This is a genomic window from Bradyrhizobium sp. T-1 (assembly GCF_053592855.1).
Genome location: NZ_CM132115.1, coordinates 5,003,262 through 5,057,654, shown reverse-complemented (window position 1 = coordinate 5,057,654; position 54,393 = coordinate 5,003,262). Strand labels below are relative to the sequence as shown.

The following is a 54,393-nucleotide window of genomic DNA, read 5'->3' as shown; positions in this document are numbered from 1 at the left end:
CTACCGCCCGGCTCGTCGCAAGACGACGGCCATACTTATGAGTTGGTGGCTGCACGCGGTTCGGCGAACCGGATCTGATCACAGCCGCTTGAACGCAATCATTTTCCGCGCCGACGAAACCGTCCTGAAACAGAGCCGCCCCAACGTTGGGTCTCGAGCTCACACAGGAGGCTCACATGCGCCGTCTGGTTTTCGCAATTGCCTTGCTCGCGGTCGCTTCAGCAGGAATCTCGGCCTCGTTTGCCGCGGTCCATCAGGCCAGAACACTGACATTTGCCGAGCGCTTTGCTCCCGCGCTTCCGCTGATGGTGAAGCACTAGATCATTTCGGATTTGGCAGGCCGGGTGAGGACAGCAATCGCTCCATCTCAGCTGCGGCCTCGCCATCGCGCACCTTTTGCAGCAGCGTGTGACGCTCGGTGCCGGCCGGCAGACTTTTGGCGGCGGCGCGGGCGTCCTGCGTGAACTTGGTCAGGCGTTCCTGGAGGGACAGGGCCGGTCGCGTACGATTGCGCTTCTTTGTCATGGTTGGGCCTTTCGCGCACCAAGCCAACCATGTGCGGGCAAGCCGCGTCCTTAACTTTTGTTGGAACCGGGAAAGGCGATTGCGGGTTTTATTGCGACGGCGCAGCTGCGCCGCGGATTGCAATAGAGTTCCACTTCACGCGACCGGAGCTAGCCCCAGGTGCCCAGCGACACGATCCGCGCGGCGCTCATCAGACGCCTGCGCGTCTCGTCCGCGATCACGGACGAGGACATCAAGGAGATCGAAGCTCTCCCGATCTCGGTGCGGCAGTATCCCGCCGAGATGGCGGTGGTGCGCGATGGCGAGCGTGCGACCGACTGCTGCCTGATCGTGGACGGCTTCTGTGCGCGCTCCAAGACGATCGCGAGCGGCAAGCGGCAGATCCTTTCACTCCACATCCCCGGCGAAATTCCTGATCTGATGAGCCTGTTCCTGCACGTGATGGACCATGACCTCTCGACGCTGACGCCGGCAACGCTGGGCTTCATTAGCCACGACAATTTGCAGAAGCTGCATCGCCGCAGCCCCGAGGTTGCCGAGATGTTTTGGCGCGATACGCTGACCGATGCTGCGATGTTCCGCGAATGGATCGTCAATGTCGGCCAGCGTCCTGCGCCGGCGCGGCTCGCCCACGTCATGATCGAGTTGCGCGAACGCCTCAGGCTCATCGGTCGTTTGGACGGCGACAGCTTCGAGATGCCGCTGACGCAGGAGCAGATCGGCGAGGCCTTGGGGATCACCGCCGTGCACGCCAATCGGGTGATCAAGCAGGTGCGGCAGGACGGTATCGTCGAGTTCAATCGCGGACGCGTCACCGTGCTCGACGAGCGGAAATTTCAGGAACTAGCGGATTTCGACGGCCGTTACCTGCATCAGTCGCCAACCCTTTGAGGCGCCCGATGCCCCGATTCCACTTCGACATCCACGAGGACAGCCGCCTCATTCCGGATGAGGACGGACAGAACTTTGCCAATGTGGAGGTTGCGCGCAAGGAAGCGATGTTGACCGGCGCATCCATTGCCCGCGAGGCGTTCCTGGCCGGCAGTGCCGATCATGTCGTCGTGGACGTGCGCGAGGACGAACATACGCCATGCCTGAAGATCTCGATCACGCTCGAAGTCGAAGAGCTGGCGGACGACTAATCCAGAACGATTTCATCGCGCAAGACGCGGACGGCGCGCGATTGTTCCTATCGATCGCGAAGTTATTTCGACATGCAGGGGTAACCTACGTTAGCGACATCTGCGCCATCGAAGCGCAGCTTGGCTGCAAGGACGGAGGCTGCCCATGATCAAGAAGCGCAATCGCCGGAAGCAGACCGTATCCCTGAACGACCGATTGCAGCAGGCGACAGTGGCTGCGCGCAAGGCTGCGGGGAGACTTCCGCAGGGCAAGGCGCGGGACTGCATGTTGCAGAAGGCGCGCCAGGCGGAGACCGCGCGGTGCATCAATGCATGGTTGGCCTCGCCCGGCCAGCCCATGCCGAAGTGAACGGCGACGTGGACCGCCGAGAAAATAGTATGGACCGCAAAGCGGCGTGCCTGCTGCAAGCCGCTGCCTGCCGCGAGCGGGCCGCGGTCGATCCCCTCAATCACGATTATTGGGTCGATGAAGCGATCAAATGGCTGGAGCTCGCGCATGCGCCCGCGACTCCCGTGGTCGTGACGATCGAGTTGAGTCCGAATGACCGGTGCGTCGATATCATTTCGAACCGGTCGAGATCGACCGCGTCGCCGGTACGCATGGAACACGAGGGAAAACACAATGAGTGATCGGCGGCGCCGGGCGGGTGCGATCGCGTAAACTCGCTGGCGGATAGGAACGAAATTAACATGGGTTACTTTATCCGTCAGGGGTCCCGGGACGGGGAATGATGATGGCCAGGTTCTACTTCAACGTTCGTAACGGCAATCGTTTGGACGACCGCGACGATCTTGGCCAGGAGCTTCCGGATCGACGCACGGCGTGGGAAATCGCGACGCGCTATGCCGCCGACAGCTTGCGAGACCTCGATGGTGACTTGCTGCCGGATGATGACTGGCAGCTGGAGGTGCGGACGGAAGACGGCGCGCGCATTTTCCAGATCTTGATACATGCGAGCCAGGACTGAGACAATTGCCCGGATTTGGAACGCGCGTATCCGAGGGCGATTTCGACGGACATACAACCTAAGCGCCGACTGAGGCTGAAGTCGACGATCGCCTACGACTGCCGCTGGCTCCAGTAATCGTCGAGTGTCGGCGTCTCCATGTCGAAACGATCGCGAATGGTCGCGCAGGTGCTGCCGCCGAGTCTTGCGATGGCATCAAGTCGGGCCGGATCAATGCGCAGGCGCTCGGCATCGACGACGTCGGCGTGATAATGCGCGAACAAGATCTCGCCCATAATGATCTGGCGCGACTTGCCGAGCTCCAGCGTGATATGGCGGCGGCATTCGAACGCCGCCGGCGCCTCCTTGATCCAGGGCGACGCTACGGTCTTGCCCGGCATCGCGGTCAGGCCTGCGACTTTCAACTCATCGTGCTCCGGTGCGAACGGCACGGCGCAGACATGCATCGCCTCGGCAATCGCGTGCGAGACGATGTTGACGGTGAAGACCTCGGTCAAGCGGATGTTGAGACCGGTGTCCTTGAACCGCATGTCCGGATGGTTCTCGACCCCGAGCGCGAGGATCGGGGGATCGGCCGACAGACAATTGAAAAAGCTGAACGGCGCTGCGTTGATCCTCCCTTGCGGATCGACGGTCGTCACCAGCGCGATCGGCCGCGGCACGACCGTGCCGATCAGCAGCTTGTATTTGTCGCGGGCGGACAGTTCGCGGAAGTCGAACGTCACGTCACCGGGGTCGTGAGCACTGGTGTCCATCGTTCCTCTCAGGCCGGAACGGCGGTCGAACCGGCGACCACCGCGCATTTGTCGGGGCAATTATCAGCGCTTCAGACCAATATGCGAGCGGAAGATTTGAGCAAAGACCGCTACGTTTACCGGTGGTCTTCGTGCGGCTCCTCCGTGCCGCCGAGCGCCCGGTGCACGTGGCGCTCGATGCGGCGGCCGATCGTGAGCAATATGAAAGCCAGCGCCAGCGCGACCGCGACGGTCTTCCATTGCCCGGCGCCGCAGACGATTCCGAGGCAGGCGGCCAGGAAGGTGCATGCCGCGCTGGTCAGCCCACGGACTCGAAACCGGTCGCTTTCGTGGACGATGACGCCGGCCCCGAGGAAGCCGATGCCGGTGAGGATACCCTGAATGACCCGGCTCGTGGCATCGACGACCTTGCCGGGCTCGGCGAGTTGCAGCGCAAGCAGCACGACGGTTGCCGTGGAGAGGCCGACGATGCCGAGCGTCTTGAGCCCGATCGGCTTGCCGTTCAGATCGCGATTGAGCCCGATCGCGCTGCCGGCAAGCGTCGCAACGCCGAGGCGCAGCAGGATTTCGGGCCAGTCGAGCTCGGTCATCGCTTCCGGTCACTGCTTGGGCAGGCGTCCCATCAGATAGAATTCGTCATTCGGCCGCATGCCGGTGAAATTCGCCAGCCGGTTCGACAATCCGAAGAAGGCCGAGATCGCGGCGATGTCCCAGATGTCGTCGTCACTGAAGCCATGGGGGCTGAGGGCTGCGAAATCCTCCTCCGAGCTCCGTTGCGCGTCCGCGGAGATCTTCATCGCGAAATCGAGCATCGCTCTCTCGCGCGGCGTGATGTCGGCCTTGCGATAGTTGGTCGCGATCTGGTCGGCAATCAGCGGGTTCTTGGCGCGGATGCGCAGGATCGCGCCATGGGCGATCACGCAATACTGGCACTGGTTGGCGGCCGAAGTCGCCACCACGATCATCTCGCGCTCAGCCTTGGTGAGGCCGCCATCCCTCTCCATCAGCGCGTCGTGATAGGCGAAGAACGCGCGGAACTCCTCGGGCCGGTAGGCCAGCGTCAGGAACACGTTGGGCACGAAGCCGCTCTTCTCCTGCACGGCGAGGAGACGTGTGCGGATATCGTCTGGGAGCGTGTCGATCGCTGGGGCGGGGAAGCGTTGCGCGGCGGGCTTTGTCATGGGCATGATTCCGGCTTGGGGGCAGGAAACATAATCCATGCGGACGAGCACCTCAACGTGCCTGCTGCAATGCCGGTTGGAGAAGTGGCGCTGTCACTCATACTCCGTCGTTGCGAGCGGAGCGAAGCAATCCAGAGTCTTTCCTCGGTGGGATTCTGGATTGCTTCGCTGCGCTCGCAATGACGGGTTGGTGAACCAGCGAGGCCTCACCGCAGCGGCTTCTTCAGCAGCGAGAAGCGGTCTGGATCGAGCCCCATCGAGGGCTGCAGCATTGGCGTTTCCGCCGGCGCGAGCGTCTTGGTGGGCGGCGCCTGGAACACCGGATCGTTCGGCGCGGAGTCGCGGTTCGAGGTCGCACCGCGCCAGCGTTCGAGCACGGCGCCGACGAAATGCATGTCGTGGCCGGCGCTGACCGAGGGGACGCTCGAGATGGTGGCTTCGCCGCGCGGCAGTTGGTGCGGCGGCACCTCCTTGAAGCGCAGACGCGTAGGCAAGGCGACGCCTTCGCCGAACGCCAGAACTTCGCGGGTGCCGAGCGACGGCACGAAGGACAAGAGATTGGCGGCCGCGTCCGACACTGCGGCGCGCAGCAGCGCCTGGTCGCGGTCGTTGGCAAGACGCATCGTGAACAGCGTGTTGCACTGGGAGATGATGGTGGCGTCGAGCTCGGCCGGGCGCTGGGTAATCAGGCCGAGATAGACGCCGTATTTGCGGCCTTCCTTGGCGATGCGTGAGACCGCCTTGCGGGTCGGGCCGAAGCCGACATTGCGGTCGGCGGAGGCGTAGCGGTGCGCCTCTTCGCAGACGAACAGCAGCGGCGAGACGCCGTCGCTCCACAGACCGAAATCGAAGGCCATGCGGCAGAGCACCGAGACGACGGAATCGATGACTTCGGCCGGGAAGCCGGCGAGCTGCATCACCGTCATCGGCTTGCCGTTGGCGGGCAGGCGGAACAGATGGCTGATCACCTCGGCCATGGTGTCGCCGCCGACATTGGCGTTGTCGAACATGAAGGCGTAACGCGGATCGTTGCGCACGGCTTCGATGCGCGAGATCAGCTTGTGATAGATGATGCGCGAGGAGCGGTTTTCCAGCTTGCCCATGCGCTCGTCGATCAGCGACATCAGGTCGACCAGCCGGTACGGCACCGGCGTGTCGACGGTGTAGCCGACCTGCTTGGGGTCGATGCGCTTCAGACCGATGCGGTCGGCGTTCTGGTACTGGGTATAGACGCCCTTGGCCAGCGGGATGACTTCCGCAAGGATGTCGAGCTCGTCGGGTACGCCGGCGCGGCCGCCGAACAGGACGTCGACGATTTCCTCGAAATTGAACAGCCAGAACGGCAGCTTCAGGTTTCGCGGGTTGAGCACCAGCGCGCGATCGCCGAAGCAGCGGCCATATTCGTTGTGTACGTCGAGCAGGAAGATGCGCAGGTTCGGGCGCGCCTTCAAGATCTCGTTGAGCAGCAGCGACACGCCGGTGGATTTGCCGACACCGGTCGATCCCAGCACCGCAAAGTGTTTCGAGAGCATTTCCTCGACGTCGACATAGGCGACGACCGAACGGTCCTGCTGGAGGAAGCCGACATTGATCTGGTCAGAGCCGGTCGGCGCGTAGATCGTGCGCAGCTCCTGGCTCGTGATCAGGTCGACGGCATCGCCGATGGTCGGGTAGTTGGTGACGCCGCGCTGGAATTTGGCCTTGTCGGCCGCATTGAGGATCTCGCCGAGCAGATCGACCGAGGCGATCGCGATGTAGTTGTCGTTGCTCGACAAATTCTCGCAGGACACCTCGGTGATCATGGCGACGATGACCGAGCTGGCGCAGCGGATGCTGACGAAACGGCCGACGGTCGCCCGAACCTCCGAGATCGGCATCTGGCTCTGCGCCAGAAGCCCCACCCGGGCGAGCGATCCGCGTACCGAAATCACGCGTCCAAAAGATGTCACGATGGATAAACCTGAGAAGACAGAATTGTTTGCCCGACTATGCGCGGCTGTCGCTGGACAAACGGTTAAACGACAGGCGCGGGCGCTTTGTTAAATCCGTGACAATTCGGCTGGGAGCTTTGTTCCTAATTCCTGTTTGTGGGTGCAAACGGCCTGAAAATGCTGTCTTTTTTCTCACGCCTCCGGTTCCATTTCGCTTTAAGGAAGATTTTACCATTCGGGCAGTCCGTCGATCGTTCGGGGGACGGCTGGTCACGTTGGGAGCGCGCCTTCGCCGCGGACCGGCACGTGTTGATTTGTTGACGAGACCTAATCATTTGTACATTAGTACAAATGAGCCCGCGGCCCCCGAGTGCCGCCCGGGCGCGCCCGTGCACGTTTGCGCCCCGCGTACGATCCCGTGAACAGGATCGCCGTGCCTCTGGAGGACACCATGCAGCCTGAACCGATCCTTGATCTCGCCCATCTCGGCCATATGGAGCTGTTGACGCCGAAGCCCGACGAGAGCCTCAAATTCTTCGTCGACGTCATGGGCATGACGGTGAGCGGGCAGAAGGGCGAGTCGGTCTATCTGCGCGGCTGGGACGATTACGAGCGCTACTCCCTCAAGCTGACGGCCTCGAACACCTCGGGCATGGAGCACATGGCGCTACGCGCGCGCAGCCAGCAGGCACTGGAGCGCCGCGTCGCCGCGCTGAAGGGCTCGGGCTTCGACATCGGCTGGATCGACGGCGACATGGGGCAGGGGCCGACGTTCCGCTGCAGGGACCCCGATGGTCACATCGTCGAGCTCTATTACGAGACCGAATGGTATCAGGCGCCGCCGGAGCTCAAGCCCGCACTGAAGAACCAAGCACAGCGCTTTCCCGCGCGTGGCGTCAACGTTCGCCGTCTCGATCATCTCAACTGTCTCGCCGTCGACATCAAGGCCAACCGCGAGTTCTTCGAGAATTACCTCGGCTGCCGCCTCACCGAGCAGATCGTGCTCAACGACGGCCGGGAAGCGGCGATGTGGCTGACCATGTCGAACAAGAGCTACGATTTTGCCTATTCGCTCGATCATTCCGGGACGCCCGGCCGCTTCCATCACGTCACCTACGCGCTCGACAGCCGCGAGGAGATTCTTCGCGCTGCCGACATCTTCCTGGAGAACGGGGTGCACATCGAGACCGGCCCGCACAAGCACGCAATCCAGCAGACTTTCTTCCTCTATGTCTACGAGCCCGGCGGCAACCGCGTCGAAGTCGCCAATGCCGGCGCGCGGCTCATCCTCGCACCGGACTGGAAGCCGATCGTGTGGACCGAAGAAGAGCGCAAGAAGGGCCAGGCGTGGGGCCTGAAGACGATCGAGTCCTTCCACACCCACGGCACGCCGCCGGTGGAGATGAAGAAGCACGGCTGAGTTGGATCTCATTCAGTGTCATTCCGGGGCGACGCGAAGCGGCGAGCCCGGAATCCATGACCCCGGCTGGTGATTATGGATTCCGGGCTCCCTCGCTACGCTCGGGCCCCGGAACGACGGAGTGAATCGTCTAGTGCACCGACGCCCGTACTCGCGCGATTGTCTCGCGGACGCCGGTCCAGGCTGGCTTGTCGGGTGCGAACTGCCCGCGCAGGAAGCTGACGAGCTCCTCGACCTGCGCGTCGCTCATGCTATTCCTGAACGCTGGCATGTAGCCGAGATCGCTGGAGGCGGGATCAGTGATGCCGTGCAGGATTACCTGCACGAGATTGTCCGCTGTTACGCTGTGCAGATTGCTGTTGAGCGCGAGCGAGGGCCGGCTGCCGAACAGCGGCAGGCCGCCGACCTCGTGGCAGACCGCGCACGCTCCCTGATAAAGCCGCGCGCCGGTGGATGAGGTGACCGTGACTTTTGTTGCGCTCTCAAGCCTTGCGGCAATTGCGGGCGCGTCCGTCGCGGTGTCATTGAACGAGCCAAGATAGACGGCCATCGCACGGATGTCGGGGTCGGGCAGGGCCTTGAGGTCCCTGACAATAGGCGCCATCGGGCCGGCGGCGACGCCGTGATGGCGCGAATGGCCGGTACGCAAATAGGCGAACAGTTCGTCCTCGCTCCATGGGATCGGTGCATGCGAGAGCGAAGTGAGCGGTGGTGCCTCCCAGCCTTCGGCAAGGCCGCCGGCGAGATAAGCCTGGCGCTGCTCGGCGCCAAATGCATTGCGCGGCGAATGGCAGGCGCTGCAATGGCCAAGGCTCTCGACCAGATAGGCGCCGCGATTCCAGGCCTCGGACTTCGCGGGATCGGGCTTGAACTCCTTGGTGTCGTGAAACAACGCATTCCAGCCTGCGAGCAGCGGGCGTAGGTTGAATGGGAAAGTAAGCGCATTCGGTGGTGCCGTCGCGCGCACTGCAGGCTGTGCGATCAGGTAAGCGTAGAGCGCCTGCATGTCGGCATCGCTGGTCTTGGCGAAATGCGTGTAGGGGAAGGCTGGGTAGAGCTGCCGTCCGTCGCGATGCAAGCCGTCGCGCATCGCACGCTCGAAGGCCGGATAGGACCAGGCGCCGATGCCGGTCTCGACGTCGGGCGTGATGTTGGTCGAATAGATTGTGCCGAATGGGGTCTCCAGCGCACGGCCGCCGGCGTTGAGCACGCCATTGAGGCTGGTGTGGCACTCCGCGCAATTGCCGAGCGCGGCAAGCTGCTGACCGCGCGCAATCGTCGCGGCGGAATAGACCGATGCATCAGGGCGTGCGATCGGCGCGATGGCGCGGCCAGGCAGGAGCGCCGCGCCGATGCCGATCGCTGCGGTGCAGACGGCCGCGATCGTCGCGACAATGCCGGCGCGTCTTGCGAACGGATTTTCCCAGATACGAGACGGTCTTGGCGCAGCCGGCGCGGGCAAGGCTTGAGGTGCGGGCGATGTCTCGCCGTGCAGGCCCCTCAGGATGCGCTCCGGCGTGAACGGCGGTTCGCGGAAGCGCACGCCGGTTGCATCGAAGATCGCATTGGCAATCGCCGCCGCGCTCGGCACCGAGGCGGACTCGCCGACGCCGAGCGGTGGCTGATCCTGCCGCGGCAGCATCAACACGTCGATCTTGGGCACATCGAGGAAGGGGATGATGGGATAGGCGCCCCATTCGCGCGCTGCCACCGCGCCACGCTCGAACGAGACCTCCTCCATCAGCGCCCGGCTGGTGGACTGGATGACGTTGCCGTGGATCTGGTGGCGCACGCCGTCCGGATTGATCATCAGGCCGGAATCCTGCCCGGCGACGACGCGCGTGACGCTGACGTCGCCGGTGGTCTTGTTCACGGCAACGTCGGCGACCCACGCGGACCAGGCCGCGCCATAGCCCGGGAATTTGCTGTGGACATAGAGCGCGTAGGCAAAGCCGCGTCCATGCACGACCTCGCCATATTTCTCCTCGCGGACCGGCCGCGGCGTCCAGCCGGCGCGCTCGGCCACCGCATTGACGAGATCGACGGCGCGCTGGTCCTTCAGATAGCGCAGGCGGTATTCGATCGGATCGACGCCGGCCTCGGCCGCGGCCTCGTCGATATAGGATTCATGCGCAAAGGTGTTCGGCAGCGCCGAGACGCCGCGAAACCATGAGGCGCGCACGATCGGCGCCATGTCATGCGCGACGACGCGCATATGGTCGTAGTCATAAGGCGGGATCGCGGTACGGTCGCCCATCTGCAGCACGATGGGCTCGGACGGAATGCGTCCGGTGAGCAGGAGGGCAAGCGTCGGTGCCGCGTTCGACGGATAGCGTGTGGCGAGGTCGTACCCCGCGATGCCGCCGTTGGCGTCGAGCCCGCCATTGACGTCGATCAGCTGCGCGGTGCCCTTCGGCTCCCAGGCGTGCTCCTGCTCGCGCGTCAGCTGCACCCGCACCGGGCGGCCGACCGCGCGTGACAGCAGCAACGCATCCGCAGTGACGTCGTCGGCACAATTGCGGCCGTAGCAGCCAGCGGCCTCGAGACGGATGACGTCGACCTCGCTCTCCGGCCGCTCGACGAGCAGAGCGAGATCGCTGCGCAGCACATGCGGGTTCTGCGTGCCGGACCAGACACGGATATTGCCGTCCTGAAAGTCGGCGACCGCGCAGGACGGGCCGATCGAGGCGTGCATCTGGTACGGCCAGACGTAGGTGCGCTGCATCGGCCTGGCCGCGCCTGAGATCGCCGCATCGACGTCGCCCTTGTCGATCAGCGTGCGCGGCGTCGACGGATTGGCGCGCAGCGCGGTCTCGACATCGGCGAGATCAGTCAGCGCGGGTGTCGGCTTCCAGCTCACCGCGAGCTGCTCGGCAGCCCGGATCGCATTCTCCTCGCGCTCGGCGACGACGCCGACGAAATCGCCGATGCGTACGACGGCGACGAGGCCGGGGACGTCGCGCACGGAGGATTCGTCCACCGCGATCAGGCTGGTGCCGACGAACGGGCCGGCATCGACGCCGGAGTACGGTGGACGCACCACGCGGCCGTGCAGCATGCCGGGTACGCGGACGTCATGCACGAAGGTCGGCTCGCCCGTCGCCTTGGCAGGAAGGTCGACGCGCGGCATCGACTGGCCGACGATGGCGTAATCGCCGACGGCCTTGACGGTGACGTCATCGGCAAGTTCGAGGCGAATGGTCTCGCCGCCGATCAACTCTCCATAGCTGACGCTGCGATTGTGACCACGCACGAGGCCGTCTTCGATCTTCAGCTCGTCTGCCGGCAACTCCAGCCGCTCGGCCGCGCGCGCGATCAAAAAGTGCCGCGCCTGGGCTGCCGCCTTGCGCAGAGGCACGGCGGTGATCTGGATGGTCTCGCTCGCGATCGTCGCGCCCTGGTTCGGTACAACGGCGGTGTCGCCGAGCACGACCACAACACGGGCAAAGGATACGTCCAGCTCTTCGGCGACGATCTGGCCGAGTGCCGTGCGGATGCCGGTGCCGAGATCGACATGGCCGTTATAGGCGGTGACCGAACCGTCGGCGGTGATCCGCACGAAGGTCTCGGACGTGACCTCGTCCACGGTGCGGACGACGACGAGCGAGCCCCGCTCTGTTTCGTTCGAGAGAAGGGATGCCATCAATCACCGGCCCCGGCGAGCTGGCCAGAGGCGCGCATCACGGCGCGCAGGATTTCGACATGCGTGCCACAGCGGCAGAGATTATAGCGCAGCGCGGCGAGCGCCTCCTGTTCGGTCGGCTGCGGGTTGATCACAAGCAGCGCCTTGGTGGTCATGATCATGCCGTTGAGGCAGTAGCCGCATTGCGCGGCCTGCTCGTCGATGAAGGCCTGCTGCACGACATCAGGTTTGTCGATTGTGCCGAGTCCTTCGAGCGTCACGATGTCGCGGTCAGCGCAACCACCGACCGGAATCACGCAGGAGCGGGCTGCGACGCCGTCAACCAGGACAGTGCAGGTGCCGCACTCACCCAAGCCGCAACCGTATTTCGGGCCGTTGAGCCCGAGATCATTGCGCAGCACATAGAGCAGCGGCGTCTGGCGCTCTGCCGCGACGTCGTGGATCCTGCCATTCACGGTAAGGCGGATCGGTGGCTGCGTCATCCTCGTTCCCAAACCCTGCGGTCACAAAAATCGTGCGTCGCGACGATACCGTTTGTACACAAACGTGCAAGCGGCCATGCCGCAGTGCAGCGCGACTGCCCGCTTTGTGGACAAAGCCGGCAGGCAAATGAGGTTTTATTCGGCAGGCGTATCATTTGGCGCACGGCGCCGCTTGACAGCTATCAGGACCACGCGCAACATCGTTCGTATACGAATGATAACCGCAGTGTCTGCCGGCTCTCACATGGTGATGGAAACAACAAGCGCTGCCACCGACAAGATCCGCTGCGATGCCTGTCCGGTAATGTGCTACATCAAGCCGGGCGCGGCGGGCGCCTGCGATCGCTACGCCAACCACGACGGCAAGCTCGTCCGCGTCGATCCCCATGTGATCCTGCAGCGCACCGTCGAGCATGGCGGCAAGCTGGTGCCGTTCAGCCGCACCGAAGATTGGGACGGCAAGATCGTCCACGAGCCCTCGACCTTCGTCACGGCGATCGGCGCGGGCACGACCTATCCGGACTACAAGCCGGCGCCTTTCATCGTCTCCTCCGAGGTTGATGGCGTCGACATGGTGACCGTCGTCACCGAGGGCATCTTCTCCTATTGCGGCATCAAGGTGAAGATCGACACCGACCGCTATCTCGGGCCCGAAACCGCCACCGTCCGTGCGCAGGGCGAGGCGGTCGGCCATGTCACCACCAGCGAATACGGCTCGCAGATGCTGTCGCTCGGCGGCGTGCATCATCTCACCGGCGGCTCCAAGAAAGAGGGCCGCGTCACCTGCGACACGCTGATGGACCTCGCCAATTGCAAGGCGGTGGAGCTCACTATCGACGGCGGTGCGAGCGTGGTGGTGCAGGCCGGCCGGCCGCCGATCGTCAACGGCGTGAAAGAAGTACGCATGCGCGTCGGCTGCGGCTCGGCGACGATCGGTATGTTCGCCAAGCAATGGCACGGCAAGGTCGATGAGGTCGTCGTGGTCGACGACCACATCACCGGCGTGCTCTCAGAGCACCAGGCCGGCAAGCTGCTCGATATTGCCGACACCGGCATCAAGATGAAGGGCCGACGCTCGACGCCCGGCCGCTATTTCCAGGTTGCGGATCCCGGCACGGGCTGGGGCGGCACCAATATCTCCGATCCGCTGGCGATCCTCGGTCCGTTCGACGCCAAGGAGGCCAAGCCCGGCCTTTCCATGCTGATGGTCTCCACGACCGGCGAGCATTCGTCTTACTATGTGCTCGACGAGGCCTTGAAGCCGGTCGAGACTGAGATGCCGGCCGACCTGAAATTCTCGGTCGAGCGCATTCAGGAGAATTGCGAGCCGGCGCTGTGTACGGTGCTGTTCATGGCGGGCGCCGGCGGTTCCCTACGTGCCGGCGTCACCGACAATCCGGTGCGGCTGACGCGCTCGGTGAAGGATGCCCTGACCCGCGTCACCAGCGGCGGCGCGGCAGTTTATGTCTGGCCAGGCGGCGGCATCACCTACATGGTCGATGTGACGCAAATGCCGGCGGGCGCATTCGGCTACGTGCCGACGCCGGCGCTGGTCGCACCGATCGAATTCACGATGAGGCTGACCGACTATGCCGCGCTGGGCGGGCACATGGATTACGTGAAACCGCTTGCGGACGTGCAAGGCGGCGACGACGTCCGTCAGCTGCCCTGGCAGAACCCGATTCCGGGACCGCGGCCATGACGAGGCTCCCGCAAATCGCTTTGCTGTCTGATGGCCGGCGGCTGCATTTGCAGGATGGACCGATTGATCTGATCATTGAGGCGAGGGGACACGCGGACGAGGTGCATGCGGCTTATGAGGCTGCGGCACGCCGGTTCAGCGGGCTTCTCGACGAGCTCTGTGCGGAACTGCCGGAACTGAGGAGCGCGGCTGCGAAGCAGACTTCCCTGAAGGGCGTGGTGGCACGGCGGATGCACGCCGCTGTCGCTCCCTATACAGCTCACTGCTTCATTACACCGATGGCCGCGGTTGCTGGCAGCGTGGCTGAGGAGATTCTCGGCGCGATGCTGAACGCTGCATCGGTCGACCGGGTCTACGTCAACAATGGGGGCGACATCGCGCTGCATCTCGGACGGGGCGAGCATTTTTCGGTAGGGTTGCTGGATCGGCCTGACAGCGATGGCGTCATGCGCACCATGAAGATCGATGCGAATGATCCGGTTCGCGGCGTCGCCACCAGCGGCCGCCACGGCCGCAGCTTTTCGCTCGGCATTGCCGATGCAGTGACGGTGCTTGCGGCGACCGCGTCGCAGGCCGATGCGGCGGCGACGGTCATTGCCAATGCCGTCGATCTGCCCGGGCATCCCGCCGTCACAAGGCAACCCGCCAACGAGCTTCAGCCCGACAGCGATCTCGGCGCGCGTCTCGTCACCCGCGGTGTCGGCGAATTGTCGCCGAGTGAGATTGCCTCCGCCCTCGAATCTGGCGCGGAATGTGCACGGCAATTGTTCGATCGTGGATTGATCGAGGGTGCCGTGCTGCGGCTTTGTGGTGATATGATTGTCATCGGAACCAAGGATATGGAAGAGCAACGAACGCGCCCGCTGGTGCTGCAGAACGCGCTCGATGCCTGAACAGGGAAGCGAAGCATGAGCGCGGTCATCCGCAAGATCGTCACCGTCGTCGAAGAGACGCAGATGGAGATGGGGCGGCAAGTCTCGCCGCCGACGCGGCGCGCGGCCGCGATTGCCGTCATCGAAAATCCCTTTGCCGGAAAATACGTCGAGGATCTCTCGCCGCTGATCGCGATCGGCGAGGAGCTTGGCGAACTCCTGTCGAAGCGCGCGGTGGCAGCGCTCGGTATCGACGGCGCGAAGGCGCAGAGCTATGGCAAGGCCGCGGCCGTCGGCGAGAACGGCGAGCTGGAGCACGCCGCCGCCATCCTTCACCCGAAGATGGGCGCGCCGGTGCGGAAAGTGCTGAGCAAGGGCGCGGCGCTGATCCCGTCGTCGAAGAAGCGCAGCGGTCCTGGTACGACGCTGGATATTCCGCTCGGCCACAAGGACGCGGCTTTCGTGCGCAGCCATTTCGACGGCATGGAAGTACAGATCAACGATGCGCCGCGCGCCAACGAGATCATGGTCGCGGTTGCCGTCACCGACAGCGGCCGTCCGCTGCCGCGCGTCGGCGGGCTGACGGTCGCGGAGATCAAGGGCGAAGACGGTTTGAGATAAAGCAGGATCCGGGGACGCGGGCACAGCGTCTCCGGCAAGATCGTGGTCGAGACACAAGGTTCAAAACTGGAGGTTGGGATGCGAGCAAGAAATTATTTCGTCGGCGCGGCCTTTGCGCTTCTGGCAGCCGGCATGGGCCATTCGGCCCTGGCGCAGGACATCAAGATCGGCGAGATCAACAGCTATTCGCTGCTGCCGTCCTTCACCGAGCCCTATCGCAAGGGCTGGCAGCTCGCGGTCGAAGAAATCAACGCGGCCGGCGGCATCAACGGCAAGAAGCTCGTCGTCGTCTCCAAGGACGACGGCGGCAAGCCGGCGGATGCGCAGACCGCGGCCAACGAGCTCGTCTCCAGCGAAGGCGTCGCAATGCTGACGGGGACTTTCCTGTCCAACATCGGCCTCGCGGTCTCTGACTTCGCCAACCAGAAGAAGGTGTTCTTCCTCGCGGCCGAGCCGCTGACGGACGCCGTGACGTGGTCGAAAGGCAACAAATACACTTTCCGCCTGCGTCCCTCCAACTACATGCAGGCCGCGATGCTGGTCGAAGCCGCCAGCAAGCTGCCGGCCAAGCGCTGGGCGACGATCGCGCCGAATTATGAATATGGCCAGTCGGCCGTCGCGGTGTTCAAGAAGCTGATGTCGGAGAAGCGCCCCGATATCCAGTGGGTCGACGAGCAGTGGCCGCCGCAGGGCAAGATCGACGCGGGTCCGGTGGTGCAGGCAGTGGCGCAGGCCAATCCCGAAGCGATCCTCAACGTCACCTTCGGTCCGGATCTCGTCAAGCTCGTGCGCGAAGGCAACACCCGCGGCCTGTTCAAGGGACGCGAGGTCGTGTCGTTCCTGACCGGCGAGCCCGAATATCTCGATCCGCTGAAGGACGAAACGCCGGAGGGTTGGATCGTGACCGGTTATCCCTGGTACTCGATCAAGACGCCCGAGCATGACGCGTTCCTGAAGGCGTATCAGGCAAAGTACAACGACTATCCGCGCCTCGGCTCGATCGTCGGCTACCAGACCATCAAGGCGGCCGCCGCCATCCTGGCGAAAGCGGGCTCGACCGATACCGACAAGATGATCGCGGCGGCTGAAGGCATCTCGATGCCGTCACCGTTCGGCGAGATCACCTTCCGCAAGATCGACCATCAATCGACGCTCGGCGCCTTCGTCGGCAAGACCGCGCAGAAGGACGGCAAGGGCGTGATGGTGGATGCATCCTACAAGAAGGGGGCGGACTATCTGCCCAGCGATGCCGAAGTCGAAAAGCTGCGGCCGAAGGATTAGTCCCCGTTGCCGTAGGGTGGGTTAGCCGAAGGCGTAACCCACCACGTTCTGCACCCGCAGAACCAGAAGAGGTGGGTTACGCCCAGCGAACTGCGCTTCGCGCAGTCGCAAGGCTAACTCACCCTACGAAGCTCTCTCTCCCCGCAAGAGCGGGGAGAGTGAAGTTCAGACCTAACCCGGACCGCCGATGGCCTTTTACGTCGTACAGTTTCTCACAGGTCTTGCCAGCGCAGCGTCGCTGTTTCTGGTGGCCTCGGGCCTGTCGATCATCTTTGGCGTGACGCGGATCGTGAATTTCGCGCATGGCGCCTTCTACATGATCGGCGCCTATATCGCCTTCACGCTGACCGAACGCTTTTCCGGTGCGTTCGGCTTCTGGGGCGGGGTGGTCGTTGCGGCGCTGGCCGTGGCGCTGATCGGCGTTCTCGTGGAGATGGTGCTGCTCCGGCGCATCTATCACGCGCCCGAGCTGTTCCAGCTGCTCGGCACCTTCGGCCTGACCCTGATGGTCGAGGATCTCGTGGTATTGATCTGGGGACCCGATGATCTCGTCGGCCGCCGCGCGCCGGGATTCAAGGGGGCCGTTGATTTCTTCGGCCAGAACATTCCGAGCTACGATCTGTTCCTGATCGCGCTCGGGCCCGTCGTGCTCGGCATTCTCTGGCTGCTGTTCCAGCGCACGCGTTGGGGCGTCTTGGTGCGCGCCGCCACGCAGGATCGCGACATGGTGGCAGCGCTCGGCGTGAACCAGAAATGGCTGTTCACATCCGTGTTCGCGGTTGGTGTCTTCCTCGCAGCCCTCGGCGGTGCGCTCCAGATCCCGCGCGATGCCGTGCATCATGCCATGGATCTGCGCATCATCGTCGAGGTCTTCGTCGTGGTCGTAATCGGCGGCCTCGGCAGCATCGTCGGCGCGTTCGTCGCAGCCGTGCTGGTGTCCGAGCTCAACGCCTTCGGCATCCTCATATTTCCGAAGATCTCGATCATCCTGGTCTTCCTGGTGATGGCGGTGGTGCTGATCGTCCGTCCCTGGGGCCTGTTCGGCAAGCCCGAGGCGGCCGCGCGCAAGACGCCTGGCCTCACCGTCAATCCCTGGCGCCCGTTGACCTCAAACGAACGGCTGGCGTCGCTCGCGGCACTGGTGATCGCGGCGACGCTGCCGCTGTTCGCCGGCAATTACGCGCTGACCGTCGGCTCGGAGATCGCGATCTTCGTGATCTTCGCCGTCAGCCTGCACTTCCTGATGTCGGTCGGCGGGCTCGCATCCTTTGGCCATGCCGCCTATTTCGGGCTCGGTGCCTATGGCGTCGCCTTCCTTGCCAAGATGGCGGGATTGCCGATGATCGTGTGCCTCTTGCTCGGGCCGCTGCTGGGCTGCATGGGCGCCGCAATATTCGGCTTCTTCGCGGTGCAGCTCTCCGGCGTCTATTTTGCCATGCTGACGCTCGCCTTCGCGCAGATCGTGTGGTCGATCGCGTTCCAGTGGGTGAGCGTCACCGGCGGTGATAACGGCATCCTGGGCGTCTGGCCTGCGAGCTGGGCAGCGAGCCCGTCACACTTCTACTGGCTGGCGCTCGGCGTGGCCGCACTCGTCACCATTGCGCTGCGGATCGCAGTGTTCTCGCCGTTCGGCTATGCGCTCCGTGCCACGCGAGACTCGGTGCTCCGCAGCGAGGCGGTCGGCATCAACGCCAAGCGTATCCAGTGGACGGCCTTCGTGATCGCGGGCACCACGGCCGGCATCGGCGGCGCGCTGTTCGCCTATCTCAAGGGTAGCGTCTTCCCCGACAATCTCGGCATCTCGCTCTCGGTCGATGCGCTGGTCATGGTGCTGCTCGGCGGCGTCGAGACGGTGTCGGGCGGGGTGATCGGCGCCATTGTCTACAAGGCTCTGAACATCTGGCTGGTGAGCCAGACCGATCTGTCGAAACTCGTGCTCGGCGGTTTCATCGTGCTGATCGTCGTCGTCTTCCCCAAGGGCATCGTTGGTATGCTGGAAATGCTGGCGCAGCGCCGCAGGAAGTCCTCGCCGCCTGGATCCTCCCTGCTTGCCAAGCCGATCGAGTCCGCCGAATGAGCGTTGCGCCCCCACTTCTCGCGGTCGAAGGCCTGACCAAATCCTACGGTGGCATCCACGCCGTGCGCGGTGTCTCGTTCTCGCTGCGTGCTGGCGAGATCCTGGCGCTGATCGGGCCCAATGGCGCGGGGAAGAGCACCTGCTTCGACATGCTCAACGGGCAGAACCGGCCTGATACCGGCCAAGTGCGCCTGCTCGGCGAGGAGACCACCGGCAAGAAACCCCGTGACATCTGGCGGATGGGCGTGGGACGCACCTTCCAGATCACCGCGACCTTCGCCACCATGACGGTGCGGGAGAACGTGCAGGTCGCGCTGATCTCACATGGCAGGCAGCTGTTCAATCTCTTCGGCTCGGCGCCGAACTTCGATCGCGGCGAGGCTGGGCGGTTGCTCGAGCTGGTCGGCATGGGCGGTTATGCCGACCGTCCCTGCGGCGAGCTCGCCTATGGCGATCTCAAGCGGCTCGAGCTTGCGGTCGCGCTCGCCAATCAGCCGAAGCTCTTGCTGATGGACGAGCCGACCGCCGGCATGGCACCGCGCGAGCGGGTCGATCTGATGCGGCTGACGGCCCAGATCGCGCGCGAGAAATCGATCGGCGTGCTCTTCACCGAGCACGACATGGATGTGGTGTTCGAGCACGCCGACCGCATTATCGTGCTCAATCGAGGGACGCTGATCGCCGAGGGCTCGCCGGCCGAGGTGCGCGGCAATCCGCAGGTGCAGGCGGTCTATCTCGGCGAGGGCCTTGTCTACGATGCCCGCCACCGCGAGGGAGCCTCGTCATGAAGCTGACCGTCGAGGGGCTCAACAGCCATTACGGCCCGGCGCACATCCTGTTCGACATCGGTTTCGAGGTCGGCGAGGGCGAAGTGGTCGCGCTGCTCGGGCGCAATGGCGCCGGCAAGTCGACCACGTTCCGCTCGATCGTCGGCCTCGTCGCGCAGCGAACCGGCCGCATCACGTTCGAGGGCAAGGACGTCTCGGCGCGGCCGACGCATGAGATCGTGCGCGAAGGTCTCGGCTATGTACCCGAAGAGCGGCGCATCTTCACGGATCTGACGGTTGACGAAAATCTCGAAGTCGGCCGCCAGCCGAAGCGTCCCAACGCGCCTTACTGGACCCGCGAGAAGCTGTTCACGCTGTTTCCCAATCTCGGTGAGATGAAGGGTCGGCCCGGCGGCCGCATGAGCGGCGGCGAGCAGCAGATGCTGACGATCGCGCGCACGCTGATGGGCAATCCGTCGCTGGTGCTGCTGGACGAGCCCTCGGAAGGCCTGTCGCCGAAAATCGTGGAGCAGATGGTCGATGCCATCCTGACCATGAAGAAGGAGGGCGTCAGCATTGTCGTCTCCGAGCAGAATCTGCATTTCGCGCGGTTGATTTCCGATCGCGCCTACATCATCGAGCGCGGCCGCATCTGTTTCGGCGGCACCATGGCCGAGCTCGACGCGCGTCCGGATATCCGCGACGCGCATCTTTCGTTATGAGGGGCGGGGAGCGGATGGCGAGAAGCGTTGCGGCAAAGAAGAGCGTCAAACCGGCAAAACCGTCTTACGTGCTCGACGAACAGGTCGGCTTCATCCTGCGCCAGGTCTGGCAGCGGCACAGCTCGATCTTCTCGCGCGACATCGGTACCAATCTGACGCCGACGCAATGGGCGGCACTGTCCAAGCTCGCCGAGACCGGGCCGTGCTCGCAGAACCAGCTGGGGCGGCTGACGGCGATGGACGTCGCGACCATCAAGGGCGTGATCGACCGCCTCACGGCGCGCGGCCTGACCGAAACGAGCCAGGATCCCGAGGACGGCCGGCGCCTGTTGGTGAGCCTGACGCGCGCCGGTCAGCAGCTTGCGGAAAAGCTCGCGCCGAATGCGATTGCGATCACGCGCGAAACGCTGGCTCCGCTCGATGTCAAGGAGCGCGAGCTGCTGATGGCACTGTTGAACAAGCTAAGGTGATTTGCCCGTCATTTCCGGGGCACGCGCATCGCGCGTGAACCCGGAATCTCGCGCCAAATGTCTGAATTCCGGGTTCGCGCTGACGCGCGCCCCGGAATGACGACAAATGCCGTCACTTCGCCACCACCTCCGGCACCCTTCCGGCCGGCGGCGTATTGCGGCTGCGCTGCGTGCGCACGATGCCGTCGATGATGGTCATGCCGATGCCGGGGAGGTCGCCGAGCTGGACGCTCTCCAGAATGGTCTTGCCGGGCGAGTGCTGCGCCTTGTCCATGATGACGAAATCGGCGGAACGGCCGACCTCGATCAGGCCGCAATCGAGCTGCCGCATCCGCGCGGTGTTGCCGGTGGCGAGGCAGAACGCGATCTCGGCCGGCAGCTCGCCGATCGAGGACAGCATCGAGACCATCCGCAGGATGCCGAGCGGCTGCACGCCGGAGCCGGCCGGCCCGTCGGTGCCGAGGATGACGCGATGCAGCTCGTTCATTTCGCGTGCGATACGCAGTGTGTAGAGCGCCGAGCGCTCATTGCCGTTGTGAACGATCTCGAGTCCGCGCTTGCAGCCCTCGCAGATGCAGCGGATCTGGTCGTCGGGCAGGGCGGTGTGGCCGCCATTGATGTGACCGACGACGTCGGTGTCGGCCTCCAACACCACGTCCTTGTCGATCAGGCCTGAGCCGGGGATCGAGGGACCGCCGGTGTGGATCGTGCTCTGGATGCCGTATTTGCGTGCCCAGCCGACCATCTTACGCGCAGTCGGGCCGTCCTTGACGCCGCCGAGGCCGACTTCGCCGAGCAGCTTGACGCCGGCGGCGGCCATTTCCTTGAAGTCCTCCTCGACCATCTCGCATTCGATGACGGGCGCACCGGCGTGAACCTTCACGCCGCCCGGCCGCAAGGTCCAGAATGCGCGCTGGGCGAAGATCGCCATGGCCTTGAGGCCGACGACGTCGCGGGGACGGCCGGGCATATGCACTTCGCCCGCCGAGATCATGGTGGTGATGCCGCCATGGAGAGAGCTGTCGATCCAGTTGATCTGGTTCTGGCGGGGTGTCCAGTCGCCAGCGACCGGGTGGACGTGGCTGTCGATCAGGCCGGGAGCAACCGTCGTGCCGTTGGCATCCACGATGGTGGTGGCACCCTCCGTGTCGAGATCCTTGTAGCGTCCGATCGCGGTGATCTTGCCGTTCTCCGCGACGATGGTGTCGCCGTCCAGGATCGGCTTTTCCAGGGCGCCGGACAGGATCAGGCCGATATTGCGGATCACGAGCTTCGAGGGCCCGGTGGCCTGGGGTGCGTCATGCGCCATGGAAGGGGCTCCTTATTCCCAACTGCAACGCTTTCGATCTTGGGCAGCCTTGACCGCGGGATCAAGCAGGATTATTCATTAGTATACAAATGATCGTGTACAAACGACGCATAGCTGCCCGCCTCGAGAACCGCATTGGAGCGACAGGGAAGGTGAGATGAGCAATTTCAATCAGGAAAGCGTTTTGAGCGTCCACCACTGGACCGACACGCTGTTCTCCTTCAAGACCACCCGCAGCCCGACCTTCCGTTTCCGCAATGGCGAATTCACCATGATCGGGCTCAAGGTCGGCGAGAAGCCGCTGCTGCGCGCCTACAGCGTCGCCAGCGCCAACTACGAGGACACCCTCGAATTCTTCTCGATCAAGGTGCCGGATGGACCGCTGACTTCGCGGCTCCAGCATCTGAAGCAAGGCGACGAGATCATCGTCAGCCGCAAGGCCACGGGCACGCTTGTCATCGACAATCTGGAAGAGGGGCGTAACCTCTATCTGATCGGTACCGGCACGGGCCTTGCTCCGTTTCTGAGCGTGATCAAGGACCCCGAGACGTATGAGCGGTTCGAGAAGGTCGTGCTGCTGCATGGCTGCCGGCACGTGAAGGAGCTCGCCTATGGCGAGATGATCACCGAGCACCTGCCGAAGGACGAGCTGATCGGCGAGTACATCCGCGAGCAGCTGATCTACTACCCGACCGTGACGCGCGATCCCTTCCGCAACCGCGGCCGCATCACCGACCTCATCACTTCAGGCAAGCTGTTTGCCGATATCGGCCTGCCGGCGCTGGAAGCGGCCCACGACCGAGTCATGATCTGCGGCAGCCCGGCGCTGGTGGCGGATACCCGGCTGCTCCTGGGCGAGCGCGGTTTCGTCGAAGGTAACCACGGCGAGCCCGCCCAGTTCGTGGTCGAAAAGGCCTTTGCCGAGCGCTAAGCGGGCTCTTTTTTTGGGCATGATCTATTCGGAAAACCGCTTCACACTTTTCCAGATCATGCCCATCTCGCAATAAGACCGCATTTTCGCCGCGGTGGGGGCGTTGCCGGGCCGATTCGGCGCTTGATACACTGTGGGAACGAATCAGCGGAGTTCCCACATGGTTGCGGACAGCGACAGCAACATCGCCTGGCACCGGGTTCAGTTGAAGAAGAATCGCGCCGAGTTGAAGGCGCTCGAGACCGCGCGCTTCACGATGGGCGAGATCGCGTCCTCGAAACGCGACGGCCAGACCCAGAAGACGATCGCGGAGCTCAAGCGCAAGATTGCGCAGTCCGAGCGCGCCATTGCCGACCACGACAAGCGCACGCGCCGTCCGCTCGGCACCGACCTGCAGAGCCTCAGCAATGGCAGCTGGAGCCATTGGGACGCCTATACCAACCAGCAGCAGCGCAAGGCCGGGCCGCGCACGCCTGGACGAGGTTAGTTCCGCTGCGCGCGAAGGCTGGTTCCAGCCCTTGCGCCGGTGGCCTCGCTCACCATCTCGTTGAGGCGCCACCAACCACTCCGGTGATCACATGGCACCGCGCCTCGATTTCACGAGCGAGGCCTTCTTTCGCGATCCACCCAAGGCCATCGCGGCTCTGCGAGCGTCCGGCCCCGTGGTCGCGACGCGATTTCCGCTCGTCGGCGACGTCTGGATCACCACGACCCACGACGCCACCGCGCAGGTGCTGAAGGACAGCACGATCTTCACGCTGCGCAAGGAAGACGGCGACGTTGCCGGGCTGCGCTGGTGGATGCCGAGGCTGATCAGGACCATCGCCAACAACATGCTGACGATGGACGAGCCGGATCACACCAGGCTGCGCAGCATCGTGGACGAGGCCTTTCGCCGCCGGGCCATCGTTGCGATGGAGCCGCGCATCCGTGCCATCGCGGACGGTCTGGCCGATGAGCTGTTTGCAAAGGGCAGCCCAGCCGATCTCGTTCAGAGCTATGCGCGTATCCTGCCGCTGTCGGTGATCTCGGAGCTACTCGGTCTGCCCGTGGCCGATCGCCCGCGCTTCATCGCCTGGGCCAATGCGATGTCGTCCCTGACGGACGTCGTCAGCTTCTTTCGTCTGCTGTTCGCATTCCGCAAAATGCGAAGCTATCTCCAAGAGCAGTTGCAAGTCGCGCGCGAACGGGGCGGTGAGGGTCTGATTGCAGAGCTGGTCCAGGTCGAACGCGAGGGCGGCGAGATCACGCCGGACGAAATGGTCTCGATGGTGTTCCTGCTGCTCACGGCGGGCTCGGAGACCACGACCCATCTCATCAGCGGCTCGGTTTACGAGCTGCTCAGGAATCCGGACTTGCGTGACTGGCTGGAAGAGGACTGGAGCCGCACCTCGCTCGCCGTCGAGGAATTCTTGCGTTTCGTCTCGCCGGTACAGTTTTCAAAACCGCGTTATGTGCGGCGGGATGTCGAGCTCGATGGCGCGCGGCTGAAGAAAGGCGACCGCGTCATGGTCATGCTCGCCGCTGCAAATATGGATCCTGCGGTGCACGACCAACCCGAGCGGCTCGATCTCGAACGAAAGCCCAATCGTCATATGTCCTTCGGCACGGGAATCCATTTCTGCCTCGGACATCAGCTCGCGCGCATTGAGGCGATGTGCGCGCTCCGGGCTTTGTTCACGCGATGGCCGCGGCTCGGCCTTGCCGTCGAGTCCTCGCAGATTCATTGGCGCAAGCGGCCGGGGATCCGCATGATTGCGAAACTGCCAGTGATTGCCGATGCCGGTGAGGGGCGTCAGCCAAGTGCGGCGGATGTGCCGCAGCGGATGGCAAGCTGAGGGAACAACGATCATCGTTCTCGCGTGCAACCGCGAAACAAACCCGGTGGCACGCGCGTTGGCAAATTGCTGACAACGATGATGGAGCAATTCATGCCCCACGGAGGCAAGACGCATATCGGTTCAGGCGCGCACGGCAAGGGCGCGGGCAACGGAGCGCTGACGGACATTCCCAAGGGCAAGATCGGCGACAATATGATCCTGTCGAACCGCGACAAGGCGCAGCACTCCGACATTCGCGGTATGGACAGCAAATTCATCCAGACCGAACAATATCAGGACCATTCGGCCAATCGGTTCATCGACGACGAGGAGGAGGCCGAAGATTAGGCGCGCTCAGGAGCCAGTCGCTTTCTTTGTCGCAACGAGATCGCGCTCCCAGCCGAACACGGAGCGGCCATCGAGGTCCGGTGATGCGGCGCGCTCGCCTGCAATGAACGATTCCAACGATGGCCCGCTTGCGGTTCGTTCCAGCCGCCGTGCCTGATCGTCAAGGCGTTTGATCGCCTGCATCTCTTCCTCGCGACCGAGCTTTGCATTCTGGATTGCGCCCTTCAGGACGCGGATGGTCTCGTCATAGACCTTGATCGGAACGGGATAGGGATGCCGGTCCTTGCCGCCATGGGCGAGCGAGAAGCGCGCGGGGTCCTTGAAGCGATAGGGCGCGCCGTGCACGACCTCGGCCACCATCGCCAGCGAGCGCACGGTGCGCGCGCCGACGCCGGGCGTCAGCAGCAGCTCCGGAAAATCGATCGGGCCGCGCTCGGCTGCGGCGGCGAGGGTGCCGTGCAAGCGGCGTGCGAACACGTCCTTCGGCCGGACATCGTGATGCGCGGGCATGATCAGGTGCGGCAGCATCGCCTGCGCAGGCTCGGTCGTTGTGCCGGTGAGCCGTTCGAATTCTGTGAGGATGCGATCGGGGCCGAGGTCAGAGAGAAGCTCAAGCTGCGCAGTGCGGGAGATATCGGCGCGATGGTCGGTGAGGTTGACGATCTCGCCTTGCTGCGGTCCGTCGATCGCGCTGTGGGGCGCCTCGACAAAACTCTTAAGCGCTTCCGAATGCCAGTGATAGCGGCGGGCCTGCCGCTTGTCGCCGTTCATTCCCTGCTGCACCACCGTCCACTTGCCGTCTGCGGTGACGAAGAAACCGTGCAGATAGAGGTCGAAGCCGTCCTGGACTGCGGCGCTGTCGACCTTCGCCACCAGGCGGCTGGCGCGGGTGAGCTTCGCGCCGTCGAAGCCGACGCGGTCACCGAGTTGCAGCAGCTCGTCCGGCGTCTTGCGCGAATGCTGGCCGCGACCGCCGCAGACATAGATGCCGAGCTCATCCTGGAGCGGCCCGAGCCCGCGCTTCAGCGCGCCGATCACGGACGTGGTGATCCCCGAGGAGTGCCAGTCCATCCCCATGACGGCGCCGAATGACTGGAACCAGAATGGATGCGACAGCCGCTGCAGGAATGCATCGCGCCCGTAATGATGCACCACCGCCTGCGTCACGATTGCGCCCAGCGAAGCCATGCGGCTCGCCAGCCACGCCGGAACCCGTCCGGTGTGAAGGGGAAGATCGGCGCTGCCGGTTCGTCTCGTCATCGTACGCAAATTAGCGCAATTCGGCACGATTGCACCAGGGGAATGCTGCGTTGCACTGCGCGGGAGGAGCGAAGCGCGCTGGAACGCGTTGGCGCAGCAGCGAATGCAATTCCGGGGACGTGAATGAATTGGCAGGTCGTCATGGCCGACATCGACAAGATGTTCGGGTGGATCCCATCTTGGTTCATCGGTCTCGGCCTCGTTGCCGGGGCGATGCTGCTTGCGCTGTCATTCTACCGGCTCGCCGTCTGGCTATTGACCCGCACCTTCGGAACCCGTCTTCCGCTCCTGAGCGTGTTCATCGAGCGCACGTCCGGACCGGCCCAGTTGGCGCTATGTCTTGCCGCCGTCGCGCTGGTGTTGCCGCTCGCGCCGCTGAATGATGCCTTTCGCACGCCGCTCACGAGCCTGTTCGTCGTCGCCTTCATCGCGCTGATCGGCTGGATCTCGATCCGGATCGTCGACATGAGTGCGGCGCGCTATTTGCAGAACTTTCGCGATGTCACCGAGAATTTTGTCGCGCGCAAGCACGTCACCCAGGTCCGCGTTTTCAAACGCGTGACTGACATCATCATCGTCATCATCACGGTGTCGACCTCGCTGATGACGCTCGATTCGGTCAGGCAATACGGCGTCAGCCTGTTCGCTTCCGCTGGTGCCGCCGGTATCATCGTCGGTCTGGCCGCGCGACCGCTGCTCAGCAATCTGATCGCCGGCCTGCAGATCGCAATCACGCAGCCGATCCGGATCGAGGATGCGGTCATCATCGAAAACGAGTGGGGTTGGGTGGAGGATATCGCCGCGACCTATGTCGTCATCCGGCTGTGGGACTGGCGCCGCATGGTCGTGCCGCTGTCCTACTTCATCGAAAAGCCGTTCCAGAACTGGACCCGTGACACCGCGTCCCTGATCGGTGTGATCGCGCTCCATGTCGACTACCGCGCCGACGTGCCTCGCATCCGGCGCTGGCTCGGAGGCGCGGTGAAGGAGTCGAAGCTCTGGGACGGCGCGGTGGTCAATCTCCAGGTGATCGACGCGGATTCACGCACCATCGAATTGCGCGCGCTGGTCAGCGCGCGCAATGCGCCGCAATCCTGGGATCTGCGCTGCGAAATGCGGGAGAGGCTGATCGCCTTCATCCGCGACGAGATGCCGGAGGCCCTGCCGCGCGAGCGCGCGATCCTGATTCCATCAGGAGGAGACGACGACATCGAATTCACGCAACGCTCCGCCGCGCCGGAGCGGATGCGGGCGAGCGCGCACAATTGACTGCCGATGCGATCAGGCTGCGCGCGCGATGGAGGTGTCGGCCCGCCGGTCAGCGCGCGATCGTGGCTTACGCAGCTTGCGCCGTGCCCAGATTAGGAGGCCGGTCGACAGCAACGTCATGAGCGCGATCGAAATCAAGACATTGAGGGACGAGGCGATCGTTGCCGACCAGTTTCCCTCATGGATCAGCCGCGGCCAGTTGCGCGGCAATGGCGTGACGCCGGATGCGTTGACCGCGTAGGCGCGCAACTCTCCATCCTCGTAGAGCCGCGCCACGATGCGGCCGCCGCGCGTGCCGATCGAGATCACGTGCGAGAGGTCGTGGGAAGACGCGACCAAGCGAATCGCGTCGGGCAGCGGGAGCGGCCGGCCGTCGCCTGCGGGGGCAGAAGCACTTTGAAATGTCAGGCCAAAGGCCATGCAAAGGCCGGTGAGCGGGCTCAGGAGGATCAGTGGCAGCGTGAACCACGCGGTCCCCTTGTGCCATCCGGACAGCGAGTTGCGTAGTCGTGGCAGTCCCATGAAGATGCCAAGCACCATGAGAACGATCATGGTGATGGTGGAACTCGTCACGAGCCAAGCCTGGCCGAGCAGCCGCTCGTGCGTCATGCGCGCCCAGAGGAAGAGATCGGAGAGGCCAGCCCCGGTGGCAACGGTTTCGCCGGTGGCGAGGTCGATCACCGGGGCGCCAGAATCTTGCAACGCGACGCGCTGCGCACTTGCATTGATCGCCAGGCCGCGCGCCTTGCCTTCCGGATCATACCGCTTCACCAACTCGGCGACGCGCGCGGCGTCGATCGGTGGTCCGCCGAGACCGCTGACCTGTGCCATCGGCTCGAATGAAAGGATGAAACCGGTTGCGATGATCGCGAGCAAGGGAAGTGCAAAGATCAGCGTGATCCAGCGGTGGAGGGTCAACAATTGCGGCTTGCTCATGCTCTGTCTCCGGCTTTGTGCCGCGTTGGTCGCTCAGCGCGGCGCCGAAAGCAAATGACGCTTTGTCCATGATGGTCGCGTTGATCTGTAGCAAATGCAGTCAGGATCGGTAGCGACGAATGCTAATCGTTTGCAGGTTCAAGTGTCGTCTGCATTCGTGCAGCAGCCGCGTTTGCGCGCTCGATGGCAGCTTCCGAGCGGCCGCCCGAAACCGTCTGCCGGAGCAGGCCACGTATTCCGAGCTACTCCCGTGTCGCCTTGCTCGCGCCGCGGAGGCCCGCCTGCTGCTGGATGGTGTCCAGCGCACCGGAGGATTGCTCCTCCGCCACGAAGCGGTTGAGCAAGGGAAGCGCGGCTTCGCGTCCCTTTGGGATTGCGATGGCCATGTGCTCCGTGCCCCAATTGCCGTCGAGGATCTTCGCGCCCGGCATCTGGTCGGACATCTCGAACAGCGTCGGCTTGTTGGTGGCGTAGAGATCAATCTCGCCGCGGCTGAACATGGCGATGGCGATCTTGACGTTTTCGGCAGGAACGATAGCCGCGTTCTTGAACTTTGCCGGCAGCGTCCGCTCGGAGGTCGAGCCCTTGGTGACGCCAATCCTCACGCCGGGTTTGTCGATATCTTCGACCTTGCCGATTGGTGAATTCGCCGGGACGAGATAGCCGAGCTCGATCGCCAGCACGGGCTGGCTGAAGCTGACCTCGTTGGCGCGGGCCGGGGTCGCATTGGTTACGGTGAAGTCGACCTTGTCGTCGTGAATCGCAGTGACGATGTCGGCGACGCGCTGAAACCTGACATAGTCGATGCCGACGCCAAGCCGCTTTGCCAGCTCGTCGCCGAGATCGTAGGCGAGGCCGTGCGGCTTGCCGGCCGCATCCGCCACCATCGAGGTCGGGCTGCCCGGATAGATGCCGACGCGCAAGGTGCCGCTCGGCGCGAGCAGCTTTGCTTCGCCATCGGCGCGCGCGGATCGGCCGACGGGGCCGATGATCGCAAAGGCGAGCAGGGCGGTGTACGCGAGACGTCCCGAAGAGGTCCTCATGTAAAAGATCTCACTGCGCGCGAATGTCGGCAGCCTTCAGCACGGGCTCCCATTTGGTAGCCTCGGCGTGCATGAAGGCGTCAAAATCCTTGGCGGAGGAACCGACGGGCGCTGCGCCGATCTTGCTGAGCGTCGAGAGCACGTTTGAATCCTGCAGTGCAGCTTTCAGATCGGTTTCGAGTTTTGCTACGATGTCGGGCGGCATCTTTGCCGGGCCGAGCACGCCCCACCAGACCGAGACGTCGTAGCCGGGGACACCAGACTCGGCGACGGTCGGTATATTCGGCAACGCCTTGGAGCGCTCCGCCGAGGTCACCGCAAGCGCGCGCACCGGGCCGCCTTCGAGCTGGCCAATGGCTTCCGCAAGCGGATTGATGCTGAGCGGGATTTCGCCGGCGATCACGGCGGTCAGTGCCGGGGCGCCCCCCTTGTAGGGGATTGCGACGATCTTGGTGCCGGACATGTACTTCAGGAGCTCGCCGGCAAGGTGCGCCGAGGTGCCGTTGCCGGACATGCCGTAAGAGAGCTTATCCGGTTCCTTTTTCGCCGCGGCCAGGAGATCGCCGAGCGTCTTGTAGGGACTGTCCTTGGCGACGACGATCGCGAGCGGCGAGGAGGCGACTTCGGTGATCGCGGTAAAATCCTTGAACGTGTCGTAGGGCACGCTCGGATAGATGAACTGGTTCAGTGGGTGGCCGCTGGCGACCAGGATCAGCGTGTAGCCATCGGGTGCGGCCTGCGTCAGCGCCTGCGAGGCGACGATGCCGCCGGCACCAGGGCGATTGTCGATCACGGGCTGCTGGCCCCAGGTCTTGGCCAGCGCCTGGCCGAGCGTACGTGCGAGCACGTCGACTGCGCCGCCGGCCGCATAGGGTACGAGGATGTGGACCGGCTTGCTCGGATATGGGTCAGCGGCCTGCACGGCGCTGCCCGCGAGCAGGAGCCCGGCGCCTAGCATCAAAGCGCCGATCTTCGTGTTTAGACGCAGCATTATTCAGCACTCCCTGGGGGCATTCGCGTCCGTGCGGAGGTCTTCCGAACCGCTTCGGGACATTGCCCGTGGTTTTTGTTGACGAGACCTGATCTTTTGTACGATAGTACAAATCACATGGTACGCAAGCCCACCAGCAAGGAAACGGCCCGCAAGCCGAACATGCGCGAGGCGATCCTCGCCGCGGCCGAGGAGCTGTTCGCCACCAACGGCTTCAATGCCGTCTCGGTGCGCGACATCGCACATGCCGCCGGAGCCAATCCCGGCAGCGTGACCTATCATTTCAAGACCAAGGACGGCCTGCTGCTGGAGATCTATCGGCGGCATTGCGGGCCGATGAATTTGCGGCGCTCGGAGTTGCTCGCGGCCGCCAAGCGCGTGCGCGATCTCCAGGACCGGCTCGAAGCCGTCGTGCGCGCCTATGTCGTGCCGGCCTTCACTTCGGGCAGCGATCTTGCCGGCGGCGGCGCGCGTTTCACGCGGCTCCGTGCGGTGATGTCGGCCGAAGGCAACGAGGTCGCGCGAAAAATCATCGCGCAGACGTTTGACGATACCAGTCACGCCTTTATCGACGCGATCCACGAGAGCCTGCCACATATTCCGCGCACCGACATCGTGTGGCGCAGCCACTTCCTGCTCGGCGCGCTCTACTACTCGCTGGTCACGCCGGATCGCGTTTCGCGCCTGTCGCGCGGTGAGGCCGATGGCGGCGATGCCGCCAATGCCATCGAGCAATTGGTGCAGGCCACCGTCGCCGCGTTCCAGGCGCCCGCCCTGGATCAGGCCGCGCCGGCCCGGCGACGAACTCCTGCAAGCAGCAAGACTTGAAAGAAATCGCCCGAGGGGAGGCGCGCAACAGCGCTCCCGCTCGCAAGCGGACATGTGATGGGGTGACGAGGAAATGAACAGGCGAGACTGCTTGCATCTCTTGACCGGATTGACCGGTGCCGTGCTCGCGGGCGAAGCGCGCGGGCAGGCGGCCGAACCGAAGGTCATCCCGACGATCGAGCCGCCGGACCCCAATCCCAAGACGCCGTCGTTCAAGCTGCCGCCAAAATCCTGCGACAGCCACACCCACATTTTCGGACCGGCGTCCCGCTATCCCTTCTCGGAAAAGCGCCCGTACAATACGGCTGACGCGCCGCTGGAGACGTTCCGCAGCGTTCACGAGAAGATCGGCGTCGAGCGCTGTGTGATCGTGAATGCGACCGTGCACGGTACCGACAATCGCGTGGTGACTGACGCGATTAGGCAGAGCGAGGGCGCCTATAAGGGCATCGCCAATGTCAGCGACGAGATGAGCGAGAAGGAGCTGGCGGCACTCGACAAGAGCGGCATCTGCGGCTGCCGCTTCGCTTTCTTGAAGCGCCTCGGCGGTGTCGGCGACATGAACAAGTTCCAGCGTATCGTACACCGCGTCGCCGAGTTCGGCTGGCACATCGACGTCTATTTCGAGCCGGGCACCATCGCCGAATTCGCGCCGATCCTCACCGCGCTGCCGACGCCTTACGTGATCGATCACATGGGAACCGTGCAAGCCACGAAAGGGCTCGACGATCCCGGCTTCACGGCACTACTCGACCTCCAGAAGAAGGATGAGAAGTGCTGGGTCAAGATCACCGGCCTCGAACGGGCCTCGGCGGCCGGCAAGCCGTTCCACGATGCCGTGCCGTTCGCCAAGGCGCTGATCGACAATGCGCCCGACCGCGTCATCTGGGGCACCGACTGGCCGCATCCCAACGTCAAGATCATGCCGAATGACGGCGAGATCGTTGATCTAGTTCCCTTCTATGCGCCCGACAAGGCGATTCAGCACAAGCTGCTGGTCGACAATCCCGCGCGCCTGTTCAAGTTCAGCTGATGAATATGACGTACACACCGACCATTCCGCCGCCCGATCCGAACACGCGCACGCCGAAGTTCAAGCTGCCAGAGCTGTCCTGCGACGCGCATTGCCACATCTTCGGGCCCGGCGCGAAATATCCTTATGCCCCCGAACGCTCCTACACGCCGCCGGATGCGCCGCTCGAGGACTTCAAGGTCTTGCATGCCAAGCTCGGCGTGGAGCGCGCCGTCATCGTCAATGCCAGCGTGCATGGCACCGACAATACGGTGGCGCTCGATGCCATTGCGCAGAGCAATGGCGCCTATCGGGCGGTCGCCAATATCGACGACACCATCACCGAGCGCGACCTACACGTGCTGCACGAAGGCGGCTTCCGCGGCTGCCGCTTCAATTTCGTTCGCCACCTCGGCGGCGTCCCCGACAAGAGCGTGTTCAACCGCGTCATAGCCATGGTCGCGCCGCTCGGCTGGCACGTCGACTTGCATTTCGATGCGATCGATCTGCCTGAATATGCCGACATGCTGGCCAGACTGCCTTTGAGCTACACCATCGACCATATGGGCCGGGTGAAGGCGTCCGAGGGGCTCGACCAGCTTCCGTTCAAGATATTGATCGAGCTGATGCAACGCGACCAGAAGTGCTGGGTCAAGATCTGCGGCTCGGAGCGCGTCTCCTCGGCGGGGCCGCCCTTTACTGATGCTGTGCCGTTTGCACGAAAAATCGTCGAGACTGCGCCTGACCGCGTCATCTGGGGCACGGATTGGCCGCATCCCAACGTCAAGGTGATGCCGAACGACGGCGACCTCGTCGATTTGATTCCGCTGTTTGCGCCAGAGCCGGAGTTCCAGCAAAAAATCCTGGTCAACAATCCCGCGCGCCTGTTCGAGTTCGACCGATGACGGCGATGGCGATCGACAAGCCGCGCGGCCGCGCCTGGTGGAAGGAGCTCTGGATCCAGGTGCTCATCGCCATGGCTGCCGGCATCGCGCTTGGGATCGTCAGCCCCGAGGCGGGGTCCAAGATGCAGCCGCTCGGGGACGCCTTCATCAAGGCGATCCGGATGCTGATCGCACCGATCATCTTCTGCACGGTCGTCCATGGCATCGCCCATATGGCCGACATGGCGCGGGTCGGGCGCGTTGCGGTCAAGGCGATCATCTATTTTGAGATCATGACCACGATCGCGCTGATCATCGGTCTCATTGCGGTGAACCTGCTCAAGCCCGGCGCCGGCATGAATATCGACCCCGCCAGCATCAATGCCAGCGCAGTCGAGCCCTATGTCAAGCAGACTGCAGTCATCGGCTTCGTGCCGTTTCTGATGAACGTCGTGCCTGCGACTTTCATCGGTGCCTTCGCCGAGGGCAACATTCTCCAGGTCCTGTTCATTTCTGTACTTTGCGGCTTTGCGCTGGTGCAGCTCGGCGAGCGCGCCGCGCCGCTGGTCAGCCTGATCGACATCGCCGCCAAGATGGTGTTCGCCGTCGTCGGCTTCGTGATGTGGGCCGCGCCGATCGGTGCGTTCGGTGCCATCGCGTTTACAGTCGGAAAGTTCGGCGTGGGCTCGCTGGCCTCGCTCGGCAAGCTGCTGGGCGGATTCTATCTGACTTGCGTGGTCTTCATCGTCGTGGCCCTCGGCCCCGTCGCGCGGCTCTGCGGCTTCTCGCTGCTGAAGCTGATCCGCTACATCTGGGAAGAGTTGCTGATCTGCGTCGCTACGACATCGTCCGAGACCGTGCTGCCGCGGATGTTGACGAAACTCGAGAAGGCCGGTTGCGAGAAGAGCGTGGTCGGGCTGGTGATCCCAACCGGCTATTCCTTCAATCTAGATGGAACCTGCCTGTATCTGGCTGCGGCCTCGGTCTTCCTGGCGCAGGCGACCAACACGCCGTTCGGGCTCGCCGAGCAGATCGAGTTGCTGCTGATCCTGCTCGTGACCTCCAAGGGCGCGGCAGGCATCGCGGGCGCGGCCTTTGTCGTGCTGGCGGCGACGCTGTCGGCGACAGGTACGATTCCGGTGACGAGTGTCGCGCTGGTGCTCGGCATTCATCGCCTGATGTCGCAGGGGTTGACGCCGACCAATCTGATCGGGAACGCGGTCGCGACCATTGCGATTGCAAAATGGGAAGGCGCGCTCGACGGCGAACGCCTGAAGCGCGTGCTGGACGGTAAGGAACCTGCGGTCACTGCTGCCTGACGAATTGCTGCCGGCATGATGCAGGCAGCCTATGATGTTGACGAACGAAAGAGGGGAGTAGTCCCATGAAAACGGGTCTCGTGATCACCGCCCATCCCGGCGATTTCGTCTGGCGCGCCGGCGGTGCCATCGCGCTGCATGCGAAGAAGGGCTATCGCATGAAGATCGTGTGCATGTCATTCGGCGAGCGCGGCGAGAGCCAGTTCGCGTGGAAGGAAAAGGACGCGACGTTGGAATCGGTCAAGGCCGGCCGCAAGGACGAAGCGGAGCGGGCGGCAAAGCTGCTGGGGGCCGAGATCGAGTTCTTCGATTGCGGCGACTATCCGCTGAAGCTCACCGAGGCGCATTTCGACCGCATGGTCGACATCTACCGCGAGCTCAATCCGAGCTTTGTGCTCACCCACGCGCTGGAAGATCCCTATAATTTCGATCACCCGAACGCCGCGCATTTCGCGCAGGAGACCCGTGTCGTCGCGCAGGCGATGGGGCACAAGCCCGGCGCGCAGTACAAATACTCAGCGCCGCCGGTGTTCCTGTTCGAGCCGCACCAGCCCGAGCAGTGCAATTACAAGCCGGACCTGCTTCTGAAGATCGACGAGGTCTGGAAAGAGAAGTACGAGGCGTTTCAGATCCTCGCCGCGCAAAAGCATCTCTGGGGCTACTACGAGCGCGTTGCGCTCAATCGCGGCATCCAAGGCAGCCGCAACACCGGCGTGCCCATGACTTACTGCGAGGCCTATCAGCGCCTGTTCCCGACGGTCGCGGAGGAGTTGGCATGAAGCCGGTCGTCGTTCGCAACATCGAGCGAGCCGACCCTGCCGGCATGGCGGAATACGGCGTCTCGACCGTGCACGAGGCCTATGGTCGTCTCGGCCTGATGAAGCCTTACTTGCGGCCGGTCTGGGCGGGCGCATCGATCGCCGGCCCGGCCGTCACTGTGCTGGCGCAACCCGGCGACAACTGGATGATCCATGTCGCGGTCGAACAGTGCAGGAAGGGTGACGTCCTCGTCGTCGGCTGCACCACCGACAATACCGACGGCATGTTCGGCGAGCTGCTGGCGACCTCGCTGCAGGCCCGCGGCGTGCAGGGGCTGATCATCGATGCCGGCTGCCGCGACGTCAAAGCGCTGCACGAGATGAACTTTCCGGTGTGGTCGCGCGCGGTCTCGGCCAAGGGCACGGTCAAGGCCACGCTCGGCTCGGTCAACGTCCCCGTCGTTTGCGCCGGCGTCAATGTCGATCCCGGCGACATCATCGTCGCCGATGACGACGGCGTCGTCGTGGTGCCGAAGCGCCATGCGGCCGAGGTCGCCGAGAAGGCGAAGAAGCGTAACGCCGACGAGGGCGGCAAGCGCAAGCGCCTCGCCTCGGGTGAGCTCGGGCTCGACATGTACAACATGCGCGAGGCGCTGGCGAAGGCCGGGCTCGTCTACGTCGACGATCCCGGCGACGTCTAGGCGAAGAAGCGAAGCGGAGTTCGCAGATGGATCGTCTCAAGCTGAAGGCCGTGCTCGGCAGTCACCCCCATGTCCAGGCGGTGAAGAGTGGCGCGTTGCGCTCCGACCTCTTCGATCTCGACTTCATCGAGTACACGCCGACCAACACGGCCTTCAAGCCGATGGTGCGGGAGCAGGCCTTCGACGTCTGCGAGATGGCGATCGTCACCTATCTGATGGCGAAGGCGCACGGCAAGCCGCTGGTGCTGCTGCCGGCGACCATGATGGGCCGTTTCCAGCATTCCTACGCGCTCTACAATCCCAAAAAGGGAAAGCTCGGTCCGTCCGATCTCGAAGGCAAGCGCGTCGGGATACGCTCGTTCACGACGACGACGGGCGCCTGGATCAGGGGCATCCTCGCCAACGACTACGGCGTCAATCTCGACAAGATCAAATGGGTGACGTTCGAGGATCCGCATGTCGCCGAATATGTCGACACCACCGAGCGCGCACCGAAGGACAAGAAGGTTTTGCAGATGCTGCTCGACGGCGAACTCGACGCCGTCCTCGGCGAGACCTCTGATGACCCAAAGCTGAAGTCGCTGTTTCCCGATCCCGCGGCGGAGGCGGCGAAGTGGTATGCCGGTCGTGGCATCGTGCCGGTCAACCATCTCGTGGTCGTGACCGAGGGCCTCGCGAAATCGCGCCCGGATGTGGTCGCTGGCGTCTATGATCTGCTCAAGCGGAACAAGGCGCAGGCCGGCCCTCTGGGAAATCCGGACTTCGTTCCGTTCGGGATCGAGGCGAACCGAAAGCCGTTGGAGCTGATCGTCGATTACGCATTCCAGCAGGGACTGATCCCGTGCCGCTATGCGGTCGAGGAGCTGTTTGACGCGACGACACGAGGACTGAGCTGATGGCGGATCCGAAGCGGTGGCAGATCGGGCTCGTTGGCTATGGTGAGGTCGGCCGGATCCTGGCCGAGGATTTGCGCCAGCAGCACATCAAAGTATCAGCCTATGACATCAAGCTCGGCGGCGAACAGGGGGCTTCGCTGAGCAATCATGCGGCCAAGTTTGGCGTGATGCTCGCAGCGTCTCACGCCGAGCTGACCAGGAAGTCCGATTTCATCATCTCTGCGGTCACGGCGAGCCAGGCAGTGCCGGTCGCAAAGGCCTGTGCGGCCGCGATCAACCAGGGCACCTGGTTTCTCGACTTCAATTCGGCCTCGCCCGGTGCCAAGCAGCGCGCGGCGGCGCTGATCGACGGTGCTGCCGGACGCTATGTCGAGGGTGCCGTGATGACCTCGGTGCCGCCATATCGCATCAAGGTGCCGCTGTTGCTTGGTGGTCCCGGTGCGAGGGAACTCGAACCGCTTTTGAATGCGATCGGCTTTGCGGCGCAGGTTGCCAGCGACAAGCTCGGCGTGTCCTCGGCGGTGAAGATGTGCCGCAGCATCATGATCAAGGGCCTCGAGGCCATGGTCATCGAGAGTTTTACGACCGCACGCGCCTATGGCGTCGAGGACGCGGTGCTGGCGTCGCTCACGGAAACCTTTCCCGCGATCAATTGGGAGAAGCAGGGCGCCTATTTCTTCCAGCGCGTGATCGAGCACGGCCGCCGCCGCGCCGAGGAAGTGCGCGAGGTCGCGGAGACTGTGCGCGAGGCGGGGCTGACGCCGTGGTCGGCGCAGGGCACCGCCGAGCGCCAGGCCTGGGTGGCCGATCTCGCCGATGAAGGGCTGTTCGGCACGAAGGGGACGAAGGAGTTTGCCCGCAGCGCCGATTGGCGCATCGAGGCGGACCGCATTCTGGCGAAGATCAAACGTTAGAGCCGAACGCCCCGTTCAGCTCAACACCATGCCGCCGTCGCGATAGCCCGAAACTTCGTCGCGGGCGGCCTCGATCAAACCGATCAGGCTGTTGGCCTCGCGCACAACGTCCTTGGTGCGCTCGGTCCTGAACTCGGTCAGGATCATGCGAATGCACTTGTCCGCAGTATCGAGCGTCCACAGCGCGCGGGCCATGTCGCTCTGCGAGTGAATCGCCGAGATATCGAGGCGCGACAACACTTCGCCGATGCCATTCAAGCGCTTGACGGCAGTCTCGGCGGGCGTGCTGGCCCGGATGGACTGATAGTCAATGCTGCTGAATGCGCTGAACATATCCATAACTTCCCCAGAGAACGCAGATGGTCAGTGCGCATCTCCTAGTAAGATCAGATGGGGCAGCCTCGCAACGCGTGGGGCTACGGTCCGGGATTTTACCGGACTCGGATTTGAGGAAGATTTGATGGCAAATCGGGCCGTAAAGGTCCGACGATCAGCGCTTCTTCCCGACCATCATACCGTTGAGCGCAACGAGCATACCTGCCTTGTAGACCGCGCGGCCCTGGGGCGCCGCGACGACGGCCTCGGGAACGTGTTCTGCGCGCAGCGTCACGAAATCGGCCTTGGCGCCGACGCGCAGGCCGTAGCCCTCGAGCCGCAGCGCTTTTGCGCCTGATACCGTGATGACGTCGAATGCGACACGCAATTCCTCGTCGGTATTGAAGCCAGAACGATAGCCGAGCGTTGTCGCCCGGCGGAGCATGTCGCCGTCGCCATAGGGCCACCAGGAATCGCGGATGTTGTCGTTGCCGCTGAAGACGGTGACGCCGGCGTTGCGCAGGACAAGGATCGGCGGGAAGGGCCGGGCACCCGGCGCATTCGTCATGATTGCGACGCCGGAGCGGGCAAGGATGTCGGCGATCGTCTTGAGATGATCTATCGAGATGTCGCCGAGCCCGTAAGCGTGGCTGATGGCGACATGGCCCTCCATGCCAAGCGCGCGCGTGCGTGCGGCAATCTGTTCGATCTCGAAGGCGCCCAGCGTGCCCATGTCATGCAGATGGATGTCGACATCGACGCCGTGCTTGCTGGCGACGCCGAATACGGCGTCGAGGTGTTTCTCGACATCGCGATCGAAACTCGCGGGATCGAGCCCGCCGACGAGGTTCGCGCCGAGGCTGATGGCCTGATCGAGCAGCTGCGGTGTGCCCGGGCTCGCCAAAATGCCACTCTGGGGAAAGGCGACGAGCTGGATGTCGATCAGGTCGCGATATTCCTCGCGCACGCGCAAGATCGTCTCCAGCGATTTCAGGCCGACCGAACCGTCGACCATGACATGGCTGCGCATCTGGGTGGCGCCGTGTCCTATGCAGAGATCGAGCTGGTTGCGCGCCCGCACCTCCATCGGCGCCGCTTCGGCCATATTCTGGGCCTGGAAGGCCACGCGTTCGTGCACATTGAATCCGTCAGTGCACGGCTTGTGCGGACGCCAGGCGTCACCATAGAAGCTGGTGTCGAGATGGATATGGCCTTCGACGAATCCGGGAACGACGAGGGCATTGTCGAGATCAATCGTCTTGGCACCGGTTGCCGCCGCGTCGGCCGGCATGAGGGCCGCGATGCGGCCGTCTTTGACCGCGATGTGATGGCACGCTCCGCTATCGAAGCGCGCGTTCAGGAAGATCGTGTCGAAGGCCATCCGGTTGCTCCGTTGGTCGATTTGTCGTTGCGCGAGCGGTCTAGTTTCGAGGCTTGAGCAGCGTCGCCGCCTTCCGTTCAAAGGTCTGCCGGCCGTTCTTGAACCCCATCAAGATATCCGGCAGCTCCGCGATGGCGAAGCGGCTGTCTTGTGTGTCGAGCACGACGAGATCGGCGGGCTTGCCGACCGCGATGCCATAATCTTTGAGATTCATCAGCCGCGCCGGCAGCTCGGTGACGAGATCGAGACAGATGTCGAAGTCGCCGACGGCGGCGTGGGCGACATTGGCATAAAAATTGGCCATCCGCAGCAGCGAGGCATCGCCGAACGGCGTGAAGGGGTTGAGCACGTTGTTTGTCGCGACCGAGCAGACGACGCCGTGGCCCGCAAGCTTGTGCGCGAGCGTCAGCCCGCGCGGCGCATTGTGGCTGGCCTCGCGCCCCATCAGATAGAGATCGGTCGCTGGCAGCACGGTGACGGCCACACCGACTTTTGCCAGTTGGGCAGTGGCGGCCTTCAACCGCTCGGGCGGCAAGGCCGAGAGTTTTGTGGCATGGCCGATTGCGACGCGCCCTCCGTATTTGCGTTGCTCGGTCTGCCGGCAGACCTCGTCGAGATGCGACCAGGAAGTGTCGAGATCGAAGTCGAGGTGAAGATCGACGTCGAGATCGAATCCTTGGGCGAGATCGAAGATGCGTGCGAGATGTGCGTTCGGGTCGGTGTCGGTATAGGGGCAGCCGCCGATCGCATCGGCGCCGTCGCGCAAGGCCTGGACCAGCAATTCCTCGGCTCCGGGATCGTTGGTCAGGCCTTCCTGCGGGAAGACACATAGCGAGAGATCGATCGCCCAGGCGTAGTCGTGCTTCAGCGCCTTGACCGCCTCGAAGCTGCGCAGGCCAATCCGCGGGTCGATCTCGACATGGGTACGCATGCGCGTCGTGCCGTGCACGATGGCGCGCTCGAGCACCTTGGCGCCGCGTGCATAGACATCCTCGACGCCAAAATCCCGCTTCATCGCCGAGACCGCACGGATCGCGTCGCCGAGTGTGCCGCGGATGTGCCCGCAGCGCTCGAGCAGGCAAGCCTTGTCGAGATGGATGTGGGTGTCGACGAAGCCGGGCAGGGCCAGCCGTCCGCCGACATCGACTTCGACGGCCTCGCAGGCCAGCCAGGGTTCGATCGCAGCGATACGCCCGTCCTTCACGCCGATGTCGACCGGCGCGGGGAATGATCGCGGCTTGGCGTTGCGGAAGATCAGGTCGAAGGCGGTCTGGACGGTCATGGCGGGCAATCTTGATGGAGAAACTTATATCAGTCGGCGAGGCTGCGGGCGTACGGCAATCTAGCGGGGATATGATCAAAATATATGCGCTCCCCCAGCCGTCCGGCACATATCGAAAGCCGTGATAGCTGATAGACGCAGGCTGGTCTGGCGGCTGGCCGGCGCCTGGGCTATCACCCGATCGATTGCGCTCGGCATGTGGCGCAGCACCCTCTTGAGGAGCCCCCGATGCGTCTTCCTGTCGTTCTTCTGGCCGTCACGTGTCTTGCGGGTGCAGCCTCCGCCGAAGACCTCTCCGGCACGCTCCAGAAGGTCAAGGAGACCAAGAAGATCACGCTCGGCTATCAGGAAGCCTCCGTGCCCTTCAGCTATCTCGACGGCAACCAGAAGCCGATCGGCTTTGCCATGGATATCTGCCTTAAGATCGTCGACACCGTGAAGAAGCAGCTCGCCATGCCCGACATTGCCGTGGATTATGTCGCGGTGACATCGTCGAACCGGATCCCGCTGATGGTGAACGGCACGCTCGATTTGCACTGTTCGGCGACCACCAACAACGCCGACCGCCAGAAGCAGGTGGCCTTCACCAACACGCACTTCCTCAGCGCGACGCGATTTGCCGCGAAGAAGGCCGCCAAGATCAACACCATCGACGATCTCAAGGGCAAGGCGGTCACGGCGGTGGCGGGCTCTGTCAACCTGACCCAGCTCGCCAAGGTCAACACCGAGCGCAATCTCGGCATCAATGTGATGCCGGCGAAGGACCAGGCCGAAGCCTTCCTGCTGCTCGAAACCGACCGCGCGCAGGCTTATGCACTCGACGACGTGCAGCTTGCGGTCGCCATTGCGCGTTCGAAGGAGCCGGCGCAGTTCATGATCAGCGAGGAGACGTTCTCGAAGCCCGAACCCTACGGGATCATGCTGCGCCGGGACGACGTGCCGTTCAAGGTGCTGGCCGACCGCGCAACGGCTGAACTCTATGCGAGCCCGGAAATCGAGGCGCTCTACAGGAAGTGGCTGGAATCTCCGACGCCGCCGAACGGCCTCAACTACAATGTTCCAATGTCGGCCGCCTTGCGCAACGCCTTCAAGAATCCGAGCTCGAGCGCCGATCCGGATGTGTACCTGGTGAAGTGAGGCGCGCCTACCTACGCGTTCGAATATTTCTTCAGCTCGAACCGCGCGATCTGGTTCCTGTGCACCTCGTCCGGTCCGTCGGCGAGGCGCAGCAGACGTGCGGTGGCATAGGCCTGGGTCAGGCCAAAATCGTTCGAGGTGCCGCCGCCGCCATGAGCCTGGATGGCCCAGTCGATGATCTGGCAGGCCATGTTGGGCACAGCGACCTTGATCATCGCGATCTCGGCTTTCGCGACCTTGTTGCCGACGGTATCCATCGCGTAAGCCGCGTTCAGGGTCAGCAGCCGGGCCTGCTCGATCATGATGCGCGCCTCTGCGATGCGTTCCTGCGTCACCGTCTGCTCGGCGACCGGCTTGCCGAAGGCGACGCGGCTGCGCACGCGGCGGCACATCTTTTCCAGCGTGCGCTCGGCTAAGCCAATCAGCCGCATGCAATGGTGGATGCGGCCGGGGCCGAGACGGCCCTGCGCGATCTCGAAGCCGCGGCCTTCGCCGAGCAGCATGTTCTCCTTTGGCACGCGGACATTGGTGAAGATGACTTCCGAGGCACGGTCGGGCACGCCGTAGAAGCCGAACACGGGCAGGGGCCGTTTCACTTCGATGCCTGGCGTCTCCATCGGTACCAAGATCATGGATTGCTGCTTGTGGCGGTCGGCATTGTCAGGATCGGTCTTGCCCATGAAGATGCAGACCTTGCAGCGCGGGTCGGTCGCGTTGGTCGTGTACCATTTGCGCCCGTTGATGATGTAATGATCGCCGTCGCGCACGATTGAGCTTTCGATATTGGTTGCGTCGGACGAGGCGACCGCTGGCTCGGTCATGGCGAAGCAGGAGCGGATCTCGCCTGCGAGCAGCGGTTTCAGCCAGCGCTCCTTGTCCTTCTCAGAGCCATAGCGCTCCAGCACCTCCATGTTGCCGGTGTCGGGCGCCGAGCAGTTGAACACCTCCGGGGCCAGATGCGAGCGGCCCATGACTTCGCAGAGCGGGGCATATTCGAGATTGGTGAGGCCGGCGCCGTGGCTGGACTCCGGCAGGAACAGATTCCAGAGGCCCTCGGCGCGCGCGAGCGGCTTCAGCTCTTCCACGACGGGATAGACCTTCCACGGCCCGAGCTCTTCCGCCTCGCGATAGAACCGCTCCTCGTTCGGATAGATGTGCCGGTCCATGAAGCTTTCGAGGTTGCGCTTGAGCTCGACGACTTTTGGCGACATCGGGTAGAGCATCTGAGGTCTCCTTGAACGATCGGCTAGCCGATTTCGAGATAGTCCGGCCCAGGCAATTGCGGAAACGGGGCCGTCGGTAGCGCCTGATACCAGAATGCGACCGAGGCAATGTCGTCCTGCAGCGGAAGATACTTTGCGTCCTTGATGCCCTGCAGCCACCCCAACGCCTGAATGGTTACGCGAAGGTCGCTCTGAAAGCGGATCGGGTCGGGGATGTGCCAGCGATACATGCCGAAGCGTTGCTGCGATTTATAGACGCCGTCGGGACGGATCACCTGCGGCAGGCCGGCATAGGGCGTGGTGAATTCCACATAGCGCGATTGTAGTTGGCCGGCATGCGCGACATAGGGATCGAAATTGTACGCACCGCAGAAATAGTCCTCGGTGCCGGTGCCGCAGACGGTCGGAAATTCGCCGTCGCCGTCGATGAAGAACTTGATCTCGCCTTCGCCCCACCAGCCATTGTTGTTGACGCCCCAGGCCATGTAGGTGCCGACATATTGGCCGTGCCCGCTGACGCCGTCGAGGATGGTGTAGACGTCCTTGTAAGGCAGCGGGTTGGCGCGGCGGAATTGCGCATGGAAATAGGCGCAATCCTCGGCCACCTCGGTCAGCGTGTAGTTGATCTGGTAATAGACCGTCAGCTCTTCCTCGCTGCGATTCTCCAGCGTGAAGCGCGCGTGCTTGCGGAATGGCATTTCCCAGTAGCAGTTGAAGGCCCGCCCCGGATTGACGCAGACCGCGAGCGAGGACACCTGTGCAAATTCTTCCCATCCGCAGGCGAAGAAATCGCCGACCGGGCATTCGACACTTGGCAGCGTCTGGTCATCCCAATAGACCCGCAGGATCGAATGGCGCAGGCGTCCGCGCGCCAGCGTCATCCAGATCTGCTGGATGGCGCCCTGATCCTCGATGTCGGCGAGCGTGAAGGTTGCGCCTGGGGCGATCACGACATAGGGCGAAACCTTCCAGCCTTGTCCGAGATCGCGGGCCTGGCGTGCCGCGGGCCCGTCGACGGACATGCCGCCCTTGCCCTTTTCGCCGGTGAAGTTCTCGGGGCTGATCGAACGCGTCTGCGCGTTCGACAGGCGCGATAGATTGCCGAGATGCAGGCCCAATCCGGAAAACGCCATGATGTCCTCGATCAGCGGTTAGCGATGTCTCGGATATATCGTCGGCGAATCTACCAAAAGATGAAGATGACGGCATATCGAGGGGCTGGATTACCCGACGCGATACCCCCTGAATTTCTCGCGCAGCGCCGATTTGAGCACCTTGCCTGTGCCGGTCATCGGAAATTCGTCGAGGAATTCGACCGCATCCGGCAACCACCAGCTCGCGATCTTTGGACGCATGTGGTCGAGCAGGGTCTTGCCGTCGACTGTCGCGCCCTTCTTGCGGACGACGAGGAGCAGGGGGCGTTCCTGCCATTTCTCATGCGCGATGGCGACGACGGCTGCCTGCAGCACGTCGGGATGCGACAGCGCGATGTCCTCGAGCTGGATCGAGGAGATCCATTCGCCGCCTGACTTGATCACATCCTTGGACCGGTCGGTGAGCGTGACGTGACCGTGCTGGTCGATTACGGCCATGTCGCCGGTGATCAGCCAGCCGTCGTTGTCGAGCCCTTCGTCGAGCTTCATGTAGCCGGAGGCGACCCAGGGGCCGCGGGCACGCAAGTGTCCGACGGTCTTGCCGTCGCGCGGCAACTCAACGCCGTTGTCGTCGACGATGCGCAAGGTGGTGCCGAAGCAGGCGCGACCCGAGACCTGGCGTCGGTCGAACTTTTCGGTTTCGCTAAGATGCTCCGAGCCAGGTCTTAAGCCCGGCATTGAGCAGCCCAACGCCTCCGTCATGCCCCAGGCCTGGATATAGTCAACATTGTAGTCGCGCTTGAGCTTCTCGACCATCGCACGCGGCGGTGCCGAGCCCGACGACAGCGTGGCGCGCAGCGTCGAGAATTTCTTGCCGGTGCGGCCAAGCCAGTCGAGCAGGATCAGCCAGAAGCTCGGCACGCCCGCGGACAGCGTCACCCTCTCGCCTTCAAGCAGCTCATAGAGCTTGTCGGGCTCGTAATTGCGGCCGGGCAGCACCAGCTTCGAGCCGGTGTAGGGCGCGGTGAACGGCATGTTCCAGCCATTGCCGTGGAACAGTGGTGCCATCGGCATCATCACCTCGCGCACCCCTTCGAGATGCCCGGGAATGAAATCGAAGTTGCAGCAGGTCATGGTCTGGAGGATCGCAGCGCGGTGCGAATAGATCACGCCTTTGGGATTCCCGGTTGTGCCCGATGTATAACAGATGGTGGAAGCGGATTTTTCGTCGAACTCCGGCCAGACGAAGCCAGCGTCACTCTCCTTGTCCAGAAGCTCCTCGTAGCAATGCACGTTCGCGAGGGTCGTCTCCGGCATACGTTCGCGCGAGGACATGATCACGTAAGCTTCAACTGTCTTCAACTGCGGCGCGATCGCCTCGACGATCGGCAGCGTCGCACGGTCGACGAACAGAATGCGGTCCTCGGCGTGATTGATGATGTAGACGAGTTGTTCGGGAAACAGCCTCGGGTTGACGGTGTGCAGCAAGTAGCCCATGCCCGGCGCTGCATAGAACATCTCGAAGTGACGATGCGTATTCCAGGCGAGCGTGCCGACGCGGTCCCCTGGTTTCATGCCGAGCCGCTTGAGCGCCAGCGCCATGCGCTTGATGCGCGGATGGGCCTCGGCATAGGTGTAGCGATGGATGTCGCCCTCGATCTCGCGCGCGACGATCTCCGCCTCGCCGTGATAATCGGCGGCATATTGGATCAGGCCACTGATCAGCAGCGGCATGTCCATCATCAGTCCCTGCATTGTCCCCTCCGAAAAGGCGTGTCGTTGCGCGACGCATGTGCGATTGCATTCAAGGTAGCGGAACGTCACGCGACGTCCACGCAAAAAGCGGCTGATGCGATTGCACGCGTCACTTTTTCAGGGCTAACTGGCGTAAACTGCAGGCCGACGCCGCGGCCGCCGTGGAGGAGATCGATGTCAGCGGAAAGACACAAGACCGGTGCAGCTGGCGCGCCTAACATCGACATCCAGGCCTTGCGCGCGCGCTATCGCGACGAGCGCGACCTGCGCCTGCGCTCCGAGGGCAAGGCGCAGTATGTCGAGGCAGTCGGCGGCTTTGCCCACTATCTCGACGATCCCTGGGCCGATGCCAAATTTGCGCGCGCGGCCGTCAGCGAAGAGACCGAGGTCGTCATCGTCGGCGGCGGCTTCGGCGGCTTGCTCTGTGGCGCGCGCCTGCGCGAAGCCGGCATGTCCGATTTCCGCATCGTGGAAAAGGCCGCCGATTTCGGCGGCACCCGGTACTGGAATCGCTATCCAGGTGCTGCCTGCGATACCGAGAGCTACATCTATCTGCCGCTGCTGGAGGAGACCGGCTATATGCCGGTGCGCAAATATGCACGCGCGCCGGAGATCTACGAGCACTCGCGCCGCATCGGCCGTCACTTCGGCCTCTACGAGCGAGCGCTGTTTCAGACCGTCATCTCGCGCATGATCTGGCAGCAGCAGGAAGGATGCTGGCTGGTTGAGACCGACCGCGGCGATCGTATCCGCACGCGCTTCGTGATCCTCGCCGGAGGTCCGTTGAGCCGGCCGAAGCTGCCGGGCATTCCCGGCATCGAGAACTTCAAAGGCCACAGCTTTCATACCAGCAGGTGGGACTATGCCTACACTGGCGGCGGCGCGGAGGGCGGCCTCGACGGCCTTGCCGACAAGCGTGTCGGGATCATCGGCACCGGCGCCACCGCCGTGCAGTGCGTGCCGCATCTCGGTCGTTCGGCGAAAGAGCTCTACGTGTTCCAGCGGACGCCGTCCGCGATCGGCGTCCGCGACGACCGATTGACGGATCCAACTTGGGTGGAGAGCCTGAAGCCCGGCTGGCAGCGTGAGCGCATGGACAATTTCACCGCGGTGATCTCGGGCGAGCCGTTCGAGCGTGATCTGGTGCAGGATGGCTGGACTGGCCTGCTCGGCGAGATCCTGCTGGCGCCGCGCCGCCAGCCGCAGCCGGTGACCTCGATGGAAGAGGCGCTGAAGGTGATCGAGCAGGCCGACTATTGCAAGATGGAGGAGATCCGCGCCCGGGTCGACGCCGTTGTCAACGACGAGGCGACCGCTGCGGCGCTCAAACCCTGGTACAAGGCGTTCTGCAAGCGGCCGTGCTTTCATGACGACTACCTCGACACGTTCAATCGTCCCAACGTGCATCTCGTCGACACCAAGGGCAGGGGCGTCGAGCGCATCACGGAGAAAGCCGTCGTCGTCGACGGCAAGGCCTACGAGCTCGACTGTCTGATCTATGCCAGCGGTTTCGAGGTCGGCACCGACTATGCGCGCCGCATGGGCTTTGAAGTCTACGGCCGCGACGGCGTGAGCCTGTCGGACCGCTGGCGCGATGGCGTCAAGACGATGCATGGCTTCTACAGCCGCGGCTTTCCGAACTGCTTCCTCATCGTGACGGTGCAAGCCGGCCAGAGCGCCAACTTTCCGCATATCATCGACGAGCAGTCGCAGCACATCGCCTATGTCATCGCAGAGGCGCGCAAGCGTGGCGCAAGGACATTGGAGCCGACGCTTGCGGCCGAGAATGCCTGGGTCGACGAGGTCGTCAAGGCCGCGGTCGGCCGTCAGACCTATCTCGCCGAATGCACGCCCGGCTACTACAACAATGAAGGTGTGTTCGATCCGGTGGCCGCGCGGAACAGCCAGTATTGGCGCGGGCCGGTGGCCTTTCTCCGGCTGCTCGCCAAATGGCGGAAGGAAGGCAATCTGGAGGGATTGGAATTGATCTATGACGCTAACGCGAAGAGCGACAACGCTTCGGCTCCGGCATGAACGGCATGATCCCGGCTCCTACCGGCGCGACGCGACTCTACGTCATCGTCGGCGATCCCATTGCGCAGGTGCGCTCACCCGCAGGGGTATCGGCGGAGTTCGCAGCCCGCGGCCATGATGGCATCCTCGTTCCGGTTCAGGTCGCGACCGCCGATCTGCCAAACTTCCTGTCGGTGGCGAACCGGCTGAAGAACCTCGACGGCATTGTCGTGACCATCCCGCACAAATTCGCCTGCTATCAGGCCTGTGCCAGCGCGACCGATCGCGCGCACTTCCTGCGTGCTGTCAACCTGATGCGCCGCCGTGCGGATGGCACGTGGCACGGCGACATGGTGGACGGTCTCGGCTTCCTCGGCGCGGCGCGGGTGAAGGGGATTGACCCGCGCGGTATGCGGGCGCTTCTCGTCGGTGCGGGTGGTGCTGGCTCGGCTATCGCGCTAGCCTTGGTCGAGGGCGGCGTCAGGGAGCTCGCTATTCACGACAGCGCGGCCGAACGCCGCGACGCGCTGATCGGCCGTCTCAACGATCTCGGCAAGGCGCCCGTGCGGCCAGGCGCTATCGATCCCGCAGGCTTCGATTTCATCGCCAATGCCACGCCCGCCGGAATGAAGGATGGCGACCCGTTCCCGGTCGACGTCACGCGACTGGCGCCGTCGGCCTATTGCGGCTGCGTGATCACCAAGCCGGAAATCTCGCCCTTCATCGTGGAAGCACGCAAGCTCGGCTGCGTCACCGCAACCGGGACCGACATGTACCAGCAGCACCAGAGCATCATGGTGGATTTCTTGCTGGGGGCGGATCGCTCACGCTAAGCGTTTGAGTCATGTCAAGGATAATGCTTGCATTGATTGCATCGGTCGGGGCTTGAGCGCGCCCGGCTGACGTAGGATCATGCGCCGTGCGCGAGCCGGTCGCGCAAAGTCGTGAGAAGGGAACGCTGGAATGACTGAGAGTAGGACCGTTGCGACGGCGGTGATCGGCGCGGCCGCGCTACTGTTGTCCCTGATCCCTGCCGCCCATGCCGCACAATGCGGCAACGGGCCCGGCGGTTTTGAAACCTGGAAGCGGGAGTTCAGCGCGGAGGCGCAGGGCAAGGGCATCGGTCAGACCGCGATCTCGGCGCTGATGCAGACCAATTACGCCAGCGCCACCATCAATGCGGATCGCAGCCAGCACAGCTTTTCATTGTCCCTGGATCAGTTCCTGGCCAAGCGTGGCGCCACTACCATCGTCGCGCGCGGGCGGTCGCTGAAGCAGTCGCAGGCGGCGATGTTTGCCTCGATCGAGCAACGCTACGGCGTGCCGCCGGGCCCCTTGATCGCGATCTGGGGCATGGAGACCGGATTCGGAAGCCAGCGCGGCAACCAGAACATGCTCTCGTCGATTGCGACGCTGGCCTATGACTGCCGTCGCCCTGAGTTCTTCACCGAGCAGCTCTATGCGGCGCTGAAGCTGGTCGACCGCGGCGTACTGTCGGGGGCGACCCGCGGCTCCATGCATGGCGAGGTCGGCCAGACCCAGTTCATGCCCAAGAACATCCTGGCCTATGGCACCGGCAATCTGGAGGTCGCCGCCAACGCGCTGAGTTCGACCGCGAACTTCCTCAAGGCCAATGGCTGGCGCGCGGGAGCCGGTTACCAGCCGGGCGAGCCGAATTTCGCCGCCATCCAGGCGTGGAATGCAGCCGGCGTCTACCAGAAGGCCATCGCGCTGATGGGCCGGCAGATCGACGGGGGTGGCGGAGCGGCGGCAGCGCGCTAACTAGCTCCGCAAGGCGTGACTGCGCGCATCAGAGAAAGTTGTTGCATTCAGGAACCGACGGCACGAGGTTTGCTTTGATCAAGTTCAGGGCTGGGCATGAGGAGACTCAACATGGCTACCCAGATCGTGATGGACCAGACCGGCGATACGCGCCACGAGTTTGATCCAGAAAATGCCGAAGCGTTGGCGCGGGCCGAACAACGCTTTCGGGAGCTGACCGGCGCGGGCTTTACCGCCGCGTACCGGACCGGACCGGGCGAAGTCACGCGTATCAAATCGTTCGACCCGACCGCGCAGGAAACGCTGTTCTATCCTCGCCTGGTCGGCGGTTGATCTGAACGGCTCATGATCGCGGTCTTCAGGCTTCGCGCGCCCGCGCGAGCGCGTCTGCACGCGCTCCGCGAGCTCTACCGGCGCTTCTTCGGCGAGAACACGCCCGAGGCGCGCGGCCGGCGGCTTTTGTCTGAATGGCTGACTGTAGAGCAGCGCGCGCAATTCGAGCAGCACCGGCATTTCGACGTCATCGGCTGCGACACCGGCAAGCGCTACCGCATTCACTACGGCACCGCTGCCAACGTCCACGAGATCGACGAGGCGGGGCTTGCAACGATGGGATGGTGCTTCGTCCCGTCAGGCTTCCTGGTGCCGGGCGACGTGATGCTGGCGCAGAAGATCGCGCTCGAGACGGACGAGAAGGGGGCGCTGGCGCTCGCCAACCGATTTCCGCCGGCAACGCATTCGGAGCATTTTTACCGGCGGCCGTTCTAACGCTCCGGATCGGCGGGTAGGCAGTTCAGGAGTGCGTGGTGCGATAGGCATCCAGCGCATGCGCTGCAAAGATGCCGATGCTGCAAAGCACGAGGAGGGCTGAGATCAGTTCGATCATAGCTCGTCCTCCCCAAGCGGCTTGGCGACGAGGTATTGGCAGCAGGCATATTCGCCGATCAGGTCGAGGATGAATTGCATGACGCACGTCCCTGTATGATTTTGACAACCAGATAACCGGCTATCTGTTTCAGGCGTGTTTCGTCGAATTGGGAAAGGGGTTTCGCGGGGAACCGGGAGCTGGCCTGCGAGCGGCTAAACCGCTACATCCCCGGGGCCAGCTATCCCTTGTATCCCTTGGCCGTGCGTGACACGCGGGCGGTGCGTCCTATTTCGAGGCAAAATCATGGCACAGGTCGCCTGGTTCGACGATCTCATCGTCGGCATGCGTTTCGAATCCCCCGAGGTCGAGGTCACCGAGGCCGACATCAAGCGCTTTGCCGCCGAGTTCGACCCGCAGCCGATGCATCTGGACGACGAGGCCGCCAAGCAAACCTTGTTCAACGGCCTGGCTGCCTCGGGTTGGCACACCGCGGCGATCGCGATGAACCTCGCAATCCAGACCCGCCCTTTCGGTCCGCACCCGTTGATCGGTGCCGGCGTCGACGGGCTGCGCTGGACCATCCCAGTACGCCCGAATGACCGCCTGCATCTGGTCGGCGAGGTCATGAGCCTGACGCCGTCGAAGTCGAAGCCGCAGGGTATCGCGCTGGTGAAGTGGACCATGTTCAACCAGAACGGCGAGGAAGTTTACACCTTCACCCCGATCGCAATCGTGCCGCGGCGCACCTAGGGCGGTTCGCGCTGTCCGCCATCGGCCGGAGCGTGCCGGTTGAGGCCCTTGCGGCCTGCCGGGAGTGGTGGTCAGCTTGCGCAGGGGAAACGCTGGAGGCTGAGATGAAACGACTCCTTCTTGCGGCCGCGCTGCTCTCCGGCGCCTGGGTGCCGGCCCTGTGATCGCGCAGCAGTCCAAGGTCGGCGACTGGACTATCGAGAAGCGCACCCAAGACGCCCACTGCAACGCCAGCCGGGGCTACAAGGACAAGGATGACGAGAACCGCGACTACGTCATCGTGATCACCTATTCGGACAAAGCCATCGTGATCGTGATGATCTACGACGGCTGGGAGTGGGACAAGATCGGCGAGATCCTGAGGGCCGACGTCGGCACTGACGACGCCGACATCATGTCGAACGCGAAGTGGGAGGTCATGGACAAGACCACGGTGCGCGGCATCTTCGAGTACGATCAGTCCATCATGGACCGCCTGTCGAAAGCCAAGCGTCTTACGCTCGATTTCGACGATGACGATGACGACAGCATCGAGATGCAGATCCCGCGCGCCGGCGAGGCACTCGCCGCGCTGAAATTTTGCGAGGAGAACAGGAAATAAATTGCCGATGCTGCGGATATTGGCAGACAGGACTTGAGCAAGAGGCGATCGCAATAGCGAGAGGGCGCGTGATGCACGGCACACAGTCCGCTCGCTGTTCGCATTTATCCTAGTCTTTGGCGAAAACGTCCAAGCCGCACCCTGCGGTTGACGTTACGCAAGGACGATGTTCGATATTCCAGCATTTTTATCTGACGTTTGCTCCTCGTTGACGACGGCCGGCCGGTCCGCCTTCGTCGTCAGCCTCCCGACCGCTTTGCCCGCGCGATGACGACCCTCGAGGCGAACAGGCTCTCCTCGCTGGTCGGCGAGATCTACGATGCGGCAGTCAATCCGGCGCAGCGAAACACCGCTCTCGAGCAGGTTGCAGGTTTCGTCGGCGGCTCGGCCGTGACCATTCTCTCGCGGGATGCAGCCAGGCTCTCGATCGAAATCCACCAGCATTATGGGACGGACCTCCGCTTTCGCGAGCTCTACCGAGACCGGTATGTCGAGCTCGATCCGTTGCTCGATCGCCACCTCAGGCTTGCCGTCGAACAGACCATCGGCGTTGCCGATGTGATGCCCTATTCGGACTTCGTGACCACCAGCTTCTATCGGGAATGGGTGGAACCGCAGGGCGCGGTCGACCTCGCAAGCGTTACGCTCGAGCGCTCGAGCGCACGCACGACCATTCTCCAGGTGATGCGCGGCCGATCACGCGGTGCCGTCGATGATTCGATGCGCGAGCGCATGCGGTTGATTGCGCCGCACATCCAACGCTCCCGTGTCATGGGTCGGCAGATCAGGGCGCGATCGCACACCGTGGCTGACCTCGCAGAAGTTCTTGACCGTCTGAGCACGGCAATCTGCCTTTTCGACGGAGAGGGGCGGGTTGTCCATGCCAACGCGGCCTGCCGGCAAATGCTCGCTGACGGCGGTCTGATCGCGATCGTGGGTGATCGCATCGTGGCCCGTAACACCCAGGCCGACAAAATATTCCGCAGCTTGTTCGATGTCGTTGCCGACGACGGAACCCATTCGACCGACCGCCGCAAGATCGAGCTGATGACGTCGGCCGACGGTCAGCACTATCTGGCTCATGTCTTTCCGCTCACGCACGAACGCGCGCTGCAGCGCGATGGCGCAGCCACGGCGCTGTTCCTGCAAAAGGCCTCGATGGTGCCGCAACTCGCAACGGCGGCCATCGCTGCCGCGTTCAGGCTGACGCCGTCTGAGCTGCGTGTTCTGATGGCCATCGTCGAGCTCGGTGGCGTTCCCGACATCGCGGAAAAGCTCGGAATTGCCGAGACTACGGTGAAAACCCATCTGGGCCGCTTGTTCGAGAAGACCGGCGCCGGCAGGCAGGCCGATCTCGTGAAGATCGCCGCAGGCTTTGCTGCTCCGTTCGCGCTGCCGGCCGGTTCAGACGACGCCGTGTGATCCAATTCACATCGCGCGCGGCACGATTGCGCGATCTCAATGCATTGTGAAGACCAGGCTGCATTCGTCCTCCGAACGTATGACGCTTGTCATTTGACACTTTCGTATAGGCGGTTTCTGAAATGAGAAAGGCAATGCGCGCCACAACGACAATGCGCGGCACCGGATACGAGTGCGGGGAACAACAGCGCGTGGCCGAGCCTGCTCGTCGATTGGAGGGATTACAATGAGCAGCAATGATGATGTTTCCATCCTCAGAGTTTCGTCGAACGACATTCCGGAAAGCGAGCGCGTCACCACGCTGCGCGATTTCTACTGCCGCGGCCTGGTGAAGGCCGAGCTCGAAATTCGTGATGGCGAGCCCATCATCGCAAACCTGACCGCGCATTCACTGCCCGATGTCCAATTGCTCCTTGGCACGCTGTTCGGGGCCAAGCTCGTTCGTTCCCGGCAACTCGCTGTCGACGGCGACGACAGTCTTGCCCTGGTGGTCAATCGGTCTGGAACCGTCGGGGTCACGGGGCGCGGACGCGACCTGTTGCTAGGTCCCGGAGACGCCGTGCTGGCAAGCGCCGAGGACGCCATGACCCTCGAACGGTTCGTGGCAGGAGACTGCTTCTCGCTGTTCGTGCCGCGGCGGGTGCTCGCGCCGATCATCATGGACGTCGATGATGCCGTGATGCGCGTTATCGGGGATCGGCAGGCGGAAATCAGGGTGCTTGTCGACTACGCCACATCGCTGTTGCGGGAGCACGCATTGGCGACGTCCGCATTGCGCGAGCTCGGCGCCGGGCATTTGCACGATCTCCTGGCGCTGGTACTCGGTCCGACCGACGAGATCAGGGAAAGCGCCGGCCGGCGCGGCGCGAAGGCAGCCCGCTTGCGCAAGGCCAAATTCCTGATCGTCAACAATTGCTGGCGGCAGGACCTTTCAGTCGGAGGTGTTGCGCAGGAGCTCGGCGTCACGCCGCGCTACCTCCAGCGGCTGTTCG

The 54,393-nt window shown here is 63.5% G+C and carries 55 protein-coding genes and 1 pseudogene (1 of these 56 cut by a window edge); 38 read left to right on the top strand and 18 right to left on the bottom strand.

Going from position 1 to position 54,393, the window contains the following annotated elements; genetic code table 11:
* The first annotated feature begins 176 nt into the window (after positions 1-176).
* Positions 177-320 carry a hypothetical protein gene (locus ACWAT4_RS24570; protein ID WP_212302567.1) on the top strand — a complete coding sequence of 48 codons (144 nt, stop codon included), beginning with the start codon at positions 177-179 and terminating at the stop codon, positions 318-320.
* 1 nt (position 321) lies between these two features.
* Here ACWAT4_RS24570 and ACWAT4_RS24565 read toward each other — a convergent pair whose 3' ends face one another.
* Positions 322-525, bottom strand: coding sequence for a hypothetical protein (locus tag ACWAT4_RS24565; RefSeq protein WP_212302568.1), 204 nt, complete (start codon positions 523-525; stop codon positions 322-324).
* Positions 526-684: 159 nt separating this feature from the next.
* On the opposite strand from ACWAT4_RS24565, the gene ACWAT4_RS24560 reads away from it, so the two are divergent.
* The 5 genes from ACWAT4_RS24560 to ACWAT4_RS24540 all read left to right on the top strand — a co-directional run bounded on the left by ACWAT4_RS24560 (position 685) and on the right by ACWAT4_RS24540 (position 2,635).
* Positions 685-1,416: a Crp/Fnr family transcriptional regulator gene (locus tag ACWAT4_RS24560; RefSeq protein ID WP_212302569.1), complete on the top strand. Its 732-nt coding sequence runs from the start codon at positions 685-687 to the stop codon at positions 1,414-1,416.
* 8 nt (positions 1,417-1,424) lie between these two features.
* A complete protein-coding gene (locus tag ACWAT4_RS24555) occupies positions 1,425-1,667 on the top strand; it encodes a DUF6894 family protein (protein WP_212302570.1) in 243 nt (80 codons plus the stop codon).
* Positions 1,668-1,812: 145 nt separating this feature from the next.
* Positions 1,813-2,016: a hypothetical protein gene (locus ACWAT4_RS24550; protein ID WP_449728277.1), complete on the top strand. Its 204-nt coding sequence runs from the start codon at positions 1,813-1,815 to the stop codon at positions 2,014-2,016.
* 29 nt (positions 2,017-2,045) lie between these two features.
* On the top strand, positions 2,046-2,297 hold the full coding sequence (locus tag ACWAT4_RS24545; RefSeq protein ID WP_449728276.1) for a hypothetical protein: 252 nt from the start codon (positions 2,046-2,048) through the stop codon (positions 2,295-2,297).
* Between the two features lie 98 nt (positions 2,298-2,395).
* The gene (locus ACWAT4_RS24540; protein ID WP_449728275.1) at positions 2,396-2,635 is read left to right on the top strand and encodes a DUF6894 family protein; all 240 of its coding nucleotides are present in this window, start codon (positions 2,396-2,398) and stop codon (positions 2,633-2,635) included.
* A 92-nt stretch (positions 2,636-2,727) separates the two neighbouring features.
* Here ACWAT4_RS24540 and ACWAT4_RS24535 read toward each other — a convergent pair whose 3' ends face one another.
* From ACWAT4_RS24535 to ACWAT4_RS24520, 4 genes are all read right to left on the bottom strand, one after another.
* The gene (locus tag ACWAT4_RS24535; RefSeq protein WP_449728274.1) at positions 2,728-3,390 is read right to left on the bottom strand and encodes a flavin reductase family protein; all 663 of its coding nucleotides are present in this window, start codon (positions 3,388-3,390) and stop codon (positions 2,728-2,730) included.
* A 116-nt stretch (positions 3,391-3,506) separates the two neighbouring features.
* On the bottom strand, positions 3,507-3,980 hold the full coding sequence (locus tag ACWAT4_RS24530; RefSeq protein ID WP_212302575.1) for an MgtC/SapB family protein: 474 nt from the start codon (positions 3,978-3,980) through the stop codon (positions 3,507-3,509).
* A gap of 9 nt (positions 3,981-3,989) precedes the next feature.
* Positions 3,990-4,571, bottom strand: a complete 582-nt coding sequence (locus ACWAT4_RS24525; protein ID WP_449728273.1) for a peroxidase-related enzyme — start codon at positions 4,569-4,571, stop codon at positions 3,990-3,992.
* 206 nt (positions 4,572-4,777) lie between these two features.
* Positions 4,778-6,520 (bottom strand): ATP-binding protein, encoded by a 1,743-nt coding sequence (locus ACWAT4_RS24520; protein WP_449728272.1) that lies wholly within the window; start codon positions 6,518-6,520, stop codon positions 4,778-4,780.
* Between the two features lie 433 nt (positions 6,521-6,953).
* Here ACWAT4_RS24520 and ACWAT4_RS24515 point away from each other — a divergent pair, with 433 nt between their 5' ends.
* The gene (locus ACWAT4_RS24515; RefSeq protein WP_212302578.1) at positions 6,954-7,922 is read left to right on the top strand and encodes a catechol 2,3-dioxygenase; all 969 of its coding nucleotides are present in this window, start codon (positions 6,954-6,956) and stop codon (positions 7,920-7,922) included.
* A gap of 130 nt (positions 7,923-8,052) precedes the next feature.
* On the opposite strand, the gene ACWAT4_RS24510 is transcribed toward ACWAT4_RS24515, so the two are convergent.
* Positions 8,053-11,565: a molybdopterin cofactor-binding domain-containing protein gene (locus ACWAT4_RS24510; protein ID WP_449728271.1), complete on the bottom strand. Its 3,513-nt coding sequence runs from the start codon at positions 11,563-11,565 to the stop codon at positions 8,053-8,055.
* The gene (locus ACWAT4_RS24505; protein WP_212302580.1) at positions 11,565-12,047 is read right to left on the bottom strand and encodes a (2Fe-2S)-binding protein; all 483 of its coding nucleotides are present in this window, start codon (positions 12,045-12,047) and stop codon (positions 11,565-11,567) included. The genes ACWAT4_RS24510 and ACWAT4_RS24505 overlap by 1 nt, the downstream gene beginning before the upstream one ends.
* 244 nt (positions 12,048-12,291) lie before the next feature.
* Between ACWAT4_RS24505 and ACWAT4_RS24500 the strand changes: the two genes are divergently transcribed.
* The 8 genes from ACWAT4_RS24500 (at position 12,292) to ACWAT4_RS24465 (ending at position 20,559) form a co-directional block, all read left to right on the top strand.
* A complete protein-coding gene (locus ACWAT4_RS24500) occupies positions 12,292-13,749 on the top strand; it encodes a 6-hydroxynicotinate reductase (protein WP_449731255.1) in 1,458 nt (485 codons plus the stop codon).
* Positions 13,746-14,642 (top strand): UPF0280 family protein, encoded by an 897-nt coding sequence (locus ACWAT4_RS24495; RefSeq protein WP_449728270.1) that lies wholly within the window; start codon positions 13,746-13,748, stop codon positions 14,640-14,642. Before ACWAT4_RS24500 ends, ACWAT4_RS24495 begins: the two co-directional genes overlap by 4 nt.
* A 15-nt stretch (positions 14,643-14,657) precedes the next feature.
* Complete coding sequence (locus tag ACWAT4_RS24490) at positions 14,658-15,242, top strand: amino acid synthesis family protein (RefSeq protein ID WP_212302582.1); 585 nt, start codon at positions 14,658-14,660, stop codon at positions 15,240-15,242.
* 78 nt (positions 15,243-15,320) lie between these two features.
* Positions 15,321-16,523 (top strand): ABC transporter substrate-binding protein, encoded by a 1,203-nt coding sequence (locus ACWAT4_RS24485; RefSeq protein ID WP_212302583.1) that lies wholly within the window; start codon positions 15,321-15,323, stop codon positions 16,521-16,523.
* A 187-nt stretch (positions 16,524-16,710) separates the two neighbouring features.
* A complete protein-coding gene (locus ACWAT4_RS24480; RefSeq protein ID WP_212302584.1) occupies positions 16,711-18,600 on the top strand; it encodes an ABC transporter permease in 1,890 nt (629 codons plus the stop codon).
* Positions 18,597-19,388 carry an ABC transporter ATP-binding protein gene (locus ACWAT4_RS24475; protein ID WP_212302585.1) on the top strand — a complete coding sequence of 264 codons (792 nt, stop codon included), beginning with the start codon at positions 18,597-18,599 and terminating at the stop codon, positions 19,386-19,388. The genes ACWAT4_RS24480 and ACWAT4_RS24475 overlap by 4 nt, the downstream gene beginning before the upstream one ends.
* A complete protein-coding gene (locus ACWAT4_RS24470; protein ID WP_212302586.1) occupies positions 19,385-20,089 on the top strand; it encodes an ABC transporter ATP-binding protein in 705 nt (234 codons plus the stop codon). Before ACWAT4_RS24475 ends, ACWAT4_RS24470 begins: the two co-directional genes overlap by 4 nt.
* Before the next feature lie 14 nt (positions 20,090-20,103).
* A complete protein-coding gene (locus tag ACWAT4_RS24465; protein WP_212302587.1) occupies positions 20,104-20,559 on the top strand; it encodes a MarR family winged helix-turn-helix transcriptional regulator in 456 nt (151 codons plus the stop codon).
* A gap of 112 nt (positions 20,560-20,671) precedes the next feature.
* On the opposite strand, the gene ACWAT4_RS24460 is transcribed toward ACWAT4_RS24465, so the two are convergent.
* Positions 20,672-21,868 carry an amidohydrolase family protein gene (locus ACWAT4_RS24460; RefSeq protein ID WP_212302588.1) on the bottom strand — a complete coding sequence of 399 codons (1,197 nt, stop codon included), beginning with the start codon at positions 21,866-21,868 and terminating at the stop codon, positions 20,672-20,674.
* Positions 21,869-22,025: 157 nt separating this feature from the next.
* On the opposite strand from ACWAT4_RS24460, the gene ACWAT4_RS24455 reads away from it, so the two are divergent.
* From ACWAT4_RS24455 to ACWAT4_RS24440, 4 genes are all read left to right on the top strand, one after another.
* The gene (locus ACWAT4_RS24455; RefSeq protein WP_212302589.1) at positions 22,026-22,799 is read left to right on the top strand and encodes a ferredoxin--NADP reductase; all 774 of its coding nucleotides are present in this window, start codon (positions 22,026-22,028) and stop codon (positions 22,797-22,799) included.
* Between the two features lie 160 nt (positions 22,800-22,959).
* The gene (locus ACWAT4_RS24450) at positions 22,960-23,286 is read left to right on the top strand and encodes a hypothetical protein (RefSeq protein ID WP_212302590.1); all 327 of its coding nucleotides are present in this window, start codon (positions 22,960-22,962) and stop codon (positions 23,284-23,286) included.
* 91 nt (positions 23,287-23,377) lie between these two features.
* Positions 23,378-24,637, top strand: a complete 1,260-nt coding sequence (locus ACWAT4_RS24445; protein ID WP_449728269.1) for a cytochrome P450 family protein — start codon at positions 23,378-23,380, stop codon at positions 24,635-24,637.
* Positions 24,638-24,730: 93 nt separating this feature from the next.
* Positions 24,731-24,967, top strand: coding sequence for a hypothetical protein (locus ACWAT4_RS24440; RefSeq protein WP_212425721.1), 237 nt, complete (start codon positions 24,731-24,733; stop codon positions 24,965-24,967).
* Between the two features lie 6 nt (positions 24,968-24,973).
* On the opposite strand, the gene ACWAT4_RS24435 is transcribed toward ACWAT4_RS24440, so the two are convergent.
* A complete protein-coding gene (locus ACWAT4_RS24435; RefSeq protein WP_449728268.1) occupies positions 24,974-26,227 on the bottom strand; it encodes a DUF763 domain-containing protein in 1,254 nt (417 codons plus the stop codon).
* 123 nt (positions 26,228-26,350) lie between these two features.
* On the opposite strand from ACWAT4_RS24435, the gene ACWAT4_RS24430 reads away from it, so the two are divergent.
* The gene (locus tag ACWAT4_RS24430) at positions 26,351-27,496 is read left to right on the top strand and encodes a mechanosensitive ion channel family protein (protein WP_449728267.1); all 1,146 of its coding nucleotides are present in this window, start codon (positions 26,351-26,353) and stop codon (positions 27,494-27,496) included.
* A 12-nt stretch (positions 27,497-27,508) separates the two neighbouring features.
* Here the strand turns inward: ACWAT4_RS24430 and ACWAT4_RS24425 are convergent, their stop codons facing one another.
* From ACWAT4_RS24425 to ACWAT4_RS24415, 3 genes are all read right to left on the bottom strand, one after another.
* Positions 27,509-28,432, bottom strand: a complete 924-nt coding sequence (locus ACWAT4_RS24425) for a PepSY-associated TM helix domain-containing protein (RefSeq protein WP_212425724.1) — start codon at positions 28,430-28,432, stop codon at positions 27,509-27,511.
* Positions 28,433-28,674: 242 nt separating this feature from the next.
* Positions 28,675-29,475, bottom strand: coding sequence for an ABC transporter substrate-binding protein (locus tag ACWAT4_RS24420; RefSeq protein ID WP_212302596.1), 801 nt, complete (start codon positions 29,473-29,475; stop codon positions 28,675-28,677).
* A 10-nt stretch (positions 29,476-29,485) separates the two neighbouring features.
* Positions 29,486-30,466, bottom strand: a complete 981-nt coding sequence (locus ACWAT4_RS24415; RefSeq protein ID WP_212425725.1) for a tripartite tricarboxylate transporter substrate binding protein — start codon at positions 30,464-30,466, stop codon at positions 29,486-29,488.
* Between the two features lie 117 nt (positions 30,467-30,583).
* Between ACWAT4_RS24415 and ACWAT4_RS24410 the strand changes: the two genes are divergently transcribed.
* The 8 genes from ACWAT4_RS24410 (at position 30,584) to ACWAT4_RS24375 (ending at position 37,778) form a co-directional block, all read left to right on the top strand.
* A complete protein-coding gene (locus ACWAT4_RS24410) occupies positions 30,584-31,294 on the top strand; it encodes a TetR/AcrR family transcriptional regulator (RefSeq protein WP_212302598.1) in 711 nt (236 codons plus the stop codon).
* A 73-nt stretch (positions 31,295-31,367) separates the two neighbouring features.
* Complete coding sequence (locus ACWAT4_RS24405) at positions 31,368-32,327, top strand: amidohydrolase family protein (RefSeq protein ID WP_212425726.1); 960 nt, start codon at positions 31,368-31,370, stop codon at positions 32,325-32,327.
* Entirely contained in the window at positions 32,327-33,211 is an 885-nt protein-coding gene (locus ACWAT4_RS24400; RefSeq protein WP_212302600.1) for an amidohydrolase family protein, read from the top strand. The genes ACWAT4_RS24405 and ACWAT4_RS24400 overlap by 1 nt, the downstream gene beginning before the upstream one ends.
* Positions 33,208-34,509 (top strand): C4-dicarboxylate transporter DctA, encoded by a 1,302-nt coding sequence (dctA, locus tag ACWAT4_RS24395; RefSeq protein WP_212425727.1) that lies wholly within the window; start codon positions 33,208-33,210, stop codon positions 34,507-34,509. Before ACWAT4_RS24400 ends, dctA begins: the two co-directional genes overlap by 4 nt.
* A gap of 65 nt (positions 34,510-34,574) precedes the next feature.
* Positions 34,575-35,288 carry a PIG-L deacetylase family protein gene (locus tag ACWAT4_RS24390; protein ID WP_212425728.1) on the top strand — a complete coding sequence of 238 codons (714 nt, stop codon included), beginning with the start codon at positions 34,575-34,577 and terminating at the stop codon, positions 35,286-35,288.
* Positions 35,285-35,968 (top strand): 4-carboxy-4-hydroxy-2-oxoadipate aldolase/oxaloacetate decarboxylase, encoded by a 684-nt coding sequence (locus tag ACWAT4_RS24385; protein WP_212425729.1) that lies wholly within the window; start codon positions 35,285-35,287, stop codon positions 35,966-35,968. Before ACWAT4_RS24390 ends, ACWAT4_RS24385 begins: the two co-directional genes overlap by 4 nt.
* A 26-nt stretch (positions 35,969-35,994) precedes the next feature.
* Positions 35,995-36,864 carry a substrate-binding domain-containing protein gene (locus tag ACWAT4_RS24380; protein ID WP_212425730.1) on the top strand — a complete coding sequence of 290 codons (870 nt, stop codon included), beginning with the start codon at positions 35,995-35,997 and terminating at the stop codon, positions 36,862-36,864.
* The gene (locus ACWAT4_RS24375) at positions 36,864-37,778 is read left to right on the top strand and encodes a DUF1932 domain-containing protein (RefSeq protein ID WP_433995273.1); all 915 of its coding nucleotides are present in this window, start codon (positions 36,864-36,866) and stop codon (positions 37,776-37,778) included. Before ACWAT4_RS24380 ends, ACWAT4_RS24375 begins: the two co-directional genes overlap by 1 nt.
* 15 nt (positions 37,779-37,793) lie before the next feature.
* Here ACWAT4_RS24375 and ACWAT4_RS24370 read toward each other — a convergent pair whose 3' ends face one another.
* The 3 genes from ACWAT4_RS24370 to ACWAT4_RS24360 form a co-directional block, all read right to left on the bottom strand.
* The gene (locus ACWAT4_RS24370) at positions 37,794-38,111 is read right to left on the bottom strand and encodes a hypothetical protein (protein WP_212302604.1); all 318 of its coding nucleotides are present in this window, start codon (positions 38,109-38,111) and stop codon (positions 37,794-37,796) included.
* 157 nt (positions 38,112-38,268) lie between these two features.
* On the bottom strand, positions 38,269-39,474 hold the full coding sequence (locus ACWAT4_RS24365) for an amidohydrolase family protein (protein WP_212425731.1): 1,206 nt from the start codon (positions 39,472-39,474) through the stop codon (positions 38,269-38,271).
* A gap of 40 nt (positions 39,475-39,514) precedes the next feature.
* On the bottom strand, positions 39,515-40,756 hold the full coding sequence (locus ACWAT4_RS24360; protein ID WP_449728266.1) for an amidohydrolase family protein: 1,242 nt from the start codon (positions 40,754-40,756) through the stop codon (positions 39,515-39,517).
* Positions 40,757-40,984: 228 nt separating this feature from the next.
* Here ACWAT4_RS24360 and ACWAT4_RS24355 point away from each other — a divergent pair, with 228 nt between their 5' ends.
* Complete coding sequence (locus ACWAT4_RS24355) at positions 40,985-41,893, top strand: amino acid ABC transporter substrate-binding protein (RefSeq protein WP_212302607.1); 909 nt, start codon at positions 40,985-40,987, stop codon at positions 41,891-41,893.
* Positions 41,894-41,904: 11 nt separating this feature from the next.
* Here the strand turns inward: ACWAT4_RS24355 and ACWAT4_RS24350 are convergent, their stop codons facing one another.
* The 3 genes from ACWAT4_RS24350 to ACWAT4_RS24340 form a co-directional block, all read right to left on the bottom strand.
* Positions 41,905-43,116 (bottom strand): acyl-CoA dehydrogenase family protein, encoded by a 1,212-nt coding sequence (locus ACWAT4_RS24350; RefSeq protein ID WP_449728265.1) that lies wholly within the window; start codon positions 43,114-43,116, stop codon positions 41,905-41,907.
* A 23-nt stretch (positions 43,117-43,139) separates the two neighbouring features.
* Entirely contained in the window at positions 43,140-44,249 is a 1,110-nt protein-coding gene (locus ACWAT4_RS24345) for a glycoside hydrolase family 172 protein (protein WP_449728264.1), read from the bottom strand.
* Between the two features lie 90 nt (positions 44,250-44,339).
* Positions 44,340-45,965 carry a long-chain fatty acid--CoA ligase gene (locus tag ACWAT4_RS24340; RefSeq protein WP_449728263.1) on the bottom strand — a complete coding sequence of 542 codons (1,626 nt, stop codon included), beginning with the start codon at positions 45,963-45,965 and terminating at the stop codon, positions 44,340-44,342.
* A gap of 174 nt (positions 45,966-46,139) precedes the next feature.
* On the opposite strand from ACWAT4_RS24340, the gene ACWAT4_RS24335 reads away from it, so the two are divergent.
* From ACWAT4_RS24335 to ACWAT4_RS24295, 9 genes and pseudogenes are all read left to right on the top strand, one after another.
* Complete coding sequence (locus ACWAT4_RS24335; protein WP_449728262.1) at positions 46,140-47,999, top strand: flavin-containing monooxygenase; 1,860 nt, start codon at positions 46,140-46,142, stop codon at positions 47,997-47,999.
* 5 nt (positions 48,000-48,004) lie between these two features.
* Positions 48,005-48,811, top strand: coding sequence for a shikimate dehydrogenase family protein (locus tag ACWAT4_RS24330; protein WP_449728261.1), 807 nt, complete (start codon positions 48,005-48,007; stop codon positions 48,809-48,811).
* Positions 48,812-48,941: 130 nt separating this feature from the next.
* Positions 48,942-49,760, top strand: coding sequence for a lytic murein transglycosylase (locus ACWAT4_RS24325; RefSeq protein WP_212302613.1), 819 nt, complete (start codon positions 48,942-48,944; stop codon positions 49,758-49,760).
* Between the two features lie 111 nt (positions 49,761-49,871).
* Positions 49,872-50,093, top strand: a complete 222-nt coding sequence (locus ACWAT4_RS24320; RefSeq protein ID WP_092230347.1) for a hypothetical protein — start codon at positions 49,872-49,874, stop codon at positions 50,091-50,093.
* Between the two features lie 12 nt (positions 50,094-50,105).
* Entirely contained in the window at positions 50,106-50,528 is a 423-nt protein-coding gene (locus tag ACWAT4_RS24315) for a hypothetical protein (protein ID WP_212302615.1), read from the top strand.
* 403 nt (positions 50,529-50,931) lie between these two features.
* A complete protein-coding gene (locus tag ACWAT4_RS24310; RefSeq protein ID WP_449728260.1) occupies positions 50,932-51,378 on the top strand; it encodes a MaoC family dehydratase in 447 nt (148 codons plus the stop codon).
* A gap of 104 nt (positions 51,379-51,482) precedes the next feature.
* Positions 51,483-51,979, top strand: a pseudogene (locus ACWAT4_RS24305) (hypothetical protein).
* 267 nt (positions 51,980-52,246) lie between these two features.
* Positions 52,247-53,401 (top strand): helix-turn-helix transcriptional regulator, encoded by a 1,155-nt coding sequence (locus ACWAT4_RS24300; RefSeq protein ID WP_212302618.1) that lies wholly within the window; start codon positions 52,247-52,249, stop codon positions 53,399-53,401.
* A 226-nt stretch (positions 53,402-53,627) separates the two neighbouring features.
* Positions 53,628-54,393, top strand: partial view of an AraC family transcriptional regulator gene (locus ACWAT4_RS24295; RefSeq protein ID WP_212302619.1) — the 5' portion only. 209 nt of this gene lie beyond the right edge of the window; 766 of the gene's 975 nt are visible here — the first part of the coding sequence; the start codon lies at positions 53,628-53,630; its stop codon lies off the right edge, out of view.

Coding starts and splice junctions, on each gene's coding strand:
- ACWAT4_RS24570 (WP_212302567.1), top strand. CDS start 177: ATGCGCCGTCTGGTTTTCGCAATTGCCTTGCTCGCGGTCGCTTCAGCA.
- ACWAT4_RS24565 (WP_212302568.1), bottom strand. CDS start 525: ATGACAAAGAAGCGCAATCGTACGCGACCGGCCCTGTCCCTCCAGGAA.
- ACWAT4_RS24555 (WP_212302570.1), top strand. CDS start 1,425: ATGCCCCGATTCCACTTCGACATCCACGAGGACAGCCGCCTCATTCCG.
- ACWAT4_RS24550 (WP_449728277.1), top strand. CDS start 1,813: ATGATCAAGAAGCGCAATCGCCGGAAGCAGACCGTATCCCTGAACGAC.
- ACWAT4_RS24545 (WP_449728276.1), top strand. CDS start 2,046: ATGGACCGCAAAGCGGCGTGCCTGCTGCAAGCCGCTGCCTGCCGCGAG.
- ACWAT4_RS24540 (WP_449728275.1), top strand. CDS start 2,396: ATGATGATGGCCAGGTTCTACTTCAACGTTCGTAACGGCAATCGTTTG.
- ACWAT4_RS24535 (WP_449728274.1), bottom strand. CDS start 3,390: ATGGACACCAGTGCTCACGACCCCGGTGACGTGACGTTCGACTTCCGC.
- ACWAT4_RS24530 (WP_212302575.1), bottom strand. CDS start 3,980: ATGACCGAGCTCGACTGGCCCGAAATCCTGCTGCGCCTCGGCGTTGCG.
- ACWAT4_RS24525 (WP_449728273.1), bottom strand. CDS start 4,571: ATGACAAAGCCCGCCGCGCAACGCTTCCCCGCCCCAGCGATCGACACG.
- ACWAT4_RS24515 (WP_212302578.1), top strand. CDS start 6,954: ATGCAGCCTGAACCGATCCTTGATCTCGCCCATCTCGGCCATATGGAG.
- ACWAT4_RS24510 (WP_449728271.1), bottom strand. CDS start 11,565: ATGGCATCCCTTCTCTCGAACGAAACAGAGCGGGGCTCGCTCGTCGTC.
- ACWAT4_RS24505 (WP_212302580.1), bottom strand. CDS start 12,047: ATGACGCAGCCACCGATCCGCCTTACCGTGAATGGCAGGATCCACGAC.
- ACWAT4_RS24500 (WP_449731255.1), top strand. CDS start 12,292: ATGGTGATGGAAACAACAAGCGCTGCCACCGACAAGATCCGCTGCGAT.
- ACWAT4_RS24495 (WP_449728270.1), top strand. CDS start 13,746: ATGACGAGGCTCCCGCAAATCGCTTTGCTGTCTGATGGCCGGCGGCTG.
- ACWAT4_RS24490 (WP_212302582.1), top strand. CDS start 14,658: ATGAGCGCGGTCATCCGCAAGATCGTCACCGTCGTCGAAGAGACGCAG.
- ACWAT4_RS24485 (WP_212302583.1), top strand. CDS start 15,321: ATGCGAGCAAGAAATTATTTCGTCGGCGCGGCCTTTGCGCTTCTGGCA.
- ACWAT4_RS24480 (WP_212302584.1), top strand. CDS start 16,711: ATGGCCTTTTACGTCGTACAGTTTCTCACAGGTCTTGCCAGCGCAGCG.
- ACWAT4_RS24475 (WP_212302585.1), top strand. CDS start 18,597: ATGAGCGTTGCGCCCCCACTTCTCGCGGTCGAAGGCCTGACCAAATCC.
- ACWAT4_RS24470 (WP_212302586.1), top strand. CDS start 19,385: ATGAAGCTGACCGTCGAGGGGCTCAACAGCCATTACGGCCCGGCGCAC.
- ACWAT4_RS24465 (WP_212302587.1), top strand. CDS start 20,104: ATGGCGAGAAGCGTTGCGGCAAAGAAGAGCGTCAAACCGGCAAAACCG.
- ACWAT4_RS24460 (WP_212302588.1), bottom strand. CDS start 21,868: ATGGCGCATGACGCACCCCAGGCCACCGGGCCCTCGAAGCTCGTGATC.
- ACWAT4_RS24455 (WP_212302589.1), top strand. CDS start 22,026: ATGAGCAATTTCAATCAGGAAAGCGTTTTGAGCGTCCACCACTGGACC.
- ACWAT4_RS24450 (WP_212302590.1), top strand. CDS start 22,960: ATGGTTGCGGACAGCGACAGCAACATCGCCTGGCACCGGGTTCAGTTG.
- ACWAT4_RS24445 (WP_449728269.1), top strand. CDS start 23,378: ATGGCACCGCGCCTCGATTTCACGAGCGAGGCCTTCTTTCGCGATCCA.
- ACWAT4_RS24440 (WP_212425721.1), top strand. CDS start 24,731: ATGCCCCACGGAGGCAAGACGCATATCGGTTCAGGCGCGCACGGCAAG.
- ACWAT4_RS24435 (WP_449728268.1), bottom strand. CDS start 26,227: ATGACGAGACGAACCGGCAGCGCCGATCTTCCCCTTCACACCGGACGG.
- ACWAT4_RS24430 (WP_449728267.1), top strand. CDS start 26,351: ATGAATTGGCAGGTCGTCATGGCCGACATCGACAAGATGTTCGGGTGG.
- ACWAT4_RS24425 (WP_212425724.1), bottom strand. CDS start 28,432: ATGAGCAAGCCGCAATTGTTGACCCTCCACCGCTGGATCACGCTGATC.
- ACWAT4_RS24420 (WP_212302596.1), bottom strand. CDS start 29,475: ATGAGGACCTCTTCGGGACGTCTCGCGTACACCGCCCTGCTCGCCTTT.
- ACWAT4_RS24415 (WP_212425725.1), bottom strand. CDS start 30,466: ATGCTGCGTCTAAACACGAAGATCGGCGCTTTGATGCTAGGCGCCGGG.
- ACWAT4_RS24410 (WP_212302598.1), top strand. CDS start 30,584: ATGGTACGCAAGCCCACCAGCAAGGAAACGGCCCGCAAGCCGAACATG.
- ACWAT4_RS24405 (WP_212425726.1), top strand. CDS start 31,368: ATGAACAGGCGAGACTGCTTGCATCTCTTGACCGGATTGACCGGTGCC.
- ACWAT4_RS24400 (WP_212302600.1), top strand. CDS start 32,327: ATGAATATGACGTACACACCGACCATTCCGCCGCCCGATCCGAACACG.
- dctA (WP_212425727.1), top strand. CDS start 33,208: ATGACGGCGATGGCGATCGACAAGCCGCGCGGCCGCGCCTGGTGGAAG.
- ACWAT4_RS24390 (WP_212425728.1), top strand. CDS start 34,575: ATGAAAACGGGTCTCGTGATCACCGCCCATCCCGGCGATTTCGTCTGG.
- ACWAT4_RS24385 (WP_212425729.1), top strand. CDS start 35,285: ATGAAGCCGGTCGTCGTTCGCAACATCGAGCGAGCCGACCCTGCCGGC.
- ACWAT4_RS24380 (WP_212425730.1), top strand. CDS start 35,995: ATGGATCGTCTCAAGCTGAAGGCCGTGCTCGGCAGTCACCCCCATGTC.
- ACWAT4_RS24375 (WP_433995273.1), top strand. CDS start 36,864: ATGGCGGATCCGAAGCGGTGGCAGATCGGGCTCGTTGGCTATGGTGAG.
- ACWAT4_RS24370 (WP_212302604.1), bottom strand. CDS start 38,111: ATGTTCAGCGCATTCAGCAGCATTGACTATCAGTCCATCCGGGCCAGC.
- ACWAT4_RS24365 (WP_212425731.1), bottom strand. CDS start 39,474: ATGGCCTTCGACACGATCTTCCTGAACGCGCGCTTCGATAGCGGAGCG.
- ACWAT4_RS24360 (WP_449728266.1), bottom strand. CDS start 40,756: ATGACCGTCCAGACCGCCTTCGACCTGATCTTCCGCAACGCCAAGCCG.
- ACWAT4_RS24355 (WP_212302607.1), top strand. CDS start 40,985: ATGCGTCTTCCTGTCGTTCTTCTGGCCGTCACGTGTCTTGCGGGTGCA.
- ACWAT4_RS24350 (WP_449728265.1), bottom strand. CDS start 43,116: ATGCTCTACCCGATGTCGCCAAAAGTCGTCGAGCTCAAGCGCAACCTC.
- ACWAT4_RS24345 (WP_449728264.1), bottom strand. CDS start 44,249: ATGGCGTTTTCCGGATTGGGCCTGCATCTCGGCAATCTATCGCGCCTG.
- ACWAT4_RS24340 (WP_449728263.1), bottom strand. CDS start 45,965: ATGCAGGGACTGATGATGGACATGCCGCTGCTGATCAGTGGCCTGATC.
- ACWAT4_RS24335 (WP_449728262.1), top strand. CDS start 46,140: ATGTCAGCGGAAAGACACAAGACCGGTGCAGCTGGCGCGCCTAACATC.
- ACWAT4_RS24330 (WP_449728261.1), top strand. CDS start 48,005: ATGATCCCGGCTCCTACCGGCGCGACGCGACTCTACGTCATCGTCGGC.
- ACWAT4_RS24325 (WP_212302613.1), top strand. CDS start 48,942: ATGACTGAGAGTAGGACCGTTGCGACGGCGGTGATCGGCGCGGCCGCG.
- ACWAT4_RS24320 (WP_092230347.1), top strand. CDS start 49,872: ATGGCTACCCAGATCGTGATGGACCAGACCGGCGATACGCGCCACGAG.
- ACWAT4_RS24315 (WP_212302615.1), top strand. CDS start 50,106: ATGATCGCGGTCTTCAGGCTTCGCGCGCCCGCGCGAGCGCGTCTGCAC.
- ACWAT4_RS24310 (WP_449728260.1), top strand. CDS start 50,932: ATGGCACAGGTCGCCTGGTTCGACGATCTCATCGTCGGCATGCGTTTC.
- ACWAT4_RS24300 (WP_212302618.1), top strand. CDS start 52,247: ATGACGACCCTCGAGGCGAACAGGCTCTCCTCGCTGGTCGGCGAGATC.